The sequence below is a fragment of the Solirubrobacter ginsenosidimutans genome (assembly GCF_027587205.1).
Genome location: NZ_JAPDOD010000040.1, coordinates 1 through 57,671, shown reverse-complemented (window position 1 = coordinate 57,671; position 57,671 = coordinate 1). Strand labels below are relative to the sequence as shown.

The window sequence follows — 57,671 nt, the reverse complement described above, 5'->3', positions numbered from 1 at the left end:
GGACGGCGGCACCGTCACCGCCGGCAACGCCTCCGGGGTCAACGACGGCGCGTCGGCCCTGGTCGTGATGTCGGAGACCATGGCCGCCAAACGTGGTCTCGTCCCGCTCGGCACGGTCGAGAGCTACGCCTCGGTTGGTGTCGAGCCCCGCGTCATGGGCATCGGTCCGATCTCGGCGACGCGCAAGGCGCTCGCGAAGATCGGCCTGCGTGTCGAGGACGTCGATCTGTTCGAGCTCAATGAGGCATTCGCATCGCAGTCGCTCGCCGTCCGTAACGAGTTGGGCATCGCGGAGGAGCGCGTGAATCCGCACGGCGGCGCGATCGCGCTCGGCCACCCGATCGGCGCCAGCGGGGGGCGCATCCTCGTCACGCTGCTGCATGAGATGAAACGCGAGCATCTTCACCGCGGTGTCGCGACGTTGTGTGTGGGCGGCGGCCAGGGACAGGCAGCCGTGATCGTCAACGGGGCGGCTTGACCTACAACGGTCAGCGCCGAACGCAAGCGTCAGGAACCGAGTATGTCCACCTCCGCACCGTCGCTGCTTCTCTCCGGTGAGCAGCTGGATCGCCGACTCGAGGAGCTGCTGCAACAGAAGCGTTTCTCGCCGCCCGCGCACTTCGCCGCCACCGCGCGCGGCCGCGGCGCGGCGCCGGACGTACTCGCCGAGAGCGATCAGGCGGCGTTCTGGGCCGAGCAGGCCCGGACGCTGCATTGGGACACGCCGTTCGCGAGCGTGCTCGACGAGTCCAATCCGCCGTTCTACACGTGGTTCGCCGACGGGACGCTGAACGTTTCCTATAACTGCCTGGACCGGCACGTACTGGCTGGCCACGGCGACCGCGTGGCGTTTCATTGGGCCGGCGAGGAGGGCGAGCAGCGCGCGATCACCTATGCCGAACTGCTGCGCGATGTCCAGCGGTTCGCCAACGCACTCAAAAGGCTCGGGGTAGGCAAGGGCGACATCGTAGGAATCTACTTGCCGATGATCCCCGAGGTCGTGGTCGCGATGCTCGCGTGCGCACGCATCGGCGCGCCGCACAACGTCGTGTTCGGCGGGTTCGCGCCCGAGGCGGTCAAGGACCGCATGAAGGTCTCGGCCGCCAAGGTTTTGGTCACCGCCGACGGTGGGCGCCGCAAGGGCAAGACCATGCCGGTCAAGGCCGCCTACGATGCCGCCGGTGAGCTCGATTCGCTCGAGCACATCGTGGTCGTGCGCCATGTTGGCATCGACGTGCCGATGCGGCCAGGTCGAGATGTTTTCTACGACGAGATCCTCGCCGCCGCCGACGACGTCTGCCCGGCGCATCCGATGGAGGCCGAGCACCCGCTGTTCATCCTCTACTCCTCGGGCTCGACGGCCAAGCCGAAGGGGATCGTCCACACCACCGGTGGGTACCTGACCGGTGTCAGCTCGACGCACAAGCTGGTGTTCGATCTCGATTCCGAGCGTGACGTGTTCTGGTGTACGGCCGATGTCGGCTGGGTCACCGGTCACTCCTACATCGTCTACGGGCCGCTGTGCAATGGCGCGACGAGCGTGATGTTCGAGGGTGCGCCTGACTATCCCCACAGGGGCATCTGGTGGGAGCTGATCGAGCGTTACGGGGTGACGGTCTTCTATACGGCGCCGACGGCGATCCGTGCCTGCATGAAGTGGGGGGCAGAAGAGCCCAATGTCCATGACCTCTCGACCCTGCGCGTGCTCGGATCCGTCGGCGAGCCGATCAATCCCAAGGCATGGTTGTGGTATCACGTCGTCGTCGGCCGCGAGCGCTGTCCGATCGTCGATACGTGGTGGCAGACCGAGACCGGTCAGATCATGATCTCGCCGGTCCCCGGGCACACCGAGACCAAGCCCGGGTCGGCGTGTCAAGCGTTGCCGGGCGTGGTGGCCGACGTCGTGGACGAGAAGACCGGTGAGAGCGTCGTCCAGGGTCAGGGGTTGTTGGTGCTCAAGCGCCCGTGGCCCGCGATGTTGCGCACGCTCTACGGAGAGGACGAGCGCTACGTCAAGACGTACTGGTCGCGCTTCGGCCCTGAGACGTACGTGGTCGGGGACGCCGCGATCCGCGACCAGGACGGTTCCCTGTGGATCGTGGGGCGCATCGACGACGTGATCAACGTGTCCGGGCATCGCCTCTCCACCGCCGAGGTCGAGTCGGTGATCATGACCCACGCCAAGGTCGCCGAGGCTGCGGTCGTGGCGCAGTCGGACGCGAGCACGGGCCAGGCGATCGTCGCCTTCGTGATCCTACGCGGCGAACTCGAGGGCACGCCTGAGTTGGAGGCCGAGATCCGTGAGCACGTCGCGCGCTACATCGGCAAGATCTCGCGGCCGAAATGCATCGTGTGGATCGACGAGCTGCCGAAGACGAACTCCGCGAAGATCATGCGGCGGCTGCTTCGCGACATCATGGAGGGCCGCCCGCTCGGCGACGTCACGACGCTCAGCGACCCGGCGGCGATGGCCGACCTCGCACGCAGGGTGGCCGCTGCACAGGCGATCTAGGAATGATCGCCACGGCTTTCGAACCGAGAACGCAACCACAGGAGGGTGTCATGGAACCAGCCGGCAGCCAACGCATCCCGGGCGTCGAGCATGCTCGTGTCAGCGATGCGATGAACACTGGGATCGTGGCGTGTCCAGGCGACGCGGGACTCAGAGAGATGGGCCGGTTGATGTCCAGCCATCACATCCACTGCCTCGTGACGTCACTCAGCGATCCGACGCGGTGGGCACTCGTCTCTGACGTCGACGTCGCGCAGTCTGCGCTGGGACGACCCGAAGCCACGGCAGCCGACCTTGCCGTGCGGGCGACCGGCATTCCCGATGAGACCACGCTGATCCGTGCACTCGAAGTCATGCGTGACCAGCGCACCTCGCACCTGATCGTGACCGACACGGAGACCGGGCAGCCGACGGGCATGGTCTCGGCGCTCGACATCGCCGGCATCGTTGGCTGGGGTGAGGGTTAGTGTGCCCGACTCCAATCTGACCGTTGCCGTCACCGGTCCGACTGGGACGTTCGGCTTCGGCCTCATGCCTCTGCTGCAGGATGACGCGCGGATCGCCCGCGTCGTCGGGATCGCGCGCCGTCCGTTCGACGCGAAGGAGCATGGTTGGACGAAGCTGACCTATCGGCGGGGCGACGTCCGCGATCGCGCCGCGCTGGAGGAGGCCTTCCAGGGCGCCGACGTCGTCGTGCACCTCGCGTTCATGATCACCGGAGGGGCGTCACGAGCGACGATCCGGCGGATCAATGTCGAGGGCACCCTGAACGCGTTCCGGGCGGCAGCCTCGGCGGGCGCCCGGCGATTCGTGTACGCCTCGTCGATTGCCGCGTACGGGTTCCACGGCGACAACCCCGTCGGGATGACCGAGGACTGGCCCGCTCGGCCGGCCGCCCACCTGTTCTACGCCCGGGAGAAAGCCGAGATCGAGCGGCTCCTCGGGAAGGAAGCCGCCCGCCATCCCGGGACCGGCCTCTATCTCCTGCGGCCGCCGGTCGTGCTCGGACCGGATGCGGTGGGCGCCAAGGAAATCGTCCCCGGAGTGCTCGCGCCGATCCTCCGCCGACTGGACGGCTTGAGAGGACGCGTGCCGCTTCCGGTCCTGACGCCGCCCGTGCCGGTTCAGTTCATCCATCAGGAGGACGTCGGACAGGCGTTCCTGCTGTGCATCGTCGGCGCGGGTGCCCCCGGCGTCTACAACATCACGGGCGACGGGGTACTGAGCGGTGCGCAACTGCTGCGGGAGCTCGGGTTCATGCCGATCCCCGCCCCGGGTGCGCTTCTCCGTGCGACCGCGCGCGGCGTTGCGGCCGTGCCCTTCGCCCCCGCCTTCGCGGGCTGGGCGGAGGCGATGTCACACCCATCGATCATGGACGCGAGCAAAGCCAAGGACAAACTCGGCTGGAGGCCGAGATACAGCAGCCTCGAGGCGCTGCGGGATACGTTGAACGGTCGCTAGGGGGAGATCGCCGAGGGTGGGGAGTGGCTCTACGCGCCGGTCTCTGGCGCCCACCATCCGCGCGATCGCTGCCTCTGCTCTGGTGCCGGTGTACCGGGTTACCGACAACCGCGCGCATGACATCGGCGGATTCAAGGGGTCTTGGCAACGCTCGAGGGTGGGGTTGCGATGGGCAAGGTCAAGCGGCGTCGCGCTGATCTGGTGGGCTCGGCGCCGGAGCGCCCATCGGTGGCGCGGCGTGAGGATCTGCAGCGGTTCTGGGCGGCGATCGCCCCGGGGGTGCCCGCGCGAGCAAGCTCCAGCCGGCCCGGACGAACAACGTTCTCAGGAACTCCACCTAGTGCACCGGTGCCGCTCGGGCGAGTGCCTCCAGCTCGGACAGGGCGGTGACGATGCCGTCTCGGAGTACGTCGAGATCAGGCACGCTGGCGCGATCGGCGAACACTCCGAACGTCATCGCACCGGCGTAGGAGACCACGGCGATACCCAACGCATGATCGGCTGCCAGCGGCACGATCGGCAGGATCTCGAGCAGCTCCGACCCGAAGGCGGACAGGGAGGACGGTGGGCCGGGGACGTTGGTGATCGTCACGTTGAACAGGCGTTTCGCGAACAGCGACCGGGCGAGCCCCGCGTGGAGGACCGGCGGGGCGAGTTCCGTCAGATCGGTCAACGCGCTGGCCGCGTGCGCCTGCCCGCCTGCCTTGAGCCTCTTGGTCGCGGCGCTCACCAGCTCGTAGCGGCGCAAAGGGTCGGACTCGGCCACCGGCAGGTCGACGAACAGCGAGGAGACCTGATTGCCGAGTTCGCCGCCGTCTCCCTCACGGCGGACGCTGACCGGGACCATCGCGCGCAGCCCGCGCGGCGGCTCCTCGCCGCGCTCCAGCAGCAGCGCGCGCAGGGCACCGGTCGCGGCGCACAGCACTACATCGTTGACGGTGCCGCCGAGTGCTGAACGGATGTCCTGCAACTCGTGGAAATCAACGTTGACGGTCGCGAACAGTCGCGTGGAACCAATCGGTACGTTAAGGCTCGACGCCGGCGCCGCGAACAGCTCCGCACGGATTAGCAGCTCGACCACGCCCCGCGAGCGTTCGAACGCGTCGCGGGGATGCAGCACCGCGTGGCTCCCCAGGTGGGCGGCGGCAACGCCGGCCCCGGCCAACAGCGTGACCGCGCCGAAGGGATTCGGGAGCCATCCGTGCGACCCGTCCGCGGGGGGAGACGTCGACGACTGGGGCGGTGCAGGCGCCGCGCCGAGCAGTAATCCGAGGAAATCGAGCGAGCCGACGCCGTCGACCAGGCAGTGATGGGTCTTGCACAGCAGCGCCCAGCCGTCCGCCAGACCGTCGAGTAGGACCATCTCCCACAGTGGGCGGCTGCGGTCCAGACGGTGCGAGTAGAAATCAGAGACCCAGTCCAGGAAGTCGCGCTCGTCACCCGGCGCCGGCAGGGTCGCGTGACGCACGTGCGCTGCGATCTCGAAGCGCTCGTCGCGCTTCCACGACGGCCAGGAAAGGCCCCCGGTGCGAGGCAGGTCGAGCTTCTGCCGGTAGCGCGGCAACCGGTCCAGGCACTGCTCGACGTGCTCGCGGATCTCGTCGATCGTCGGCGTCCCCCCGCCGGGACGAGACGCGAACACCAGCGCTCCGCCGATGTGCATCAGCACGCCGTCATCGGCCTCCTCGAGTTCCAAGAATGTGGCGTCGAGTGCGGTGAGCTGGTCGTCTGCGGACATCGTGATCCTCAGCTCGCTTTCAACGCGGCCGCGCCGGGTTCGACTTGGATTCCCAGTCCGCCGATCGTTGAAGCCAAGCCTTGGTAGTTGCCGATGAGCAGGCACAACTCGAGCGTCTCGCGGTGACCCAGAGCGGACTGAACGGCGCTCCACGTCGCGTCCGAGAGACGACGTTGGTCGAGCAACTCGTCGCTGGCGGCCAGCAGTGTCTGCTGACGGACCGTGAAGCGGTCGGCCGACGTCGCCTCGGCGACGCCCGCGATCTGGTCGGGCGTCAATCCCATGCGCAGCCCGAGTGGCACGTGCTGGTGCCACTCGTACGCGGAGCGACAGTGCCACGCGACGCGCAGGATCACCAGCTCGGTGTCGGATCGCGGCAGCTGCCCGAACGGCATCAGCTGTGCCGAGTACCAGAGCCAGGCGCGGAACAGGCGCGGGTATTGACCGAGCGTCGTGAAGATGTTCGGCGGCCCCGTGCCGGTTACGCGGCCCGCCACCTTGGACAGGATTCGCGCCAGCGGGCGGAGCTCGCCGGGGCGGGCGGCGGGGATTCGGGGCGTGCCGTTCTCCGGGGCCGGAAGCAGCGCCTGAAGCCTCGCCACCGTTGCGACGTTAGCGCGCTGGCGGCTCATGTCCCGGTCACGTCCGATAGAGCGCGACGGCCACCGTGATCCCCGCCCCGGCGGAGACGAACAGGGTCGTGCCCGACGCTGCGAGGCGTCCGGATTCGAGTGCCAGCGCGGGCGCGGCAGTGTGCGCGCCACCGAGCCCGTCCACGGTGGCTGGGACCCGGTCGGCCGGCACGCCGAGTCGCGCCGCCAACGCCTCGGCGAAACCGGGGACCGACGCCGTGGCAACGAGGAGGTCGATCTCGCCGAAGTCGAGCGTCTGCTCGTCCGCCAGTTCCCGGACCGTCGCCTCGGCGCACTCGAGCGCCTGGGCGGTGTAGGTCTCAGCCATCTCGACCGTCAGGACGTTGCGACCGTGACCGGCTGTCCCGCCGCGCGGGTCATCCTGCCAATCCACGTTGCTATGGAATAGCTCCGCGTACTCGGGGAAGGTGGCGAAGCGAAAGGCCGTGAACCCCGGGCGGGAGTCGTCCGCGCTCAGCAAGATGGCGCCGCCGACACCGGGGAACGTAAATCCGTCCGAGACGCCGGGTTCCGGATCCATGTCGCTCGCGACCACCATGCCGACCTCGGCGGTTCCAGACGCCAGCATGCCGTCGACCAGGCTGATGCCGGTCAGAAGGCCACAGCCCCCGTTGTAGACGTCGAAGGAGAATGTCCCATGCCCCGCCCCGGCGGGGCGGCTGCGGTTGGCGCCGATGTCCTCCTGGATCAGCGATGCGAACGCCGGCTCGCTGATGATCTTGTCGTGGAACAGGCCCGCGTTGATCAACAGGTCGAGGTCATCGGCACTCCGGCCCGCTCGCTCCAGGCACGACTGGGCGGCGACGTCGGCAAGCTCCAGCGCCCCGGGGTGCAGCGTCCGCCGGTGCGCGGCCGCGGTCGCGGTCGCGCTCGCCTCAATAATCGTGCCCATAGCGTCCCACCAGCTGGTCGACTTTGAAGATCACGATGCCCACTTCGAGGCCCGAGGCGATGGAGAGGAGCAGAACTCGATCTTCCTTCTGGAAGCGGCCCTCACGCAGGTACTTCCAGAGAGCGAGGAAATGGGTCGTCGACGACGTGTTCCCGAACTCGTCGACGGTCACGACGACATGCTTCGGCGCGGCGCCCAGGCGCTCGGAGAACTCCTTCACGCCCTTCTTGATCGCTCGCGCGGACGTCTGATGGGGAATGAAATAGTCGATCGCGTCGAACTCGAGGCCGGCCTCGTCGAGCGCCTCGCGCAGCATCGGCACCGTGTCCTCGATCCCGACCTCTTGAAGCGTCCTGGCGTCGCTGTACATGGACACTCCGCGACCGATCTTGGCCGGGAACGCCAGACAGAGACGGCTGTGCTCGGCCAGCGTCGTGAAGCCGGCCACCTCGATCCCGGGAGCGCCCTCGGGGGCCCGCTCGAGGATCGCCGCGGCGCCGGCGTCACCGAGCGTGAGCGAGGCGAGCTGGTCGTCCATCACCGTGCGCACCTCGCGCGCGGCGTTGACCCCGAGCTGCGAGATGTACTCGCCGCTGACGACCATCCCGCGCCGGACCCGGCCCGATCGGATCATGTCGTTGAGAATGAAGACGCCGGTCATCATCCCCGCGCAGGCGTTGGAGATGTCAAAGCTCAACGCCTGCCGGGCGCCGAGCGCCTCTTTGATCGACACGCTCAGCGGCGGCTCGAGCTGCACCCGCAGACCGCCGACGAAGTGGGTGATGCTCGCCACGATGATGACGTCGAGGTCCTCCGCGGCACAGTCCGCGTAGCTGAGGGCGTCGCGCGCCGCGCCCAGCGCAAGCGTGTAGGAGTCCTCGCCCTCGCCGGCGATGTGGCGCTCGCGGACGCCGGTCAGCCGCTCGAGATCGATGTCAGTCGGGTGCGCGGTCGTCGCCATCAGCTCGTCACTGCGTTGGCGTCGCTGCGGAAGCGATGCGCCGATGCCGGCGAACCGGCTCGTGTAGGACCCAGCTCGGGGGGAGCCGTCGACGCCGCCCTCGAGGGCCATCCAGTGCGGTCCGCCATTAGTACTCATAGAAACCCCGTCCCGACTTTCTGCCGAGCCGCCCGGCGGCGATCATGCGCTTCATAAGGGGCGGGGGTGCGTACTCGTCGCGCTTGAACTCCTCATACAGGGAGTTGCACACCGCATGCAGCACGTCGAGGCCGATGAAGTCGCACAATGCGAGCGGACCCATGGGGTGACCGGCCCCGAGTTTCATCCCCTCGTCGATGTCTTCGCGGCTGGCGAAATCCTCCTCATACATCCGTACCGCTGCCATCAAATACGGGATGAGCAGGAAGTTGACGACGAACCCGGATCGGTCCTTGGTCTCGATAGCCTGCTTGCCGAGTTGTGTGACAAAGGTGTGCGCCGTTTCGATGGTCACGTCGCTGGTGTCGAGGGCGCGCACGATCTCCACCAGATTCATCACGGGCACGGGGGAGAAGAAATGCAATCCCACCACGCGGTCGGAGTTGTGCACCGCACCGGCCAGTTGCGCGATCGGGATCGACGAGGTGTTCGACGCGATGACGGCATCGTCAGCGACGATGCCGCCGAGCGCCTTCATGATCGTCGTCTTGAGCTCGGCGTTCTCGGGGACCGCCTCGATCACGAGTTCGGCGCCGGCCAGGTCCTGCAGGTCGCTCGTCAGCGTCGTTCGCGCCACCGCCGCGTCGCGGTCCGCCCCGTCGCGCTTGCCGCGCTTGACGGCGCGCTCCAATGAGCTCTCGAACCGCCGGCGGGTGCCGTCGAGAAACTCCGGAAGTTCGCGCAGCACGACATCGATCCCGGCGAGTGCCGCGGATTCGGCGATGCCTGCGCCCATGAACCCGCCACCGACGATGCCCACCGTCGTGATCGGCTTGGAGCTGGCTGGCGCTTCGGCTGAGGCGGGCTCGAGTACGGTCGAGCTCATGAGCGTGACCCTTCGGTCATCGCCGCGACCGCGACCGGGATCCCCAGGTCGATCTCGGCCGACGGGACCATCGGGCCGTCGCCCGCGGAGGGGTCGACGATGCCCGCCTCCAGCCAGGTGTGGCGGCCTTTGAGGACATCCAGCGCCAGGCGATGGTTGGATTCGTCGGCGTTGGTCCAGAGGTCGTTGAACAGCCGTTCCGCGCGCAACTGGGCCTGGGTGCAGAACGCGACGGCCAGATCCTGGGTTTCGGCGGCCCGCTCGGGGTGCTCCCGGATCTGGGTCTGGGTGTAGACCACGGTTGCGGACATCGCGAACAGCTCGGCACCGATGTCGACGATCCGGCCCAGGAAGGCGCCATGGTTCTCGGTGCCGGCCTGCCAGCGTGCCATGCCGTAGAAGGTCGAGCGGGCGAGCTTGCGGCTCGAGCGCTCGACGAACCGCATCTGCCCCGCTAGTTCGCCGTAGTCGGAGTAGGCCTTGGGGGCCTGGCCGCGGCCGACGGCCAGCTTGGGGTACCAGCCGGCGTAGAAGGCGCCGGCCTTGGCGAATGCCTTCGCCTTGCGATCGAGCGGGACGTCAGGTTCCATCAGTTCCCCGGCGACGTGCAGGTGCTGGTCCATCGCCTCGCGGGCGATGATCAGGTGCATGATCTCCGTCGATCCCTCGAAGATGCGGTTGACGCGCATGTCGCGCAGAACCTGCTCGACCGGGACACCGCGCAGGCCGCGGGCCTGCAGGGACGCGGCGGTCTCGTAGCCGCGACCGCCGCACACCTGCATCAGTTCGTCGACGACGCGCCAGCCCATCTCGGACCCGTACAGCTTTGCGATCGCGGCCTCGATGCGGACGTCGTTGCGCTTCTCGTCCGCCAGTCGGCTGGCGACGTCGAGCATGGCTTCGAGGCCGTAGGCGGTCCCGGCGATGAACGCGATGCGCTGCGCGACCTCGTCGTGCTCACCGATCGGCTTGCCCCACTGGACGCGCTGGCTGGCGAACTCGCGGGCGATCTTCGTAGCCCACTTGCAGACGCCGGCGCAGATCGCCGGCAACGCGAGACGGCCGGTGTTGAGCGTGGCCAGGGCGATCTTGAGCCCGAGGCCCTCACGGCCGATCACGTTCTCGGCCGGAACGTAAGCGTCGGTGTAGCGCGTCTGGGAATTCTCGATGCCCCGCAGCCCCATGAACTCGCAGCGCGCCTCGACGACCACGCCCTCGGTCACGCTCGGAACGATGAAGGCGGTGATGCCGCCCTTGCGGCCTTCACTGCGCGGCACCTTCGCCAGCACGACGAGCACATCGGCCACGGTGCCGTTGGTGGTCCACAGCTTGCGGCCGTTGAGCAGATATCCCGAACCGTCCTCCGTCGGGGTCGCGGTGGTCGACACCCTGGCGGGGTCAGAGCCCACGCCCGGCTCGGTCAGCGCGAACGCGGACAGGTGCGTGGTAGAGACCTTCGGGAGCCACTCGCGCTTCTGCTCCTCGGAGCCGAACAGCAGCAGCGGCTGCGCCAGTCCGATCGACTGGTGCGCCGACAGCAGCGTCGAGAGGCTGGAGTGCCAGGTTCCGGCGAGCATCATCGCGCGGTTGTAGTAGACCTGCGACAGCCCGAGGCCGCCGTAGTCCACGGGCACCTTCATGCCGAGGGCGCCGATCCGCTTCAACCCGTCGACCACCTCGTCGGAGATCTTGTTGTCGCGTTCGATCGCCTGCGGATCGACGTGATCCTGCAGGTACGTGCCGAGCGTCGCAAGGAACAGCTCGCCCTTGTCGATCGCGTCGGCCGGCATCTCTGGTTGCGGGGAGATCAGCTCTGGCTGGAAGTTCCCCAAATACAGGCCCTTGCCGAAGCTGGGCAGCTTCCAGTCCTTCTCCCGAGCTGCCTCTGAGATCGCTCGAGCTTCCTTGTAGCCAGCGTCAGCAGGCATGGCAAACCCCTCATCATCGGTGGTGTGGCTGAGAGCCTTGACGCTCGACGAAAAAACTGAGAGGTCCGGGGGTCGGAGACGCAGTCAACTTTCGCGGCAAACACCAACCAGAATCGTCCTACGACGACAGACGACTCCACCAACGATAGTATCACGTTGGCGGTGCGGTCTCCGGCGCTAAGTGTCGCCCCTTCACTTTCTATTCACCGGTCGAGTGCGGCTTGACCGACTCGACGACGAACACGTCAAGCGTGCGCGGTCCGTGAACGCCTTCGACGCGGACGAGCTCGATGTCAACGGTGGCCGACGGGCCCGAGATGAACGTGATCGGCCGCCCCATCGCGGCGACCTGCTCCAGCGCCGCGATGCCGTCCGGCACGGACGCGACGATGTCCTCCGATCTGACCACGCACAGGTGGTAGTCGGGCACGAGCGTGAGGGCGCGCCGGCCCGAGGCGCCCACCCCGTCGAGCACGATCGTCCCGGTCTCCGCGATGGCGAGCGCGCAGCCGGAGAGCACGCCGTCCAGCTCATCCAGCCGGCGATGCGAGAGCGGGGGCTCGTCGCGCACCAACTCGACGCCGTCGACGACCCATGCCGGCGCCGCGGCCGGGATCGCGACGCGGCGCACCCCCCGGTGCGCGCAGGCGGCCGCCAGTGCGTCCGGCAACTGATCGTCGCGCAAGCGCTTCACGGTCGCTCGGTAGTCCGCGACGCGCCCGCAGAACAACTCGAGCGTCGTGGCATCGTCGCCGGCACCCATTGCGCCCGCTTGGTTATAGGTGCGCGGGACCTCGGGAGCCTCGACCGCCGGCCCCAGCGCCGTGCGCACCCGGGACAGCATGATCTCGCGGCTGCCGGTCATGGCGCCGGCGCGTCCCCGCGCATGGGCTGTGGGGGACGCGAGCGCCACCAGTCCCGGAAGGTCTGATCGGGTACCTGCGGAAGCCCGCGCATCGCCGACCAGCCCGGAAGCGAAGCCGCGACGATCGGCCCGCGGCCCAGCCGCGCGAGCTTCTGCGCCAGCTCATAGCGCTTCTGAGAGCCGAACACGCGACCGATGGCCTCCATGGCCAGCGCCTCAGGCGACAGCTTGCTCTTGTGCTCGCGGACGACCCGCGCGCGCAGGTGAAGGAGGATCGACGGGATGTCGATCTTGACCGGGCAAACCTCGTAGCACGCGCCGCACAACGTCGACGCCCACGGCAACGTCTTTGCGTTCTCAAGCCCGTGCAGCTGCGGGGTCAGGATGGCCCCGATCGGCCCGGGATAGACCGACTCGTAGGCATGGCCGCCGACGCGCGAATAGACCGGACAGGAGTTCAGGCAGGCCGAGCAGCGGATGCAATGCAGCGCCTGGCGGCCCACCTCGTCGGCCAGCACGTCGCTCCGGCCGTTGTCGAGCAGGACCAGGTGGAACTCCTGCGGTCCGTCGGGCGGGTCGGCATGGACTCCGGTCCAGAGCGAGGTGTACGGGTTCATCCGCTCGCCGGTGGCCGACCGCGGCAGCAACTGCACGAACACCTCGAGATCGCGCCAATCGGCCAGCACCTTCTCGATCCCCATCACCGTGATCAACACCTGCGGGAGCGTGAGGCACATCCGTCCGTTGCCCTCGGACTCCACCACACCGATCGTGCCGGTCTCGGCCACGGCGAAGTTCGCTCCGGAGATGGCCACCGGCACGGTGAGGAACATCTCGCGCAGATGGCGGCGCGAGGCGTCCGCGATCGCCGTGATGTCCCAGCCGAGGTCCTCACCACGCGCAATGGTGTCCTCGAACAGCAGCTTGATCTCCGCGCGGTTACGATGGATCGCCGGCACGAGGATGTGCGAGGAGGTGTCATGAGCGAGCTGGTTGATCAACTCCGCCAGGTCGGTTTCGATCGCCTCGATGCCCTGCGCGGCCAGCCCGTCGTTGAGACCGATCTCGTCGGTGGCGAGCGACTTGACCTTGATCACCTGGCGCGCGCCGTGCCCGGTGGCGATCCTGCCCACGATCGCGTGGCACTCGGCGGCGTCGTTCGCCCAATGTACCCGTCCGCCCGCGCGCGTGACCGATGCCTCCAACCGCTCCAGCTGCTCGGGCAGCGTGGCCATACAGCGCGTCTTGATCGCGGCGCCGGCGGCCCGCAGCTCCTGCCAATCGGGCACCTCGGCGACCCTCGCGGCGCGCCTTGCCCGGATCGTGCTCGTCGCCTTGCCCACGTTGCGGCGCATCTGCGTGTCGGCCAGCTCCCGACGCGCGGCAGCGGGAAATCCGGAGCCGCTCATAGGACATCCTCCACACAATGCGACGCCTGAAACCTGCGCCTGGACGCGCGGTGACCGCTGGCCAGGCTCATGTCGCCGCCAGGATCTCGGCCAGGTGCATGACCCGCACCCCGGCGCGCTGATGTTTGAGCGCCCCGCCGATGTGCAGCAGACACGAGTTGTCCGCCGCCGTGCACACCTCCGCACCGCTGTTGAGCAGATCGCGCAGCTTGTCGGACAGCATCGCCATCGAGGTATCCGCGTTCTTGACGGCGAAGGTCCCGCCGAAGCCGCAGCAGACATCCGCGTCATCCAACTCGACGAGGTCGATCCCCCGGACGTGCTCCAGCAGCCGCCGCGGGCGGTCTCCGATCGCCATCAGCCGCACCGAGTGACAGGTGGGGTGCAAGGTGACCTTGTGCGGGAATGTGGCACCGACATCCTCCAGTCCCAGCCGGTCGACCAGGAACTCGGTCAGCTCGAGCAGCCGACCGTCGAGCCCCGCACCGTTCTCGCGCAAGAACGCGACGCATGACGACGAGGGGGAGACCACCAGGTCGGCGTCGGCGAACACCCGCTCGAACCGCCGCGCCAACGTCAGCCCCCGGTCGCGATAGCCCGTGTTCGTGTGCATCTGCCCGCAGCAGGTCTGTGCCTCGGGAAAGTCGATGTCACAACCGAGTCGCTCGAGCAGCGACACCATCGCGCGCCCCGTCTGCGGAAACAGCGTGTCGTTGAAGCAGGTGATGAAGAGCGCGACTCGCATCGGAGCTCACCACGCGCTGTAGGCGCGGACGTTGGCCGCGCGGAGATTGGCGACGTAGCCGGCACGCTCGTGTTGCTCCGCGTCGGTGCCGGACGGCGTCGACAGCAGACCGCGAAACTCGTCGACGGCTCCGAATTCCTTTCGCTGCATCCACGCCGACAAACCGTCGAGCAGTACGGTGGCGTGGTCGGGACCGTGGCGAAGGAGTGCAGAAGCAGTCATCACCACGTCCGCGCCCGCGAGTAGGTACTTGGCGACGTCGGCGGAATCCTCGACCCCGGTCGTGGCCGCCAGCGAGCAACGCACCCTCCCGTGCAGGAGCGCGATCCACGTGCGCGCCAACAATGCGTCGACCGGGCGCGAGAGCCCAACGCCGGGCACGACCGCGAGCTTCTCCGTGTCGATGTCGGGCTGCATGAACCGGTTGAACAGCACGAGCGCGTCAGCCCCGGCCTCGGCCAGCCGGAGCGCGAGCTCGCCGGTCGAGCTGAAGTACGGGCCGAGCTTGACCGCCACCGGCACGGTGACCGCGTCCTTGACGCGTCCGAGCACGTCGACGTAGCGCTGCTCGACCTCGCGGCCGGGAATGGTCGGATCGCCTGGCAAGTAGTAGACGTTCAGTTCGATCGCGGCGGCGCCGGCGTCCTGCATCGCCCGCGCGTAGCCGGTCCAGCCTTCCGGCGTGACGCCGTTGAGACTGGCGATGATTGGTATCTCCACGGCGGCTGCCGCCCGTTCGATCAGGCTCAGATAGGGAGCAGGGCCGTCGCTCTCGTCGGCGGCGGAGGGAAAGTAGGAGAGCGATTCGGCAAAGCTCTCGGTGCCCGCGTCGGCCACGCGGGCGTCGAGCTCGGCCTGCTCGCGCAGCTGCTCCTCGAACAGCGAGTAGAGCACAACCGCGCCGACGCCGGCGTCGGCCAGCCGCCGGATGCCGTCGACGGTGTGTGACAGCGGCGACGCCGATGCCACGAGCGGGTTGCGCAGCTCGAGGCCCATGTACGTGGTCGAGAGGTCCATCAGTGCTCACTCCTCCGGGCGTCGATCGGGAAATCCGCTGCGTTGCGGGTGGCCATCTCCTCATAGACGTCCCAGCGCTGGCGGACGATGTGTTGCGCGAGGTCGCCCAGGCGTTCGGCTTCGGCCGGGGCGGTCTTGGACAGCGCGCGGAAGCGCAACTCGCCCTTCCGGTACTCGCTCAGCTGCATCCGCGGCCGGGGCGAGTCCAAGAAGAACGGATTGCCGCCCCCTGCGCGCACCACCGGGTCGTACCGGATCAGCGGCCAGTGGCCGCTCGCGACGGCCTTGTACTGTTGGTCGAGGCCGTTGCGCGTGTCGATTCCCTGCCCGATGCAGTGGCTGTACGCGATCACCAGGGAGGGCCCTTCGTAGGCCTCGGCCTCGCGGAAGGCAGACAGGGTCTGCTGGGGATCGGCGCCCATGGCCACGCGGGCGACGTACACGTTGGCGTAGGAGATCGCTTGGAGCGCGAGATCCTTGGTCTGCATCGTCTTGCCGGCGGAGGCGAACTTCGCCACCGCGCCGAGCGGCGTCGCCTTCGACATCTGCCCGCCCGTGTTGGAGTACATCTCGGTGTCCAGGACGAGCACGTTGACGTTGTGACCACTGGACAGCACGTGATCCAGGCCGCCGGATCCGATGTCGTACGCCCAGCCGTCTCCGCCGACGATCCACACGCTCCGGCGCAGCAGGTGATCGGAGACGCTGCGCAGTTCGGCGACGGCCGCATCGTCGAGCCCGTCGAGCCGCCGCGCCAGCTCGCCCAACCGCTCGCGCTGCGCGCGCAGCTCGGACTCCGACAGCTGCGGCGCGTTGAGGATCTGGTCGACCAGTTCGCCGCCGACCTCCTCGCGGAGATCGTCGAGGCGCCGCCGCGCCATCTCGGTGTGGGTGTCGGCGGCGAGGCGCAGGCCGAGCCCGAACTCGGCGTTGTCCTCGAACAGCGAGTTCGACCAGGCCGGGCCGTGCCCATCCGAATCGACCGTCCAGGGCGTCGTGGGCAGGTTCCCGCCGTAGATCGAGGAGCAGCCGGTCGCGTTGGCGATCGTCAGCCGGTCGCCGAACAGCTGCGAGACCAGTTTCAGGTAGGGGGTCTCCCCGCATCCGGCGCACGCGCCGGAGAACTCGAACAGCGGCTCCAGGAACTGCGTGCCGCGAACGGTGCCGAAATCGACTCGCGACCGGTTGTTGGGCGGAAGCTGCTCGAAGAACGCGATGTTCTCGAGCTCTGCCGGCATCATCGGCTCGATCGCCTCGAGGTTGATCGCTCGGTGGGTCGCGTCGCCGGGCGCCGCGACCGGGCAGGCCTCGACGCACAGGCCGCAACCGGTGCAGTCCTCGACGTAGATCTGCAGCGTGTATTTGGTGTCCGGAAGCCCCGGGGCGTTGAGTGGCACCGAGCGGAAGCCGTCCGGCGCGCCCTCCAGGTGCGACTCGCCGTATTGACGAGTGCGGATCACGCTGTGGGGACACACGAAGCTGCAGTTGCCGCATTGGATGCACAGCTCGGAATCCCAGGCCGCCACGATCTCGGAGACGTTGCGTTTCTCGTACTGCGTCGTGCCGGTCGGGTAGGTGCCGTCCACCGGCAGCGCGCTGACCGGCAGCTCATCGCCTTGGCCGGCCATCATCGCCGCGGTCACGGTGCGCACGAACTCCGGCGCGTGCGCGGGCACCACCGGGGCCAGTTCGCGCTCAGCGGTGACCCGATCGGGCAGCTCGACGCGGTGCAGATGTTCGAGCGACCGGTCGACCGCCGTCTGATTGCGTTCGACCACGTCGGCGCCGCGCTTGCCGTAGGTCTTGGCGATCGACGCCTTGATCCGCTCGATCGCCACGTCGGGGTCGAGCACGCCCGAGATCGCGAAGAAGCAGGTCTGAAGCACGGTGTTGGTGCGTCCGGCGAGACCGGCGTCGCGCGCGATCTTGCCCGCGTCGATCACGTACAGCTTGATCCGCTTGGCGAGGATCTGCTCTTGAACGGGGCGTGCCAGCGCGTCCCACACCTGGTCCGGCGGGTGCTTGCAGTTGAGCAGCAGCGTCGCCCCTGGCGCCGCTCGATCGAGGACCTCGGCGCGCTCGAGCAAACGGAACTGGTGGCAGCCGACGAAGCTGGCCTGTGAGATCAGATAGGGGGCGCTGATCGGCTCCGGCCCGAAGCGCAGGTGCGACACGGTCTGCGAGCCGGACTTCTTGGAGTCATAGACGAAGTAGGCCTGGGCGTGCATGCCCACTTCGTCGCCGATGATCTTGATCGTGTTCTTGTTGGCGCCGACCGTGCCGTCGGAGCCGAGGCCGAAGAACACCGCGCGCACGGCGTCCGCAGACTCGATGTCGAGCGAGGCATCGTAAGCGAGGCTCATGCCTGAGACGTCGTCGTTGATGCCGATCGTGAACCGCCGCTTCGGCCGCTCGCGCGTCAGTTCCTCGAACACGGCGGCGACCATTCCCGGCGTGAACTCCTTCGACGAGAGCCCATAGCGGCCGCCGATCACCCTGGGCATCACCGCACGCTCACCGTCTGCGTGTGACTCGGAGAGGGCCGCGAGCACGTCGAGGAAGAGCGGCTCACCGAACGAACCCGGCTCCTTGGTGCGGTCGAGCACGGCGATGCTGCGCACGCTCGCGGGCAGCGCCTGTGCCAACTCGGAGGCCGGGAACGGCCGATAGAGCCTGAGCTGCACCAGCCCGACGCGCTCACCCTGGGCCTGCAGGAAGGCCACGGTCTCGCGTGCGGTCTCCCCGCCGGAACCCATGATCACCAGGACTCGGTCGGCCTCGGGATGGCCGGTGTAGTCGACGAGTCCATAGTGGCGGCCCGTGCGCTGCGCGAGCGCGTCCATCGCGTCCTGCACCGCTTTGGGAACGCGGGCATAGAACGGATTGACGGTCTCGCGGGCCTGGAAGTAGACATCCGGGTTCTGCGCCGTGCCGCGCATGACCGGCCGCTCCGGGGTCAGCCCCCGGCCGCGATGCTCGCGGACCAACTCCTCCGAGAGCATCGCCCGCACGTCGTCGTCGGAGAGCATCTCGATCGTGTTGAGCTCGTGCGAAGTGCGAAAGCCGTCGAAGAAGTGCGCGAACGGAACACGGGTCGCGAGCGTCGCCGCTTGGGCCACCAGCGCCAGATCGTGAGCCTCCTGCACCGACGCCGACGCCAGCAACGCAAAGCCGGTCTGGCGCGCAGCCATCACGTCGGAGTGATCGCCGAAGATCGAGAGGCCCTGCGCCGCCAGCGAGCGAGCGGCTACGTGGAGCACCATCGAGGTGAGCTCACCGGCGATCTTGTACATGTTCGGGATCATCAGCAGCAGGCCCTGGGACGACGTGAACGTCGTCGCCAGCGCACCGCCCTGGAGCGCCCCGTGCAGTGCGCCGGCCGCGCCTGCCTCGCTCTGCATCTCCATCACCGAGGGCACGGTGCCCCACACGTTGGGCTTGGAATGGCTCGACCACTCGTCGGCCTGCTCGGCCATCGGCGAGGAGGGCGTGATCGGATAGATGCAGCAGACCTCGTTTGACCGGTAGGCGACTGACACTGCCGCTCCGTTGCCGTCGACTGTCGCGCGCATCACTTCGGCTCCGGGGTCATCTCGATCGAGTGCACCGGGCACTGCTCGTAGCAGGCCCCGCACCCCGTGCAGTTGCCATAGTTGAACTCGTAGCCGTGGCCCTTGCCGAGCTTGATCACGGCATCCTCGGGGCAGGCTCCGAGGCAGCCGTCGCACTCGATGCAGTTTCCGCATGACAGGCATCGGTGCGACTCGAACTTGGCGTCCTTGGCCGAGAGACCGCCGACCACCTCGCCGAAGGCGGCGACGCGGTCGGCTGGCTCGACCTCGGGCTGCCGCCGGCGGGCGGCGTCGCCGAAGTACCACAGGTTCAGCATCTCGTAAGTGGCGACCGGGTGCTTCGGCGGCCGCTCCCCGTCCAGGTCGCGGAGCCACGCGTCGATCTCTCGTGCCGCCCGCTTGCCATGGCCCACGCCGATCGTCACCGTGCGCTCGCTGGGCACCATGTCCCCGCCCGCGAAGACGCCCGCAGCGCCCGTCATCATCGCGTTCGATACCTGCACGGTCCCGTCGCGGTCGAACTCCACGCCGGGCACGGTTCGCATGAAGCCGGTGTCGGTCTCCTGGCCGAGCGCCAGGATCACCGTGTCAGCCGCGAGCGTCTCAAAGCGTCCGGTCGGCTGGGGGAAGCCGGAGTCGTCGAGCTCCATCACCTCGACGCTGAGTTCCGGGCCCTCGAACGTCTTGATCGTCCGCAGCCAGTTGAGCCGGATCCCTTCCCGCTCGGCGTCTAGCGCCTCCTCCTCGAGCGCCGGCATCTGCTCACGGGTGCGGCGGTAGACGACCAGCGTCTCCTCCGCGCCGAGGCGGCGTGCGGTCCGCGCGGCGTCCATCGCCGTGTTGCCGCCGCCGTAGACGGCGACGCGACGCCCGATCACCGGGTGTTCGCCCGATGCCACATCGCGCAGGAACGACACCGCATCCACGATTGGCCCCGCGTCCACAGCGGGAATCTCCACCCGCTTCGACAGATGCGCGCCGACCGCGACGAACACGGCGTCGAAGGCGCCCTCGCGCCGCTCCGCGTCGAGATCGGAGACCACGTGGTTGGCGGTGAAGCGCACCCCCATCGCAGCGATCCGCTCGAGCTCGCCGCTGAGCACGTCGCGCGGCAACCGGTAGGCGGGGATGCCGTAGCGCATCATCCCGCCGGGCTCGGGCCCAGCATCGCGAATCTCGACCGCGTGGCCGAGCCGGGCAAGGTGGTACGCCGCCGACAGCCCGCTCGGGCCCGCGCCGATCACGAGCACGCGCTTGCCGCTGGGCGCGGGCGGCGGCTCGAAGCGCCATTGCCGCTCGAGCGCCAGGTCGCCCAGGTACCGCTCCACCGAATGGATCGAGACCGCGCTGTCGAGGTTGGCCCGGTTGCAGACGCTCTCGCACGGGTGGTAGCAGACTCGCCCGTGGATGGCGGCGAAGGGATTGTCGGCCGTCAGCGCGCGCCACGCCAGTTCGGGCTCGTCCGCCTGCATGTGGGCGAGCCAGCCCTGGATATCCTCTCCGGCCGGGCAGCCCGCATTGCAGGGCGGGAGCAGATCGACGTACTCCGGACGGCGCTCGCGCACCGCACCGGCGCGCGCGTGCCCATGCAGGAGATCCGGCAGCTGCGCGACGTCGGGTCGCAGCGACGTCATCGCTCGCGCTCCGGCGTCAGTCGGCAGCGGGAGACGGGGACTCGGCCGGAAGATGCTTTCGCCATGACGACCTCGCGGATTCGAAGAGCGTTGCGATTGCTGCAACCGCGCTCGCGTCCCGCCGAACGGCGCCGCCGTGAGCGCACCTTGCTCTCTGCCGCGTTGCCGCGCAGCCCCGCCCGCAGGGCGAGTCCACGAGACCCCGATGTCTCTGAGAGTACGCCGATGCGTCGCCGACCACAAGGCTCGGCAGCCGCGATCCTGGCGACCACTACGGCACCATCCACGACAGCACGTTCGTGGACTGCAGCCACACGAGCACGGCCATGATCAGAACAAGGAGAATGCTCCAGCCGATGACCTTGCGGAAGATGTCGCCTTCCTTGCCGGTGAGGCCCACCGCCGCCGCTCCGATGGCCAGGTTCTGAGGCGAGATCATCTTGCCCATCACGCCCCCGGAGCTATTGGCGGCGGCCAGCAGCGTTGCGGAGAGATGGGACTGGTGGGCGGCGGACACCTGCAGGCCCCCGAACAGCGAGTTCGCCGAGGTGTCCGAGCCGGTGACCGCCGTGCCGAACCAGCCGACGATCGGCGACAGGAACGCGAACGCCGCGCCGGCTCCCGCCATCCACATGCCCAGCGTGATCGTCTGCCCCGAGAGGTTCATCACGTAGGCGAGCGCGAGCACCGAGCAGACGGTCACGATCGCCCAGCGAAGCTTCACGACCGTTGAGACGAAGACCTCCACCGCCTGACGGGGAGCGACGCCGAGAACCGCGGCGGTCAGTAGCCCGCAGACGAACAACTGGTTGCCTGGGGCCGTCAGCCAGTTGAGCTTGAAGATCTCGCTCGACAGCGGCTCGCCACCCGCGTTGAACACGTGCAGGCCAGGCCAGGCGAAGAGCGTGGTGGCCTTGTCGAACTGCCGGGCGACGGCGTGCAGACTGCTCACGCCGAGTACGCCGATGATGATCATGTAGGGCGCGAACGCGCGAAGCGTCGCGCGCGTACTCAGCGGCCGGCCTTCGTCGGCGGCCAACCGTCGCTCGAGCGCGGCGTCGGTGTGGGCGGCGCCGGCGATCACCGGACGTACGGGTGTAGCCGGGCGCACGGTGCTGCCCTCGTGGACCTTGGGCGCCCACACGTGCAATAGGGCGACCAGCGCGGCGGCCGCGGCGAGCGCGGCGAAGATGTTCGTGAGCTCAGGGGAGATGAAGTTCGAGGTCCCGAGCTGCACGACCCCGAACACGCCGCCGGCCACCAGTGCCGCGGGCCAGGTCTCGCGCACGCCGCGGCGGCCGTCGACCATGTAGATGAGGATGAAGGGCACGAGGATCGCCAGCGGCAGCATCTGGCGTCCGATCATCTGGCTGAGCTCCTCCTTGGGCAACCCTGTCACCGAGGCCAGCGTCGTGATCGGGATCGCGATGCCGCCGAACGCGACGGGCGCGGTGTCGGCCACCAGCGCCAACACCACCGCCTTAATCGGCGTGAAGCCCACGCCCACCAACATCACCGAGCAGATCGCGATCGGCGTGCCGAAGCCGGCGAGCGCCTCGAGCAGGGCGCCGAAGCAGAAGGCGATGATGACCACCTGCACACGCTGGTCGTTGGAGACCGAGCTGAACGCGCGGCGCAAGACGGCGAAGTCTCCGGTCTTCTCCGTCATGTGGAAGATCCACAGCGCGTTGATGACGATCCACATGATCGGGAAAAAGCCGAACGCCACACCCTCGGCGCCGGCGTCGAGCGTCTGCCCGATCGGCATGCTGTAGACCACGATCGCCACCATCACCGCCACGCCCAGGGCGATCAGCGAGGCCCAGTGGGCCTTCATACGCAAGCCGCCCAGCAGCACGAACAACGTCAGCAGTGGCAGAACGGCGAAGATCGCCGTCAGTCCCAGCGAATGGGACACCGGATCCAGGACTTGCTTGTACATCGCTTTCCTCTCGGTCCCGCTGTTACGAGACGACCTTCATGCGAAACGATTCGCCGGCAGTCAAGGGGTGCGCGCCGGGAGCTGCGGCGCCTGCTCGAGCCCAGCGTGGACCTGCGTCACGACGATCGCTGGAGCGACCTCGCCATGGCCGTTCGATGACTCATTCGGACCGGCGTCGCTCTCGGCCAGCAACTCGGCGATGTGGATCACGCGTGTTCGCAGCTTGCGGCGCTTGATGCCCTGCTCGAGCTGCCGATAGCAGCCTGCGTTGACCACGACGATCACGTCGAGGTCCGCGGCGGCGATCTCGTCGAGATGCGGGTCCAGCACGCGTGCGCTGTCTTTGGGGCGAAGGACCGAGTACGAACCCGCCGCGCCGCAGCAGATGGCGGCGCTCGGCAGCTCGATGTACTCGCCGAGCGTCGCGAGCAGCTCGCGCGGCTCGCGGAAGACGCCCATCCCGTTGCGGAGGTGACAGGAGTCCTGAAGTCCGATCCGCAGCCGGCGGGTGGCCGGCTTTGAGGCTGCCGCGCCGTTGCCGGTAGCCGAGTCAGCGCCGTTTTTGCTCGGCTCCAAACGGGTGGGCACCGGCGAACGCTCGACCATCCACTGCGAGAACTCCTTGACGCGTTCGCGGCCGAGGACACCCGCCAGGTGGGCGGCGCACCCGCCGGACGTCGAGACGATCGTCCCCGGAAGCGCCTCGCCCAGCTCGAGGGCCAGCTCCCGGCCGCGCGCCAGCTCGCCGTTGTGCGCGTGCAGCGCACCACAGCATCCCTGGGCGGCCGGCGCCGCGAGCTCGGGAGCAAGTGCTCGCGCGTCGCGGCTGACCCGCGGATACAGGACCCGCTCAAAGCAGCCGAGCATCAGGTTCACCGGACCGGGCGCTTCGCCGCCACGGCCGGCGTTCCGGCGGACGGTCCCCATCGCGCGTACGCGCCGCGGCGAGTCCACGGCCCAGAGCAGCGGTCGCAATCGCCACGGCCGGCGCCGTCCGTTCCAGAGATGGTCGCGCCACTCCTCGAGCAACTCGCCGTACTGGACGCCTGCGGGGCAGACCGACTCGCACGCGCGGCAGCCCAGACAAAAGGAGGACTCCTCGAGGACCGTGGGATCGTCGGCGGGCAGCAGCCCCGTCTCGAGCGCCCGCATCAGATTGATGCGCCCACGCGGCGATGACGTCTCGACGCCGGTCGACTCATACGTCGGGCAGGCGGGAAGGCAGAACCCGCATGAGATGCAGCGGTCCAGCAGCTCCGGCGTGAAGATCCCGGGCGCCTCGGGGGGCGGCTTCTTGCGCCTGATATCCGCGATGTTCATGAGCCGAGCTTTCCGGGGTTGAGGATGCCGTTCGGGTCGAACGCGGCCTTGATCCGCCGCAGTAGGGCCATGTGGTCGGCGCCGAGCTGGCGCTCGAGGTAGCGCAGCTTCACGATGCCGATCCCGTGCTCGCCGGTGATCGTGCCGTCGAGCTCGAGCGCCCGGGCGAAGATCTCATCGAACGCGGCGCGGGCTCGGCGCACCGCGTCCTCGTCCGCATGATCGAGGACAGCGGTCGGATGCAGGTTGCCGTCGCCGGCGTGGCCGAACGTGCCGATCTTGAGCTCGTAACGGCGGGCGACCTCCTGTATGTACTCGACCATCTCGGCGATGCGAGAACGCGGCACCGTCGCATCCTCGAGGAGGGTGAGGGGCTCCAGGCGCGACAGCGACGGGAGCGCGGCCCGGCGGGCCTCGAGCACTTCGCTCGCCTCCTCCGGAGATTCGGCGATCCGCAGCGAGATCGCGCCCTCCGTCCTGCATGCTTGCCCCATCCGTTCCAGATCGCGCGCGATCACCGCGGCGTTCCCGTCCTGTCCGAAGATCAGCAGCGCGCCGGCTGACGTGTCGAGCCCGATCTTCGCGTAGTCCTCGACCGCGCCGATGCACACCTGGTCCAGGAACTCGAGCGTGACGGGGAGCACGCCGGAGGCCAGCACCCGCGACACTGCGCGGGCGGCGTCAGCGAGCTCTGGGAAGTAGGCCATCCCATAGCCGGAGGCCTCCGGCGCGGGCACCAGCCGGAGCGTCAGCTCCGTCATCACCGCAAGGGTGCCTTCGCTGCCGCAGAGCAGGCGCCGCAGGTCGTAGCCGGCGACGTCCTTGACGAGCCGCCCGCCGCTGCGGATGATCTCGCCCGTCGGCAGTACCGCTTCGACGCCGAGCACGTAGTCGCGCGTGACCCCGTACTTCAGGGCCCGCAAGCCGCCCGCGCACTCCGCCACGTTCCCGCCGATGGTCGCGGTCGTCTGGCTCCCGGGGTCGGGCGGATACAGAAGCCCCTTCGCAGCCGCGGCCTGCGACAACTCGATCGTGCGCACGCCCGGCTCGCAGACCGCGACCAGGTCCGAGTCGCTGATCTCCTTGACCTTGTTCATGCGTGTCAGCACGAGCACGATCCCGCCCCGGTGCGGCACCGTCCCGGCGCTGAGATTCGTACCCGAACCGCGCGGCACGACCGGAATTCCGGACGCGTTCGCGAGCCGCAGCACGCTGGCGACCTCCTCGGCGGTCGCCGCGAAGACGACCGCGTCAGGACGGCCACGCTCGAGCGGCGTCGCGTCCGTCGAGAAGGTCACCAAGGCGCCTTCGTCGGTCCGGACGTGATCTCGCCCGACGACGGCGATCAAGCGTTCGCGCAGCCCGGTTGGGATCGCCGTCGCGGTTGCCATCACATGTCGATTCCGCCGTTGACGCCCCAGATCTGCCCGGTGATGTAGCTCGAGGCGTCCTGGGCGAGGAAGCACACGACGCGAGCGATCTCATCGGGGTGCCCCATGCGGTGCATCGGGATCTGCTCCACGATCTTGCTGACCAGGAACGGCGGGATCGTGGCCACCATGTCGGTCTCGATCAGACCGGGCGTGATGCAGTTGACGGTCACGCCCGTCCCGGCGTCGAGCTTGCCGGACATCCTGGTGGCGAGTGCCGCCTCGCGGGCGAGCGTCTTGGTGAGCCCGAACAGGCCCGATTTCGACGCCGCGTAGTTCGCCTGGCCGACGTTGCCGATCTCGCCGGTCACCGAGGAGATGTTGAGGATCCGACCGGATCCCCGCTCGATCATGTGCTCGATCGCGGGCTTGGTCATGTAGAAGGCCCCGGACAGGTTCACGCGCAGCACCTTGTGCCAATCGTCCATCGACAATTTCCAGATCGGCTTGTCGACCGTGATGCCCGCGTTGTTGACCAGGATGTCGAGGCGCCCGTGCTCCTCGATCACCTCTGCGACCACGCGCTGGCAGTCCTCCCAGTCGCCGACGTTGCCCTGATGCAGCGACAGCGTGCCCCCGTCGGCCTCGACCGACTGGCGCAGCTCGTCGGCCCGGCCTTGGTTGGACGAGAAGCCCGCCGCGACGACCGCGCCCGATGCCGCGAGGCCCTGGCAGATCGCCGCGCCGATCCCCCGGGTTCCCCCCGTCACCAGGGCGACCCGTCCCGTCAGGCTCTCCTGGCGCTGGGCGCCCTGAGGCCTCGTATCTGTGGTGGCCATGGTGTGAATCCCTTCCATTGGCTAGTTGAGCCGCTCGACGATCATGGCCTGGCCCATCCCGCCCGCGACGCACATCGTCTCGAGCCCCAGGCTGCCGTCCACGGCGTCGAGGTTGTTGAGCAGCGTCGTCATGATCCGCGCTCCGGTCATCCCGAACGGATGGCCGAGCGCGATCGCGCCGCCGTGAGAGTTCAGCTTCTCCGGGTCGATCCCGAATTCGTCGCGGCAGGGCACGACCTGAGCCGCGAATGCCTCGTTCATCTCGAAGGCGTCAATGTCCTCGATGCGCATGCCTGCCGCCTTGAGGACCGCCCTGATCGCGGGGATGGGGCCGAGGCCCATGATCTCCGGACGGATCGCCACCACAGAGGACGCGACGATGCGCGCCCGCGGCTTCAGACCCCGATCACGGGCCTTCTGATCGGACATCACCAGCAAGGCCGCCGCGCCGTCGTTGAGCGGGCAGGCGTTGCCGGCGGTCACCGAGCCGTCCTTCTTGAAGACGGGCTTGAGCTTGCCGAGCGCCTCCACGGTCGTTCCCGCGCGCGGCCCGTCGTCGCGGGTGACGGTGTGCGCTGCGATGACGTCGCCGCCGGCGTCATGGAGCTCGGGGATGTCCACGCCGACGATCTCACGGTCGAAGTGCCCGCTGTCGCGGGCCGCGCACGCGCGCTGTTGCGACAGCGCCGCCCACTCGTCCTGGGCTTCGCGGCTGACCTTGCACCGCGTGGCCACGTTCTCGGCCGTGAGCCCCATCGAGATGTAGACGTTGTAGCCCGTGCCGTTGGTGCCGTCGATGCGAGGATTCATCGCGGGAAGCGTCATCGCTGCGCCGCGCGAGACGCACTCCACGCCGGCCGCGATGTACTGGTCGCCTTCGCCCGCCTTGATCGCGTGGAACGCCATCCGGAGGGTCTGCAGCGAAGATGCGCAGAACCGGCTCACCGTGACCGCGGGAACGTGATGGTCGATGCCGGCCAGCAGCTGAGCGTTGCGGCCGATGTTGTACCCCTGCTCGCCGTCGGGGAAGCCGCAGCCCATCATGATGTCGTTGGTCTCGCTGAAATTGACATCCGGGTTGCGCTCGACGAGCGCGCGCAGTGGCACCGCCGCGAGGTCGTCCGCTCGGACATCCCTCAGGGTTCCCTTGACGGCACGCCCGATCGGCGTCCGGATGGCATCGACAATGACTGCTTCAGACATGGCTCGTCCTAGCTATGGAGGAAGGGGCCCGGCCGAGCTGTCGACCGAGCAGGACCTTGTGGACCGACGCGGCCGAAGACGCTGCCGTAGGCGCGCGACCGATGAGAGGTCCCGCTTGACGCCGGCCGAGCATTGGAGCCGGAAACGCGATGCCCGCCGAGGGTTAGGGCGAAGCCCCTGTACCATACACCTCTGCAGGGCCGCCGTGAAGGCGGCGGACTACGGGCGCGGGATCACACGCTCCGCGGTTTCCCCGATGCCGGCCGTGTGCCTGGGGAGGAGCGCGTGTCCGTCGACGACGGCGGTCGCCAGATCGATGAGCTTGCGGTTGGTGACGCGTGAGCGCTCGCGCATCATCTCGAACGCCGTCGCCTCGTCGATCATGTGGCGTTCCATCAGGATTCCCTTGGCGCGCTCGATCGACGCGCGGCGCCCGAATGCCCCCTGGAGATCGTGGTACTCGGCAAAGCGGCACAGGACGATGTCGATCGAGCTCTGCCAGTCCTCGACATCGTTGTCGCTGATGTGGGCGAAGACGCCGCGCTTGGACGCCTGTTTGATGAACTCGGGGTCGCGCGCGTGCAGAAGCACGATGACCGGACACGCGGCCTCGCGCACGATCTTGTCGATCAGGTCCAGTGCATGCCCCGAGCTCTCGCCGAGCCCGACGAGCGCGACATCGGGCCGTTCTCTGGCCGTGACGGCACCCACGTCGGTGACGTCGATCGCACGCGCGATGACCTCGTGGCCCAATGCGACGACAAGTGGTGCGACGAGCGCCAGGCGATCCTTCCGCTCGTTGGCGATCAGCACGCGCAAATGCTCGGTCCCGCGATGTGCCATGGTCCGCTCGACTCGACCCAGTCTAGATCTTCTGGATTCGGATTTGAAGCGTGACGGAAGAGGCCCCGAGTGATTCGGCACATCGTGATCGTGAAATGGAGACAGGACACGACGGAGGGGGACATCGTCGAGGCGTTCAAGGCCGCGCGTGTCCTGCTCGAGGACATCGACGCCGTCGAGCGGGTAACGCTCGGACGCAACCGGGCTGAGGTCGATCATGGCTTCACCCATGTGTTGATCGTGGATTTGGCCGACGGGGAAGCACTGCGGAGCTATCTCGACCATCCGAGCCGAGTGCGGTACCTCCGCGAGCACCTGCTCCCGCTCGAGGAACAGCGCATCGAGATCGACGTCGGGGTGGACATGACGCTGCGACGCGACGCGACGGTGAGGGACTGGGAACACGGAGCGTCGGCCGGGATGTCGTTTCCGATAGACAAATGATCATGTTTGAAACCGCCGCGTAGCCGACGAAGCCGGCGAGCACGAGGGTGGCGAGGTTGGTGGTGAGCATCAGGGTGCGACCTTTGGCTGAGGGGCGGTGGCGCCGGGCGCGCCCGCGACACACGCGCCGGCGATGATCTCGTCGTCGAAGTCGGGGAGAGCCGGCCCCATGCGCGGGCCGGCCTGGGACGAGCGCGGAGCGAGCAAACCTGTTCGGCAACGTCCGGTCGCACGTCGTAGCCGGTGGTGCGCGCTTTCAGGCGGCGCGTGGTCGCCAGGGCTTGCAGGCCGGCGGCGCCGAGCACGAGCACGCGCGCCGGCGGGACCGTGCCCACGGCGCTCGTCAGCATCGGCGGGAAGCGAAGCGACAACGACGCCGCGATCAGCGCGGCGTCGTAGCCGGCGACCGTCGACTGCGAACTAAGCGCATCCATGGCCTGGGCACGCGAGATTCGCGGGATCGCCTCCATCGCGAAGGCTGTGACGGCGAGGGCGGCGAGGGCGGCGATCGGACCGCCGGTATCGAACGAGGTCAGTAGGCCGATCAGCGTTGCGCCATCGCGGAGCTGGAGGACTTCCTCGTCGGTCGGCGGGTTCACCTTCTGTGGCGTGTTCCGTGACGACGCCGACCGTCGGTGGGGACGACTGCATGTCTTGATCGTCGCCATCCCTCGGCGATCGGCCATCCGCAGTTACTACGTCGCTACACGGCGATTGCTAGTCCCCAGCATCCTCAGGGTTGCGGGAAATCCCGGATGAATGTGGCCTCGGCCTCGCCTAGTTTGAAGGCATAGTGAACGAAGGAAGCCCGTGAGCACCATCTTGATCGGCGTTGACGCCTCTGAGCGCTCGACGGACGCCCTCGCCTTCGGACGCCGACTCGCAGAGATCTGTAATAGCCCCGTTCTGCTTGCGCGAGCCATCACGAACGCCGGCCGGCTCTGCCGGCCCCTGAGCTCGGAACGCGACTCGCTCAACGGGATCGATTCCAGTCGCGTGACCGTGCGAACGGTCGTCAGTCCGTCACCTGCGCGTGCGCTGCACGAGCTCGCGGAGACGGAGCGGGCGGAGATCATCATCGTGGGTTCCTCCCACACGAGCTCGGTGGGCCGGGTCACACCCGGTAGCACCGGAGAGTGCCTGTTACAGGGCGCTCCGTGCGCCGTCGCGGTGGTCCCGCACGGCTACCGGACACGCGCAGACGAGCCTGTGCAGCGGATCGGCGTCGCCTACGACGGTTCCGAACAGGCAATGGCGGCGGTCGCCGGTGCCGTAGGACTGGCCCGCGCCTTCGGTGCCGAGCTCGAGGTCATCGGGGTCGTCACCGCGAAATCGTACGGCAGCTCAGCGGCCGGGGTGGGATATTTCGCGCGGCCCGAAGACGTTGAGCGCAACGTCCGCGAAAGCCTTGACACGCTGGTCGCCGGGCTTCCGGTAGACGTGACGGCCGAGAGCGTGCTGCTCGCGGGGGACCCGGCCCAGCTGCTTGCCGAGCGCAGTGGCGAGCTCGACCTCATGATCGCGGGATCGCGCGGCTATGGTCCACTGCGTTCGGTACTGGTGGGCCGCGTGACCGATCGGCTGATGCGCATGGCGTTCTGCCCGATGATCATCGTGCCGCGTGGCACCGACGTGCCGCTTCGGGCGCTTTTTGGCGCCACCGCCTCCAACATGGCCAACTGAGATAACCGACTACATCATCGTTGGGGCCGGGTCGGCCGGCTGCGTGCTGGCCAATCGCCTCTCGGCGGACGCGTCCGTCGGCGTCCTGCTGCTCGAGGCCGGTAAGGCGGACCGCTCGGCGAACATCAAGATCCCCGCGGCGTTCCCCAAGCAGTTCCACACCAGGCTCGACTGGGACTACTGGACCGAGCCCGAGCCGCACGTCGACGGCCGGTCGCTGTACATCCCGCGCGGCAAGGGCATCGGCGGATCGAGTTCGATGAACGCGATGCTCTACGTCCGCGGGCGGCCGTTGGACTACGACGGCTGGGAGGAGCAGGGCGCACCCGGCTGGGGGTACAAGGACGTCCTGCCGTACTTCATCAAGGCCGAGGACAACAGCCGCGGAGCTTCCGAGTACCACGGCGCCGGCGGCCCGCTGCGCGTCGGCGAGCAGCGCTCGCCGCGCCCGCTCGACCGCCGGCTGATCGCCGCATCGGTGGCGGCCGGCATCCCCCGCATCGACGACTACAACGGCCCGGAGCAGGACGGCGTCTCGATGTTCCAGGTCAATCAGGACAGGGGCAAGCGGTTCAGCTGCGCGGACGCCTACCTGCGGCCGGTCTCTGATCGGCCGAACCTGGAGGTCCGCAAGGACGCGACGGTGCTCGGCGTCGAGTTCGAGGGCGGGCGCGCCGTCGGCGTGCGCGTCCAGGGACGCCGCGGGCGCGTCGAGATCCTGCGCGCGCAGCGCGAGGTCATCCTCTCCGCGGGAGCGATCGGCTCACCACAACTGCTTCAGCTCTCGGGAATCGGCGCGCCCGACGACCTGCGCGCGGTCGGCGTCGAGGTTCGCCACGAGCTGCCGGGCGTCGGACGCAACCTTCAGGACCACCCATTCGTCACCTCGATCTTCGAGGTCTCAGACGTCGACACCCTCCGCTACGCGGAGAAGCCCAAGGCGCTCGCGGAGTGGCTGTTGCGCAGGACGGGCCCGCTGAGCTCCACGGTCGCCGAGGTCGTCGCCTTCCACCGCACGCGGCCAGGCCTTCCGGCTGCCGACATCCAGTTCCACATGGGCGCGGCGTACTTCGAGGACCACGGCGCCGAGACCTACGACGGCCACTGCATCGTGATCGGGCCCGTGCTCATCTCACCCAAGGCCCGCGGACGCGTCTGGTTGCGCTCCGCGAACCCGACCGACAAGCCGCGGATCCTCACGAACTCGCTCTCGGACCCCGACGACGTCGCGTCGCTCGTTGCCGGTGTCGAGCTCACGCGCGAGATCGCCGCGCAGAACCCGCTCGCGGAGATCGTCCTCCGGGAGATCAAACCGGGACCGGCCGTCAGCGGCCGTGCGGACATCGAGGCGGATGTGCGCCGGCGCCTGATGCTCATCTACCACCCGGTCGGAACCTGCCGCATGAGCGACACGGCCGCTGACGCGGTGGTCGACAGCCAGCTGCGCGTCCACGGGCTTGAGGGCCTGCGGGTCGTCGACGCGTCGATCATGCCGACGATCATCGGCGGCAACATCCACGCGCCCACGGTGATGGTCGCCGAGCGCGCCGCGGACCTGATCCGCGGCGCGGTCGGCGCCAGCAGCTACCAGGCCCCCACTGACGGGCCCTCCGCGAAGGCCTCGGCGACGGGCGCGTAGGTGATCTCTCCGTCCTTGACGTTCAGCCCCCGCGCAAAGCCGGGGTCCTCGGCGAGCGCGGCGTCGACGCCGACGCTCGCGAGCCGGCGGATGTAGGGCAGCGTCGCGTTGGTCAGCGCCCGCGTCGCCGTGACGGGAACCGCCCCGGGCATGTTCGCCACGCAGTAGTGGAGCACTCCGTCGACCTCGAACACGGGATCGGCGTGCGTCGTCGGGTGCGAGGTCTCAAAGCAGCCACCTTGGTCGATCGCGACATCCACGATCACCGAGCGGGGCCTCATCACTCCGAGCATCTCCCGGGTGACCAGGTGCGGGGCGACGGCCCCGGGGACCAGCACCGCGCCGATGACCACGTCCGCTTCGCGGAGTTCCTGCTCGAGGATGATCGCGTCGGACATCAGGATCCGGGCTCGCGAGCCGAAGTACTGGTCCAGATCGTGCAGACGTTCGAGGGAGCGCTCGAGGATGGTGACCTCCCCCTCGTTGCCGAGGGCGATCCGCGTCGCCCCGGTCCCGACCACGCCGCCGCCGATCACGAGGATGCGGGCGGGGGCCACGCCGGTGACTCCCCCCATCAGCACGCCGGGCCCGCCCAGCGGGGATTGCAGGAAGTAGGCGCCCGCGTGCGCGGCGAGCCGCCCGGCGATCTCGCTCATCGGCGCCAGCAGCGGGAGGTGACCGTCCGCCGTCTCGACCGTCTCGTAGGCGATCGCCGTCGCCCCCGAGTTGACGATCGCCTCGGTCTGCGCCCGGTCAGGCGCGAGATGCAAGTAGGTGAACAGCGTCAAGTCCGCATGGATCAGCGGGTATTCCTGCTCGATCGGCTCCTTGACCTTCAGGAGCAGCTCGCTCTGCTGCCAGACGTCCTCGGCAGCCGGGACGACCTGCGCCCCGACCACTTTGTAGGCATCGTCGGAAAAGCCCGACCCGACGCCGGCTCCGGCCTCGACCAGGACGTCGGACCCGAGTGCGACCAGCTCCTGCGCGCCGGCCGGAGTCAGCGCCACCCTCCGCTCGGCCTGCTTGATTTCCTTCACGACACCGATACGCATCGGGTCCTCCAATCAATTGATGTGTTGGAAAGGGTCACGCGGGACTCGCGGTGGGACCCACCGTGGGCCCAGAGGCGGCAGGCGGCTTCGGCTTGCGAGGGCTGGTGTCGCTGGCCCCGGGTGTTAGCCGCGCGTGGTTGGCGCGCGAGGCGAAATATCCGATCAGCAACGCGAGCACCCAGACCGGGGTCACGTACAACGCGATCCGCGTGTCGGAGTTGAACGCCATCAGCACGAGGACCAAGGCGAGGAAGGCCAACACGAACCAGTTCCCGGCGGGCGTGAGTGGCATCTTGAACGCACCCTCGGGCAGCCGGCCGGCGTTCACCGTTCGGCGGTAGTTCAAGTGCGAAATCATGACCATTCCCCACACGAACAGGCCACACACGGTGGCGATGCTCGTGATGTACGCGAACGCGCGCGCGGGAATGAAGTAGTTCAGTAGGACCCCGGCCAGCATCGCCACGAACGAGACGACCATCCCCGCGGCCGGAACCTTCTGGCGACTCACCTTACGCAGCGCCGCTGGCGCCTGCCCGAAACCGGCGAGGGTGTACAGCATCCGGCCCGTGCTGAAGATCCCGCTGTTACACGACGACAGCGCCGCAGTCAGCACGACGAAGTTGACGATTCCGGCAGCGGCCGGAATGCCGACCTGGGAGAACACGACCACGAACGGGCTGTCGTCGGGATTGAGCTGGTTCCAGGCGACGAGCGACATGATGACCAGCAGCGCGCCGACGTAGAAGATCAGGATCCGCCAGATGACCTTGTTGATCGCCGACGGGATCGTCTTCTCGGGATTCTCGGCTTCGCCCGCCGTGACGCCGATCAGCTCGACCCCCAAGAACGCGAACATCACGATCTGAAGCGCCAGGAACGGGCCCTTGAACCCCTTGGGGAAGAACCCATCCGACGACCAGAGGTTCGAGAAGCCCGCGCTGTCGCCGAGTGCGCTGATGCCGAAGACGATGATCGCCAGACCGAGCAGGATCATGCCGATGATCGTGACCACCTTGATGATCGCGAACCAGAACTCGAACTCACCGAACAGGCCGACGGCGGTCAGGTTGACGCCGAGCAGTACCACCAACGCGATCAGCGCAGGGATCCACTGCGGCATGTCAGGCACCCAGTACTGCACGTAGATTCCGGCCGCGGTGATTTCCGCCATCGCGATCACCACCCACATCAACCAGTACGTCCAGGCGGTCGCGAACCCCGCCCACGGACCGACGAACTCGTCCGCGTACGTGGCGAACGAGCCCGCGACCGGTCGGTAGAGCAACAACTCACCAAGCGCTCGCATGATCAAGAAGATGGCGACACCGGCGACGACGTATGACACCAACAAAGACGGTCCGGCCTGCTGGATCGCTTTCGCCGAGCCCAGGAACAGCCCCACGCCGATCGCGCCACCGATCGCGATCATCTGGATGTGACGCTCCTTCAGCCCACGCTGAAAGTCTTCTTGCGCCGCGCTTCCCGTCTCGGGAGATATCGCTGGACGACTCATGGACCCGGCTCCTGACGCGTTGGTTCGCGATGACTGGCGAGTCACGCACACGCCGGCCGAGCGTTAGAGCCGGAAAGATGCCTGCCGAGGGTAGAGGCGAGGCTGCATGGATACTAACCGCACCGTCAACCCCGACGGTGGATGATGCTCTCCATGGCCGAGCGTGGTGGTGTCGAGCTCGTTGCGGAATGGCAGAAGGCCATGCGCTCGCTGGCATCGTCGGCCGCCGCGGTCGCCGGCCGTGCTGAGCTGCCGGAGCAGCTGGTCGCGCCGCTCCATCGCCAGACGGAGGTGCTCCAGGCGATCCTTGAACGTGAGCGGCGGCTTCAGCAGGAGTTGATCACGCGGGCGTTCGCGCCGTATGACGCCGTCTTCGACCTGCTCGAGCAGAGCGCCGGCGCGTTGCATCGGCAGGCCGAGGCGCTGACGGAGTCGGCACGGGCGCTCGAGCAGGCCGCGGAGATGATGGAGACCCAAGCGGAGCTGTTCGAGCGCACGATCTCGGTCATGCGACAGCCGGGCGAGATCGTCAAGCGGGCAGCGGGCGCTGGGCCTCCGGCTGAAGACCCTTAGCGCCGCTGCGTCGTCTCAGAGCAGGCGTTCGATCAGCGCCAGGTAGTCGACGATCGAGTGTGTGCCGAGGTAGCGGTCGCGCACGCGCTCATGTGCCCGATCGCCCATCTCGACGGCACGCTCGGGAGCTTGAAGGAGCCGCCGCACCGCGAGGCCGTACTCGCGCAGGTCGTACGGGTCGTCGAGCAGGATGCCACTCCTGTAGTGCTCGATCTGGTCCTGGATCCCGCCGATGCGGCTGGCCACGACTACGCGACGCTTCCACATCGCCTCGGCGACGGTGAGCCCGAAGCCTTCGGCGAGGCTCTTTTGGACGACCACGTCGGCGCCGCGCTGCAGGGCATTGACGATCGCCGCGTTCTCTTGCGAGTCGACCATCGGCAACAGCGCCAGGTGCACCCGCTCGCGCCGCTCGGCGGGGAGAGCCCGCCAGCGCTCGACCGCCGCGTCGAACACGGCCGCGCCCTCGGGATCGTCTGCCACGGCCTTGACGTCGGGGCCGGCGTAGACGAGGTGCGCGTCCGTATGCGGAGCGACGTGCTCGGCGAAGCCGTCGATGACGCCGAGCGGATCCTTGAGTGCATCCCAGCGCGAGACCTGCAGGACGTAGCGCTCGCCGCGTCCGAGTGGGCGTTCTTCGATCAGCTCCGCTCGTCGAGTGACACCGCCGATGCTGCCGTCGATCCGCTGGAAGACCGGTGGCCCACCGCCCGCCGGACGCAACCCCGCAGCCTCGAGGATGCCGTCGACGGCATCCGGCTCGAGCTCCTGGTTCTTGGGCGAGAAGACATCGATCGACGGGGCGACGATGGCCCGGCGCGCGGGGTCGAGGCCTTCCCACACGAACGACTCACGCGAGAAGACGTAGGCGTCGGCCTGCAGCACGTACGGCTCCAGGAACGACCAGGCCTCGCGTGCGAGATCGTTCGGCGTGTCCAGGCCGACGTGACAGCGCCAGACGGCCGTCGCGCCGCAGGCCTTGACGTGTCCGATCAGGCCTGCGGTCTGCGGGTCGTGCAGGATCACGATGTCGGCGGGGCGCAGGAGGTCGCGCAGGTCCGCCGCGTTCGGGGCGAGTGCTGCCTCGTAAGAGGCTCGCTCCAGGTCCCCCAGTGGCCCGCCGTCGCCCGGCACACCGTGCAACCGGTTGTGGAGCCGCTTGGTGAGCGCGAAGAACGGCCCATCGCCCGCGATCACGGCCCATCGCGCATCGACACCTGCGCCGCGGGCGTAGGCCAGCAGTGGCACGAGCATCTCCGCCACGCCACCCCCGCGCGCTGTCGAGTTCAGGTGCCAGATCCGGCGTCCGGCGAGTTCTGCGCGCCCGAGCCGTTGCGCTCGGCGAACCGCCTCCATCGCCGCCGCGGGGAGCACTCGGTCAAACCGGTCCAACGCCAGCGAGCCGACCGGCACGAGCTCGAGCGCCGGGGCGCGGACGTCTGTCGTGACGGTCATGACACGGCCACCAGTCGTTTCGCCACTCCGCGCACGAGGTCTTCCAGCGGGTGCTTGGCCTGGCGGGGGAGGACGAGCACGGGGCAGTGGGCGCCGTCGACCAGCCGGCGCGAGACGCCGCCGAGCAAGACGCTGCGCAGCGGGCCGTAGCCGCGCGAACCGCAGACGAGTAGGTCGACGTGTCCGGACACGTTCAGGAGCACGTCGGCGGGGTCGTCGACGTGGAACTCGGACTCGACGTCGACGTCGGGCCCCAGGCCGCACAGCGCGCGATTGAGCGCATCCTCGATCTCGGATCGGCGGCGACCCTCGAGGTCGCTCCCGCGTAGCCGCGGCTCGCCCGGCGCGGTGACGGCGTTGAACCAGCCCGGGGGACGGAGCGCCATGACCACGCGCAGCCGCGCGCCGGCCCGAGCGGAGAGCTGGTGGGCGGCCGCGAGCGCGGCGTGCCCCTCGGGAGTGTCGACGAAGCCCACGGCGACGGTCTGTATCGGCGTCTGCCGGTATCCGTGCGGGGCGAGCGCGACCGGGCATGGGGCGCCGTGGAGGAGCCGCTCCGCCGTGCTGCCGGGCAGAACGCGCCCGGCGACGCCGCGCCCGGTGGAGCCGACCACGATCAGCCCGGCGTCCACGTCCTCGACGACCGTCTGGAGCGCCCGGGACACGGACTCGTCGTTCTCGATCTGAGCTTCGGCGCCGGTCTCCTGAAGGAGCCGCTCCATCGTGGCGGTCACCGGCCGGTTGACGCCGGCGTTGACGTCGTCGGGGTCCGTGAAGCCGTCGAAGACGGACACGGCGACGGCGATCACGCGCGCGCCGGTCAGCTCACCGAGCGCGAGCGCGAGCTCGACTGGCGCCCGATCCTCCTGATACGGGTCGTAGGCGGCAACGATGGGCGCGTGCATGATGGTTCCTTTGGGTCAGTGGTTGCGACGGTCGCGGTGGGGGGGCGGCCGCCAAAAGCGGTCGCCCCCACCGGTGATCAGGCCGCCGTGCCCGCTCCGACCGGGACGTGGGCCAGAACGCGGGCGGTGAGGTCCACGAGTCGGTTCGCGTAGCCCCACTCGTTGTCGTACCAGGCGACGACCTTGACCTGGGTCTCGTCGATCACGCTCGTCAGCGGTGCGTCGTAGATCGCCGAGTAGGGGGACTTGACGATGTCGGCCGAGACGATCGGGTCCTCGTTGTAGGCAAGGATGCCCGTCAGCAGGCCACGGTCGGCCCGGCCGGCGAAGGCGCCGTTGATCTCCTCGACGCTCGTCGGACGCTGGACCTCGACGGTCAGGTCGACGATCGAGCCCGTCGGGAGTGGCACGCGCACGGCGTAGCCGTGCAGCTTGCCGGCGAGCTCGGGGATGACGAGTCCGAGCGCCTTGGCGGCGCCGGTGGACGTCGGGATCAGGTTCAAGGCCGCCGCGCGGGCGCGGCGGAGGTCCTTGTGCGGCGCGTCGAGCAGGTTCTGATCGGAGGTGTAGGAGTGGATCGTGGTCATCAGGCCGTGCCGGATGCCGACGGTGTCGTGCAGGATCATGGCGACCGGGGCGAGGCAGTTGGTCGTGCATGACGCATTGGTGAGGATGTGATGGCGCTCGGGGTCGTACGCGTCGTCGTTGACGCCGAGCACGAGGTCGGCGTCGGCGGGCTCACTGCCCTTCATCGGGGCCGACAGGATGACCGTGCGGGCCCCGGCCTCGAGATGGCGAGCGACCTCCTCGCGGGTGCGAAAGCGCCCGCTGGCCTCGATCACGACGTCGATGCCGAGCTCGTCCCACGGGAGGTCGGCCGGATCGCGCTCGGCGCTGATGACGATCTGATGACCGTCGATCTGGAGGAGGCCGTCGTGGCAACGGACCGCGGACGGGAAACGGCCGTACACGGAATCGTGGGCGAGCAGGTGAGCCAGCGTCGCCGCGTCGGCGACGTCATTGATGGCGGCGATCTCGAACTTGGCGTCGCGTTCGACGGCCGCGCGCAGCACGGCCCGTCCGATGCGGCCGAAGCCATTGATGGCTACGCGGGGCATGCGATCTCTCCTTGGTCTGGAAGCTTTCAATCTATGGGCGCGAGCGCGCCCGGGCATCCGGGACAACGCCGCTCGAAGCGGGTAGTAAGCCGCGGCATGACTGCGCCGTCTCCCGCATGTGCGCCGTGGCTCCGTCATCGAGACTTCGCCAATGACCGCGATCGTTACCCAGTCCCGCTATGTGTACGACTTCGCCGAGGGCTCGCGCGACATGCGTGAGCTGCTCGGGGGCAAAGGGGCCAACATCGCGGAGATGACCCGGGTCCTCGGGCCCGAACTCGTGCCGGCCGGCTTCACGATCTCCACGCAGGCGTGCGTCGCCTTCATGCGCGACGATCGCACCGAGCCCGCCGGACTGGCGGCGCAGGTTGCCGACGGCATCGCGCGCCTCGAGTCCCGCGCGGGACGCCTCCTGGGCGACTCCGCGGACCCGCTGCTCGTGTCCGTGCGCTCCGGCGCGCGTGACTCGATGCCGGGGATGCTCGAGACGATCCTGGACCTCGGCCTCAACGACGAGTCCGTGTTGGGCCTGGCGGCAAGCACCGGCAACGAGCGCCTCGCGTGGGACTCCTACCGGCGCTTCGTGCAGATGTTCGGCAACGTCGTGAGCGGCGTACCGGGGGCGCGCTTCGAGGAGATCCTGCTGGCTGCGCGCCGGCGGGCGGGAGTCCGCGAGGATCGTGAGCTCGGCATCGACGCCCTCAAGGACGTTACGCGCCGCTTTCGCACGCTCTATGAAGCCCACACCGGAGACCCGTTTCCGCAGGACCCACAGCAGCAGTTGCGGCTCGCGATCGCCGCGGTCTTCGACTCCTGGCTGGGCGACCGCGCGGTGCAGTACCGCCGCATCAACCACATCCCGGATGACTGGGGCACCGCCGTCAACGTCCAGCAGATGGTGTTCGGCAACCGCGGCGCGGGCTCGGCCACCGGCGTCGCGTTCTCGCGCGACGAGATCACCGGCGCTCCCGATCCCAGCGGCGACTTCCTGCTCGACGCTCAAGGCGAGGACGTCGTCTCCGGAGTGCGCACGCCGCGCCCGCTGCACGAACTGGCGGACGAGCTGCCCGAGGCGTACGCGCGGTTGGTGAAGATCCTGCGCACGCTCGAGCAGCACTACGGCGACATGCAGGACGTCGAATTCACGGTCGAAGCCGGCCGCCTCTACATGCTGCAGACGCGCAGCGCCAAGCGCCCGGCCCAGGCCGCCGTCCGATTCGCCGTCGACGCGGTCGACGAGGGACTGCTGACCCCCGCACGCGCGCTCGCCACGATCGACGCCGGCGCGCTCGATGCGCTCCTGCATCCGACCTTTGACCCCGATGCCCGCTTCGAGGTGCTGGCACGCGGCGTCGCGGCGTCGCCCGGGGCTGCCAAGGGTGAGGTCGTCTTCACCGCCGAGGAGGCGGTCACGGCCGCCGCGCAGGGCCGCGACGTGATCCTCGCCCGCCCGTTCACCGAGGCCGACGACGTTGCCGGCTTCCACGCCGCCCGCGGCATCCTCACCACCGAGGGCGGCAAGGCCTCCCACGCCGCGCTGGTCGCGCGCGGCATGGGCCGACCGGCCGTGGTGGGCGCCGGCGAGCTCGATATCGACCTGCGGGCGCGAGTGATCCGGATCGGCGACGTTGTCGTCGCCGCCGGCGAGCGGATCGCGATCGACGGCGGCGCCGGCATCGTGACGCGCGACGACGTCCCGCTGGTGGAGCCCGGGCGCAATGCGCGCTTCGAGCGCGTGCTGACGTGGGCGGATGAGTTCCGGCGGCTCGGCGTCCGCGCCAACGCCGACACGCCGGCCGACGCGCTGAAGGCGCTCGAGCACGGCGCCGAGGGCATCGGCCTGTGCCGGACCGAGCACATGTTCATGGCGGCCGACCGCCAGCCGAAGATGCGCGCGATGATCATGGCCCGCACTGAGGCCGAACGCCGCGCCGCCCTGGCCGAGCTCCTGCCGCTGCAGCAGCAGGATTTCGAAGGCCTGTTCGCGGCGATGCCCGGGCGGCCGATCACCATTCGCCTGCTCGACCCGCCGCTGCACGAGTTCCTTCCGGACCGCGTGGAGCTGGCCCAGCGCGTCCAGCGGGCGCGCGACGAGCAGGCGCCGGAGCTGCCGGCGCTCGAGCAGGAGCTCGAACTCGTCCTGCGTCTCGGCGAGGTCAACCCGATGCTCGGGACGCGGGGCTGCCGGCTGGGCATCGTGCACCCCGAGATCTACGAGATGCAGATTGAGGCGATCATGCGCGCCGCCTGCGCGTCGGCACCGCCGCCGCACCTGGAAATCATGATCCCGCTGGTCGACTACGACGCCGAGTTGGTCGAGCTGCTCGACCTCGTCGTCGAAGTCGGCTCGCGCCACGGCCTGACGGCGGGCAAGGACTACCTCGTGGGCACGATGATCGAGCTCCCGCGCGCGTGCTTCGTCGCCGATCGGTTGGCGGTGCATGCGGACTTCTTCTCCTTCGGGACCAACGACCTCACTCAGACCGCGCTCGGCTTCTCGCGCGACGATGTCGAGGCGGGCTTCGTGCCGAGCTACCTCGAACGCCGCCTGCTCGATCGCTCGCCGTTCGAGACGATCGACGAAGCGGGAGTGGGTGCGCTTGTCGAGCTGGCGGTCGCCCGCGGCCGCGCCGGTCGCGCGGACATCGAGCTCGGCATCTGCGGCGAGCACGGCGGCGACCCGGACTCGATCGCGTTCTTCGATCGCGTGGGCCTGGACTACGTCTCATGCTCGCCCTATCGGCTGCCGATCGCGCGTGTCGCGGCCGCGCAGGCCGCGCTCGCTCGGAGCTCGGGCGCTTGACTCAGCGGTGCTTCACCGTGACAGCAGCCGCCATCGTCGCCTTTCGCGCTGCCGGCGTGAAACCGTGAGCGTGAGCGCCGTGCTGCATCGCGAGCGTGACCAGTCCCTCCGGACTGGCCGCATTGAGTGACTCGTGGCAGCGCGTCGGATGAACTTCCGAGCACACAACTTCGAAGGATGCCGACGACCTGCCAGGGCGAACGTGTGCGTTGGTGCGGCGCTCCATGAGCTCAGCTCCAGACGGATGCGTTTCAACGCCGGCCGAGGAGATGGAGCCGGGATCACTGCCGCGGGAGGAATAGGGCGGGGCCTGCCGTCGGACCGTACCACCGCCCACTGTGGACCACAGGGCTCCACTCAGGAGTTGCCGCCGGATCCCGTACAATGCGCCGCGCCGGCGATGAGCGATCAACTACCCAGGCACCTTCGCGTCCTCATCGCCAATGAGCGAAGGGACCGGCTCGACCTCGTCGCCCCGATCGTCGCCAACCTTGGCCATGAGGTCATCGCACGAGAGATCAACGTCGAAGAAGTGGGGCCGCTGACCGCGCGTGAGCGACCCGATGTCGCGCTGGTCGGACTCGGCGCCGACTCGGAGCATGCGCTGGACTTGATCGACCGGATCGTGCAGGAAGCCGCATGTCCCGTGATCGTCCTGCTGCACGGGCCGGATCCCGCGTTCATCAAGCAGGCTTCCAAGCGCGGCGTCTTCGCTCACATCAGCGACACGGACGTCGAGGACTGGCAGAGCTCGATCGACATCGTGCTGCACCGCTTCGCCGAATATCACAGCCTCCAAGGGGCATTCGGGCGCCGGGCGTTGATCGAGCGAGCCAAGGGCATCCTCATGGAACGCCACAACATTGATGAGCCCGCGGCGTTCATGATGCTGCGCGATCAATCCCGGGTCGACAATCGCAAGCTCGTCGATCTTGCGGTTGCGGTCGTCGATGGACATCGGCTGCTTTCCCGGCATCCGGACGCTTCGCGGCGCTAACCCACGCATGGACATCTCTGTCGCGGTCGTCGGGAGCGGCTTCTCCGGCATCGGCCTGGCGATCAACCTGCGCAAGCAGGGCGTCGAGGACTTCGCCGTCCTCGAACGTGGTGCCGGCGTGGGCGGCACCTGGCACTACAACACGTATCCGGGCTGTGCCTGCGACGTCCCGTCGAACCTGTACTCGTTCTCGTTCGCGCCGAATCCGGATTGGTCGCGGACCTATTCACGCCAGCCGGAGATCCGCGCCTACCTCGAGCGGGTCGTGGACGCCTTCGGCGTGCGGCCGAAGATCCGGCTGAACACAGAAGTACTCGAAGCCTCATGGAATGACGAGGCACGCCGCTGGCAGATAGACACAACGGCCGGGAGGTTCACCGCGAAGGTCCTGATCTCCGGCACCGGCCCGCTGGTCGAGCCGCGGATCCCGGACGTCCCGGGCCTCGAGCGCTTCACCGGGCCGGCGATGCATTCCGCGCGCTGGGACCACTCGGTCGACCTGCGCGGGCTGCGGATCGCCTCGATCGGCACCGGCGCCTCCGCGATCCAGTACGTCCCGGAGGTCGCGCCCGATGCGGAGCAGCTCTACGTCTTCCAGCGCACGGCTCCGTGGATCATGCCCCACAGCGCGCGGCCGGTGAAGCCGATCGAGCAGCGCGTGTACCGTCGCTTCCCGGCGGTGCAGCGCGCGGTCCGCGGCGGGATTTATGGTGCGCGCGAGCTGATGGTGCTCGGCTTCGTCAAGCAGCCGCGCGGGATGAAGCTGCTCGAGAAGGTCGCCGGCCGGCACCGCCGGCGAGGCCTCGAAGGCGATGCGGACCTGATCGCGCGCACCACGCCCGACTACACCCTCGGCTGCAAGCGCATCCTGCCGTCCAATGACTGGTATCGGACCCTCACGCGCGAGAACGTCGAGCTGGTCACCGAAGGCGTGGCGGAGATCCGCGAGCGCTCGGTCGTCACCACCGACGGGCGCGAGCTCGAGGTCGACGCGCTGCTCTTCGGCACGGGCTTCCACGTCGTCGACATGCCGGTCGGGCGGCTCGTGCGCGGGCGCGGCGGGCGCGCGCTCGCCGACGTCTGGGACGGCTCCCCGCACGCCCACTTGGGCGCCACGGTGCCGGGCTTCCCGAACCTGTTCATCCTGCTCGGTCCGAACACCGGGCTCGGGCACAGCTCGATGGTCTACATGATCGAGTCCCAGATCGCGTACGTGATGGACGCGCTGAACGCGCTGGGCGACGCCGACATCGTCGAGGTGCGCCCGGAGGTCGAGGCCGCCTACAACGCGGAGGTGCAGCAGCGGATGCAGGGCACCGTCTGGAACACGGGCTGCACGAGCTGGTACCAGGACGCCAAGGGCAACAACCCGATGCTCTGGCCCGACTGGACGTGGCGCTTCCGGCGCCGCACGGCCCGCTTCGACCCGTCGGAGTACCTAATCGAGTCCAGCAACCGCCTTCGAGGGCCTGACCGTCCGGTCTCTGGCGGTCCGCACGTGGCGCCGTGAACGCGCGCGTCCTCATCACCCGCCGGCGCGCCGTCTCAGGCCTGATCGTGCGCCTCATACCTCGGCAGGCAATCGGTTCCGGCTCCAACTCTCTCGGCCGGCGTGGCGTGTGATCGATGACGATCGACGCCGAACGCATCGGCGACCGCGGTCCGGCATGAGCCGGCGCCAGATCCGGGATCGAGAAGACCGGGAAGCCGCGCGTGCGCGCCTCGTCGAGCAGCGCCGGCGGGATCGCCTTGAACGCCACCTCGACACCGAATCCCAGGGCCGCGACACGCGAGCTGGGTGACGAGTTGCCGTTGCGCGCCGGCACGGTGCCGCAAGCGCACCCGTCGTCAACATGACCCAGCCGGGCCCGAGCCAGTTCGCGGGGTGGTCGATCTCGATGCTGCGCGCGCCTCCGACGCGGCGTCGGCGCGCGTCCTCGCCACCCGCGACGAGCTCGAGCCCGCGGTCGCCGTCGAGAGGCTCGGCCAGCGTCAATCGGAGCGGCACCGAGGTCCCGGCCGATGAGACGAGTTCGCGAGTCGCGGCCGTGGCCGCCCGTCTGATCGGACCCTGAGCCCGGCGCGGTGGTGGCCCTCCGGCCGCCGCCGCGTCCGCGGCTACCACCTGATCTTGCGGTTCGCGGAGTGGCTCCGCGCTTCAACGTCCGGGCACGCGCAGCGTAGGCTCGCCCCGTGAGCCTCGGCGACCTCGCGCTGATCGTGGCCGCCGGGCTGGCCGGTCCGCTGCTCGCGGCCGGCCGGCGAGGGTTCGTGCCGGTCGTGGCCGGCGAGATCCTCGCCGGCGTGATCCTCGGCCGCAGCGGCTTCGATGTCATCCACGCCGACGACGCGACGGTGTCGTTTCTGGCGGAGGCGGGCTTCGCGATGCTGATGCTGACCGTGGGGATGCACATCCCGCTGCGCGATCGGCGGCTACGCCGCGCCCTCGGACGCCGCGCGCTGGCGGCGGGCGTTGCCGCGATCGCCGCCTCGTTCGGCGAGCTGTCTGATCGCGACGGCGTGCCTGCGGCGGTGGTCCAGATCGGCCTTCAAGAACACGTCATCACTCCGGCCTTGGGCGCTGCGTTGACACTTGCGGCCCTGACGACGCTCGGCTTCTGCGCTCTCGGAACGGACCTGCTCCGTCGCCGGGCAACGCCATCGGCGAGTGTCCCGCCGACACCGCTCGGGGTGGGCTGATCGGACGGTGAACGGTCGACTCAGCGTGCGCCCTTCGACGCCTCATCCGGCGGTGCACCTCAGCCACCGTTCCAACTGGCTGCGCGCGGCGGTGCTCGGAGCGAATGACGGCATCGTGTCGACGGCATGCCTCGTGCTGGGCGTGGCGGCGTCCGGCGCGTCGGGTGCCGCGATCCGCACCGCCGGGATCGCCGGCCTGGCCGCGGGGGCGTTGTCGATGGCCGGGCGAGTACGTCTCGGTCAGCTCACAACCCGGAGCTGGCGAGCGAGGTGGCGGACGCACTCTCGCGCAAGGGGGCGCTCGCGGCGCATGCGCGCGACGAGCTTGGTCTGGACGAGCGACGACTGGCTCGTCCGTTCCAGGCCGCGTGGACGGCGGCGCTGTCATTCACGGCCGGCGCGGCCTTGCCGCTGGTGGCGGTCGCCGCGTTTCCGCAGCCGTTGCGGATCGGCGGCACGGTGGCGGTGACGTTGATCGCGCTTGGGTGGCTCGGGGATCTCGGGCCGCGGCTCGGTGGGGCTCCGAAGCGCCACGCTTCGATTCGGATCGTCGTGTGGGGCGCCTTCGCCATGGCGTTCACCGCGGGCATCGGCGTGCTCATCGGCACGGTCGCCTGACGCACGGCCCTCAGATGATCGCGGTGTACGCTTGGTTCTCGCTCCGCCTCAACCCACGGCGAGCGAATGCAGTCCCGGCTCCAACCCTTGGCCGGCGTGGGCGCGTCGACGCCGCCACCCGACAGGAGCCGCATGACCGACCTTCTCACCCCACCCGCCCAGCTCGAGCAGCCGCTCTCGGCCGAGGAACTGTCCTCGCTGGACGGCTACTGGCGCGCGGCGAACTACCTCTCGATCGGGCAGATCTACCTGCTCGCCAACCCGCTGTTGCGCGAGCCACTGACGCTGGAGCACGTCAAGCCGCGGCTGCTCGGGCACTGGGGTACGACACCCGGCCTGAACTTCGTCTACGCGCACCTGAACCGGCTGATCCGCGAACGTGACCTGAGCGTGCTGTACGTGACCGGTCCCGGTCACGGCGGACCTGGCCTGGTCGCGAACACGTACCTTGAGGGGACCTACAGCGAGGTATACCCGCACGTCGGCCAGGACGAGGAAGGACTGCGCCGGCTCTTCCGGCAGTTCTCGTTCCCGGGCGGGATCCCGAGCCACGTCGCGCCTGAGACGCCGGGTTCGATCCATGAAGGCGGCGAGCTTGGCTACGCGATGGTCCATGCGCACGGCGCGGCGTTCGATAATCCGGACCTGTTGGTGTGCTGCGTCATCGGCGATGGGGAGGCCGAGACCGGCCCGCTCGCCGCGAGTTGGCATTCGAACAAGTTCCTCAATGCCGCTCGCGACGGCGCGGTGTTGCCGGTGCTGCACCTCAACGGCTACAAGATCGCCAATCCGACGGTCTTGGCGCGGATCGGAGAGCGCGAGCTGCGAGCGTTGCTGGAGGGCTACGGCTATGCGCCGCGGTTCGTCGAGGGCTCAGAGCCCGAGGTCATGCACCAGCTGATGGCGGCCACGCTGGACGAGATCGCCGACGACATCGCCGGCATCCAATCGCGCGCACGCGCGGGGGAGACGACGCGGCCGGCGTGGCCGATGATCGTCCTACGCACGCCGAAGGGCTGGACCGGACCCAAGGTCGTCGACGGGCTCCCGGCCGAGGGCTCGTTCCGCTCGCATCAGGTGCCACTCTCGAATCTCGCTCACGACCCTGAGCACCTGGCGCAGCTTGAGGAGTGGATGCGCTCCTACCGCCCCGAGGAGCTCTTTGACGCCGCGGGCGGTCTGATGCCCGAGCTCGCCGCCCAGGCGCCGCGCGGGAATCGGCGGATGGGGGCCAACCCGCATGCCAATGGCGGCGCCCTCACACGCGAGCTGGAGCTGCCGGACTTCCGCGCTCACGCCGTCGACGTGCTTTCGCCGGCAGAGACGTCGAGCGAGGCGACGCGCGTGCTCGGCGGCTTCCTGCGCGATGTCATGCGGGCCAATCCCGAGACGTTCCGCCTCTTCGGCCCCGACGAGACGGCCTCGAACCGGCTCGGAGCGATCTTTGAGGCGACCGACCGCGCCTGGGAGGCCGAGATCCTGCCCACCGACGACCACCTGGCGCCGGGTGGGCGCGTGATGGAGGTGCTCAGCGAGCACCTCTGCCAAGGCTGGCTGGAGGGCTATCTGCTGACCGGTCGCCACGGGCTGTTCTCGTGCTACGAGGCGTTCATCCACATCATCGACTCGATGTTCAACCAGCACGCCAAATGGTTGAAGGTCACGCGTGACATCCCGTGGCGCCGTCCGATCCCGTCGTTGAACTACCTGCTCACGTCGCACGTGTGGCGCCAGGACCACAACGGCTTCTCCCACCAAGATCCTGGCTTCATCGACCACGTCGTCAACAAGAAGGCCGAGATCGTCCGCGTCTACCTCCCGCCGGACGCCAACTGCCTGCTCTCGGTGGCCGACCACTGCCTGCGCTCGCGCGACTACGTCAACGTGATCGTCGCCGGCAAGCAGCCGGCACTCGACTACCTCACGATCGACGAAGCCATCGCCCACTGCACCCGGGGTCTTGGAATCTGGGAGTGGGCGAGCAACGATGACGGGCTCGAGCCCGACGTCGTCCTGGCCTGCGCGGGGGACATCCCGACGCTCGAGACCGTCGCCGCCGCGGCGCTCCTGCGCCAGCACCTCCCGGAGCTGCGAGTGCGCGTGATCAACGTCGTCGACCTGATGCGTCTGCAGCCCGAAAGCGAGCATCCGCACGGGCTCTCGGACAGCCAGTTCGACGCGTTGTTCACGACCGACCGCCCCGTGATCTTCGCCTACCACGGCTACCCGTGGCTGATCCACCGGCTCACCTACCGCCGCCACAACCACCCCAACCTCCACGTCCGCGGCTACAAGGAGGAGGGCACCACGACGACGCCCTTCGACATCCTGATGCTCAACGACCTCGACCGCTTCCACCTGGTCATCGATGTCATCGACCGAGTCCCGACGCTCGGTACGCGCTGCGCCGGCCTGCGGCAGGCGATGGTCGACGAGCGCCTGCGCCACCGCGCATACACCCGCGAGTGCGGCGACGACCCGGCGGACATCCGCGAGTGGACATGGCCGGCATGAGCGCCCTCGTCCTCTATGCCAGCACCCACGGGCACACGGCCAAGATCGCGACTCGCGTCTCGGAGTGCTCGGAGACGGAGATCTCCGCGACGTCGCCTCGGCGGGCGGACTCGAGCTAGGGGACTACGACGCGGTCGTCGTCGGTGCCTCGATCCACGTCGGTCACCATCAGAAGCAGCTCGTCGAGTGGTGTGCGCGCCAGGCGAGTGTCCTGAACGCGATGCCCTCCGCGTTTTTCTCGGTGTGCCTCACCGCTGCGGACGACACCGAGGAGTCGCGTGAGGCCACCAGCGGCTACCTCGCGGACTTCGAAGCGCGAACGGGCTGGACGCCCCGCCTGCGGGCAACCTTCGCCGGAGCCTTGCAATATCGCGAGTACGACTTCGCGACACGCCTGCTCATGCGACTGCTGATGAAGCACCAAGACCACCCGACCGATGCGAGTCGGGACTACGACTTCACCGACTGGGCGGCGGTCGACGAGTTCGCGCGTGCCTGCGTGGCACTGCCGGCCGGTGCGGTCTGAGCACGACCGGTCACGGCGACGTGCTCGATGGCCTGGGCTACAGCGCGTTCTTTGGCTTCGAGGGACATGGGCCCCGGATGTCCAACGCCGGGCCACGGCGTCAAGAGGAGGAGCAGACGTGTCTCCGACAAGGCCCGCACGGCGTGACGCTCGCCCGGCTCGAACTCCGCGGTCATGCCCGGGACGCCGCCAACGAGTTCTCCGGTCGCGGTCGTTATCGCGCACTCGCCACTGACGACCGAGACCAACGCTCGCTCATGCACCTGGTGGTCTTGGAGGCTCTCACCCGCCGGGACACCAGCGCGATCGCGCGGCCGTCCTTCGTCGAGGAAAGGATCCGTGGCGCATGTGGCTTCAAGTCCAGGTGGTTCAGGTTCCAGCACTTCATGCAGTCTCCTAGGCGAGTACGGCCCGCAACCCTGTCAGCCAGGTCCGCGGCGGCCGTCGGTAGTTGTCCGCCGCCGTCGCCGGCGTTCTACGCGGGCGACCTTGTCACTGCGGCACGCCGACCGACCGTTTGGGTAGCAGCCGGTGCCCGTCGACGATGGCCGTAGCCAGGTCGATCAGCTTGCGGTTGGAGATCCGGGAGTGCTCGCGCAGCAGTTCGAAGGCTTCCGCCTCGCCGATCCCATGGCGCTCCATGAGGATGCCCTTGGCGCGTTCGATCAGCGCGCGCCGCCCGAATGCGCCTTCGAGGGCGTGGTACTCGGCAAAGCGGCGCAGCACGATGTCGATCGAGCTCTGCCAGTCCTCGACGTCCGCGTCGCTGATGTGGGCGAAGACGCCACGCTTGGACGCCTCTTTGATGAACGCCGGATCGCGCGCGTGCAGAAGGACGACGACCGGGCAGGCAGCCTCGTGCACGATCTTGTCGATCAGGTCCAAGGCGTGCTGTGAGCTCTCACCGAGGCCGACGAGCGCGACGTCGGGCCGTTCTCGCGCGGTTACCGCACCTACGTCCGCGACATCGATCTCGCGTGCGATCACTTCATGCCCCAGGGCAGCCACGATCGGCGCGACGAGCGCAAGGCGATCCTTGCGCTCGTTGGCGATCAGGACCCGCAGGTGATCGGTGTCGTGATAGGTCATGGGAGGCCCACCAACACAAGCTTAAGCGCACGAGGAGCGCGCCGATAGGGACGTGAGGGCCAGTCCCCGCCCTCGCCTGACCAGCGCGGCGGCCGCTGCGGCTTTCCCGCAACGAGTCAGCGCCGGATTGCGGACGCGCGGGCTGTCGTTTGCCGGTGAGATGAAGACCAGCTCTACCAGGCAACGCGGTTCAAGGCGAGATCGGATGCGCAAGCCCCTCCAGTACGGCGGCATCGCCGCCAGCATCGTCCTCATCGCCTTCGGCATCGGCGCCATCTTCACCGGGTTCGACGGGCGCAGCCAGGTGCGCACGGATCTGGCCGCCGAGCAGATCGTCGGTACCGATGACTCGACGATCCCCGGGCAGCTGGTCGACACGGGCAGCGAGGCGCAGGCCTTCGCGGCCATCATGCGCCACCACACGCTCGAGGCCACCGCCGGCAAGACCTACTCGCAGATGGGCCAGTACCTCGACGCCAAGGGCAACCCCACCGACGACAAGGCCCTGGCGGCCGTCGACCCGCAGACCAAGAAGCCGGTCGCCAACCAGGCGCGTCAGATCTGGGTCACCGAGATCGCGCTGACGACCGCGCTCAACACCGCCTTCTTCGCCGAACGCGTGGCCACCTTCGCGATCGTCATGGGCTTCGCCCTGCTGCTCAGTGGCATCGGCTTCGCCGTCCTCACCCTGGCGGCGCTTATCCCAGCGGGTGCCCGCAAACGTGAGCGCTCAGCAACCGCCGCCGCTGTCCCCGTCGCGTAGCGGCGCCTCGCTGGTTCCATCAGCCTCCCGCCCCGGCCTGACCCGCCGGGGCATTACACCCGTCGCGAGGACCAGAGCACGGCGGCCAAGACCAGCGACACGATCGATGCCACCAGGCCGATCAGCCATCCCTGAGAGTCCTGCGAGTCCATGATGGCGGCGATGACCACCGCGATGCCGACGATGCCCGCCGTGGCGACGACTCGCATCAGCGGCGCCTCCAGCGGCAGCCGCTTACGGCGATTCGGGATCATCACGCCGGGGCTCTCGGAGCTCGGGTTCCGGCGGTCCTCCCGGGCTTGTCGTCTGGCTTCTCGCTCGCCACGGGGGTCCCTGGAGGCGGCGCGTTGATCTTCGACTGCGGCATCGCGCACGACGCGAACCGGTTCGGGGATCACGCCGGGGACCGGGGAGCCGGTCGGCTCGGTGGAGTGCTCGGTCGGCATGTCAGCGACCTTCCCGAGCGTGGGTCGCCAATCGCGGCGTCCCTACGCTCCGTAGGGGTTTGGCTGTTCCGTCGCTGAGGCGATTCGTAGGAGCGGTGAACGGGCCCTGTGCACTCGATTCTACCCGTGACTGCACCTTGCTAGGCGGTGCGCGGTGGTAGTCTCGAAGGTGCCCCGCTTTCATCTCTCGGCGGGGCGATGGTTCCGGCTCCAACCCTTGGCCGGCGTTGCGCATGACCGGACGACGGTCGGCGTACAACGCAAGCGCCAGGAGCCCGAATGTCCGTCACCGCACCGCAGCGTGTGAGTAGTCCGGAGCCGCCGGAACCCGAAGCCGCGCATCTGCAGGCCGGACTCCAGCAGCGACATCTGACGATGATCGCTCTCGGCGGGGTGATCGGCGCCGGGCTGTTCGTCGGGTCGGGCGCGGTGATCAGCGTCACCGGGCCGGCCGCGATCCTCTCCTACGTCCTCGCCGGCGTCCTGGTGGTGCTGGTGATGCGGATGCTCGGCGAGATGGCCGCAGCCCATCCGACGCTGGGCTCGTTCACTGAACTGATCCGCCGCTCACTGGGTGAAGGGGCGGGCTTCACGAGCGGGTGGCTGTATTGGTACTTCTGGGTGATCGTCGTCGGCTTCGAGGCGGTGGCGGGAGCGAGCATCCTGCAGCGCTGGATCGACGGGCCGTTGTGGCTGATGGCGCTCGTCCTGACGATCCTGATGACCGCGACCAACATGTGGTCGGTCCGCGCCTACGGGGAGTTCGAGTTCTGGTTCGCCTCGATCAAGGTCGTCACGATCATCGTCTTCCTGGTCATCGGCGCGGCCTACGTCCTGGGTCTGTGGCCCGACAAGGGCCCGAGCTTCAGCAACCTGACCGCGCACGACGGCTTCATCCCTAAAGGGGCGGTCGCGATCTTCAGCGGGATCGTGGTGGTGATCTTCTCGATGGTCGGGGCGGAGATCGTGACGATCGCCGCCGCGGAGGCAAAGAACCCGGAGAAGGCGATCGCCAAGGCGACCAACGCCGTGGTCTCACGCATCCTGCTCTTCTTCGTCGGCTCGATCGTCCTGCTGGTCACGATCCTGCCGTGGAACGACGCGAAGCTCGGCGACTCGCCCTACGTCGCCGCGTTCGACGTGATGGGCATTCCGGGCGCCGCCGACATCATGAACGCGGTCGTCCTGACGGCCGTGCTGTCGTGTCTGAACTCCGGGATCTACACCGCGTCGCGCGTGCTGCTCTCGCTCAGCCGCAACGGTGACGCGCCGCACTCGCTGCTCGCGGTCAATGCGCGTGGCGTGCCGGTCAAAGCGATCCTTTCGTGCACGGGCGTGGCCTACGTGGGGATCGCGCTGGCCTACATCTCGCCGGACACGGTGTTCCTGTTCCTCCTGAACTCGTCCGGGGCGATCGTGCTGTTCGTCTATTTCCTGATCTGCGCTGCGCAGCTCCGGATGCGCCGGCAACTCGAACGCGAGAGCCCGGAGCTGATCCGCGTGCGGATGTGGTTGTTTCCCGGGCTCACCTACCTCGCGATGGTCGCCATCGTGGTGGTTGTCGGGTCGATGTGGTTCATCGAGGGCAGCCGCTCGCAGCTGGTGCTGAGCCTCATCTCACTGGCGGTCGTGAGCGGGGCGTACATGCTCCGGCGGCGGCGCGGCGTACCCGCCCTGGCGACCTGATGGACCCCTGCTTGCGCTCGGCCGTCGAGCTGCGTTCCGCGCTGGCGGTTGGAGAGGTCTCGGCGGTCGAGGTGCTCGAGGCGGTGTTGGGCCGCGCCGACCGTCTCGCTGGGCCTATCAACCCGTTCGCCGTGCGATTGGACGAGCGAGCCAGGAGCGCCGCCTCGGCGGCGGATGCGGACCTGACGCTTGGGGGCGGCGGGCCACTGTGCGGCGTGCCGGTCACGATCAAGGACTCGCACTACCTGGCCGGCGTGAGCGCGGCGTCCGGGTCGCGCGCTCTCGAGGCCTTCATCCCGGCTGAGAGCTCGGCCGCGGTCGAGCGGCTCGAAGCGGCCGGAGCGGTCATTTTCGCCAAGACAACGACGCCGGAGTTCTGTTACTTCGGGATTACCGACTCGCCGGTGAACGGACGCACGAGCAACCCGTGGGACCTCGGCCGCACGCCCGGCGGGTCTTCCGGCGGAGCGGGCGCCGCAGTCGCGGCCGGCCTCGGCCCGCTCGCGCTCGGCGGCGACGGGGGCGGCTCGATTCGCATCCCGGCGGCCTTCTGCGGGCTCGTCGGGTTCAAGCCGACGTTCGGACTCGTCCCTCGCGAGCCGTGCGCGGTGGGCTGGAAGACGCTGGTCGCCTATGGCCCGATGGCGCGCTCGGTGGCCGACGCACGGCTCATGCTCCGAGCGCTCGCCGGATGGCATCCTCGCGACCGGCACAGCCTCGACGTCGACGCTCTCGACACCCCCGTCGCCGACCCGCACGGACTGCGAGTCGTGGCATCAGAGGATCTGGGGTTCGCGCCGCTCGACGACGACGTGCGAGCAGCCTTCCGGTCCGTCGTCGCGCTGCTCGAGGACGCCGGCGCACAGATCGTCGACGACACGACCGGTCTGGGGTCGTCCGTCATGACGTGGTCCACGATCGCGACGGCCGAGGCCAGACATTCCGAAGCCTCCTCGTTCGAGCATCACCATGCCCTGCTCGGCGAGGCAGCCGCCGAGTTCATGGCGCACGGCGGCCGTGTGACGCGCGAGCAGTACGTGAGCGCGCAGATGGCGAGGGAACCGATCCATCGCGCCTACGTCGATCTCTTCGACCGATCGGGCGCGTCCGTCTTGCTGACACCTACCCTCGGCCTCGAGGCCTTCGCGCACGGGTCGGCGCACCCGCGGCGGGTCGGCGGGGTCCCGATCGAAGCCCCATGGCTGGACTGGTGCGGGTTTCTCTATGACGCCAATCTGGCCGGCTTGCCGGCCTGCGCGGTGCCCGTCGGGTTCGGCGACGACGGCCTGCCCGTCTCGGTGCAGGTACTCGGTCCACGCGGGAGCGACGGCGCCGTGCTTGCGGCGGCAGAGGCCATCGAGCGACTCGTCGACTTCAGCGCCCGTCCAACCGAACTCGAAACCCTGGAGAAGTGACCATGTCCAAGAGCCCTGTCGTCCACGCCCCCGCCGACCCGACGCTGCGCGGCATCGCCGAGATCCGGCAGTTCTTCCGCACCAACGAGACGCCGATCTACTTCATCTCTCCAACGGCGTTCAATTTGCTGGGGATCGACCGGTGGGTCCGCAATTTCTTCTACGTCACCTTCTTTGACTCATTCGAGGGCGGCCATCCGCGCGTCGTCGTGCCCACCGATCGCACGCACCGCGAGTTCACGTCGATCGAGGACGTCTGCAACCACCTCCTGCGCGACCCCGAGATCCTCGCGTGGATGGCAGCGCGAGGGCCTGGCGGGAAAGCCGCGTTCGTCATGTTCGACGGTGAGACCGAGGCGCTGGCGGCCAAGGCCGGCCTAGAGGTCATCCATCCCCCGGCCGAGCTGCGCTCCCGGCTGGACTCAAAGCTGGTGACGACCCGGCTCGCCGAGGAGGCCGGCCTGCCGAGCGTGCCCAACACGATGGCGTGGGCATCGACCTACCAGGAGCTGCAGACGCTCGCGGGCGCGGCATCGCTGGGTGACGATCTCGTCGTCCAGACGGCGTACGGCGACTCGGGGAAGACGACGTTCTTCATCCGCGGCCAGCGTGACTGGGACCGCCATGCGGAGAAGCTCGTCGGCGGCGAGCTGAAGATCATGAAGCGCATCAACAACTTCGAGGTGTGCCTGGAAGCGTGCTTGACCCGCTGCGGCACCGTCGTCGGGCCGTTCATGACCAGCATGATCGGCTGTCCCGAACTGACGCCGTACCAGGGCGGATGGTGCGGGAACGACATCTATCACGACGCGCTGCCGAAGGTGCATCGCGCGCGAGCCCGCGACCTCACCGAGAAGCTCGGCAACCGGCTCTCGCAAGAGGGCTACCGGGGGTTCTTCGAGGTTGACTTCCTCGTCGACAAGGACTCGGGTGAGCTGTATCTGGGCGAGCTCAACCCGCGCCTCAGCGGCATCAGCTCGATGACGAACGTGACCGCCGGCGCCTATGCGGACATGCCGCTGTTCCTGTTCCACCTGCTCGAGTACATGGACATTCCGTACGAGATCGACGTGGCTGACATCAACCGCCGCTGGGCGCAGAGTGCCGGTGACGACGTCTGGAGTCAGATCATCATCAAGGAGACCCACCCCGAGATCGAGCTCCTGACCGCCGCGCCGAAGACGGGAGTGTGGCGGCTCGACGAGCGGGGGAGGATCTCGTTCGGGCGCTGGGCCAACGACTGGCACAGCCTGATCGACGAGGGTGAGGCGTTCTATCTGAGCATCGCTACCCGCGGGGAGTACCGCTACAAGGGCGCCGACCTCGGCATCCTCGTCGCGCGCGGGCGCATGCAGAACGACGACGGCGAGCTGACCGAGCGGTGCCACGAGTGGATCGACGCGCTCAAGGCGCAGTTCGCCGGCACACCGGTGGCCCCGGACGAGCCTGCCGCGCGGGTGCCCCTGGTCGCCCTCAAGCAGCCGGGGTAGCAATATGACAAGCCTCGGTTGCTACTTTGGCAGAAATGGATTGGCAGAAGTGCGCTGAGGACGCCGCCACGCGGTACATCGCCGATATCGCAGTGCGCGAGCTGGTCCTGGCTGAGATCCGGGGCGCCGAACGATCCGCCGACCCGGGCCCACGCTCGAGTGACGTCGCCTTCCACGCAGTCCGCGAAGACGGGCTGCGACGCCTGTTTGATCAGCGTTGGCCCGCGTATCGGCGCTGGTACCTGCAAGACGGTGCAGCCCGCCCCTCACTGGCGGAGGCGCGAGCGGCCCTTGAGCGTCACATGCCGGAGCTCGTGCCGGCGTGGTCTGCTCTGGTCGCCGCGGTCGGCGCCGACGAGCTCGGCGCGCGGATGCTGACGCTGTACGACCCGCCACCGCTGCTGAGCGGCTGCTCGCAGGCTGCGCTCGAAGGGGGCGCGGCGCTGGTGCGCAACTACGACTACGACCCGCACCTGTTCGATGCCGTCGTGCTGCACACGCAGCTCGCCAATACGCGCGTGGTCGGCATGGCCGACCAGTTGTGGGGCCTGCTCGACGGCGTCAACGATCACGGGCTGGCGATGTCGTTCACGTTCGGCGGGCGCCGGTGTGCAGGTCGCGGGTTCAGCATCCCGATCGTTGTGCGCTACGTGCTGGAGACGTGCGCGACTGTCGCCGACGGCGTCGCGGCGCTGAAACGCATCCCGGTGCAGGCGGCGTACAACGTCACGCTCCTCGACCGCCACGGCGACCACGCGACGGTCTGGCTCGCTCCCGGCGAGGCGACGCGCGTGACCGAGCACCGGGTGGCCACGAACCACCAAGGCGTCGTGGACTGGCCCGAGTACGCGCGCTGGACGCGCACGGTCGAGCGCTTCGACCACCTCGATGGGCTGCTGGACCGCGACGCCGAGGCCGTGCTCGCCGGCATGCTGCAGCCGCCGCTGCGCAGCGCCGATTACGAAGGTGGGTTCGGAACGCTGTACACGGCCGTCTATCGACCCGAAAGCGGCGAGGTGGCGTACCACTGGCCGGGTGCAACCTGGCGACACTCGCTCGAGGTCTTCCACGAAGGTGCGTTCGACGTCGAACTCGAGACCGCGGTGACGCTGGCATGAGCCGCCGCCAGATCTTCGAGGACGTCGCGGCCGGCCGCCTGGAGCCGATCGATGCCGTTCGTCTGCTCGACGTTCCCGGTGGTCGCCCGCGGGGGGTGCGCATACGGTCGGCCTACCACGCGATCGAAGTGGAGGCCGATCCGGCAGTCGCCGACCTCGTCGTGGCGGACGGAACGCACCACGTCAAGCGCCAGGGCGACGTGCTCGTCGTCAGCGACGCGACGTCCGAGGGCTCTCGCTTCGGCACGTGGCACGGCGGCGACCGGCTCGCGGTGCGCGTGAACCCGGAACTCGACGTGGACGTCGAAGTGACCGGGGCGCTGCTCACGGTCCGCGGCATGAATGGAGCGCTGCGCGCGGTCGTGCAGGCCGGCAGCGCCGGGATCGAAGGCGTATCGGGAGCTCTGGACCTCCGGGTGACGGCGGGCTCCGCGGGGATCTCCGGGTCACCGCGCGACGGGGACTGGCGGCTCCGCAGCGAGAGCGCATCGATCGAACTCGTGCTCGACGCGGGCGCCGACGCGACGGTCGCGGTGACCGGCCGACATTCGCGCGTCGACGCCCTCGGCTCAGAGACGCACGCGGTGCTCGGATCGGGGAGCCGGGCCATCGACATCGAGGCCGCGTTCTCCGATGTCGTCGTCAGGACGACATGAGCCACGAGCATCGCCGCCCTCCGGCCGACTGCCCGGCGTGTCGTTCGGAGCTTCTCGTCACCCGGCTCTCGTGCACCGCGTGCGGTACTGAGGTCACCGGCTCGTTCACGACGTGCCCGTTCTGTGCTCAGGACGCCGCCGACCGCGCCCTCCTGGAGCTCTTTCTGCTGTCGCGCGGCAACCTCAAGGAGGTCGAGCGCCGGCTCGGCGTCAGTTACCCGACGGCCCGAGCCCGCATCGACGCGATGATCGACCGGCTCGGACTGCGCTCACAGGAGCGCCGGCGCCTCGAAACGCTCGAGGCGCTCGCGCGCGGGGAGATCGACGTCGACGCGGCAATGGCCGCGATCGGCGAAGCCGACTGAGAGCTAGACGGCGACGCGCGTCGCGTTCGGGGCGTCGCTGAACAGGTCCTGGAGTGGGCGGCCGGCCTCGCGCGGGAGCAAGAGAACGGGGCACTGTGAGGCGTCAACGAGCCGGCGCGAGACGCCGCCGAGCAGCACGCTGCGGAGTGGGCCGTAGCCGCGGGAGCCGCAG

The 57,671-nt window shown here is 68.7% G+C and carries 47 protein-coding genes and 2 pseudogenes (1 of these 49 running past the window's edge); 22 read left to right on the top strand and 27 right to left on the bottom strand.

Going from position 1 to position 57,671, the window contains the following annotated elements:
• The 4 genes in view from OM076_RS32195 to OM076_RS32180 are tightly spaced (at most 50 nt apart) and all read left to right on the top strand, a layout consistent with a single transcriptional unit that may run on beyond the window.
• A protein-coding gene (locus tag OM076_RS32195) for an acetyl-CoA C-acetyltransferase (RefSeq protein WP_272598669.1) crosses the window boundary here: on the top strand, nucleotides 1-478 show its end. The gene continues 713 nt to the left of window position 1, outside the view; only the last 478 of its 1,191 coding nucleotides appear in the window; its start codon lies off the left edge, out of view; the stop codon is at nucleotides 476-478.
• A gap of 42 nt (nucleotides 479-520) precedes the next feature.
• On the top strand, nucleotides 521-2,512 hold the full coding sequence (acs, locus tag OM076_RS32190; protein WP_270044249.1) for an acetate--CoA ligase: 1,992 nt from the start codon (nucleotides 521-523) through the stop codon (nucleotides 2,510-2,512).
• 50 nt (nucleotides 2,513-2,562) lie between these two features.
• On the top strand, nucleotides 2,563-2,979 hold the full coding sequence (locus tag OM076_RS32185) for a CBS domain-containing protein (RefSeq protein WP_270044248.1): 417 nt from the start codon (nucleotides 2,563-2,565) through the stop codon (nucleotides 2,977-2,979).
• Nucleotides 2,969-3,973 (top strand): NAD-dependent epimerase/dehydratase family protein, encoded by a 1,005-nt coding sequence (locus tag OM076_RS32180; RefSeq protein ID WP_308214362.1) that lies wholly within the window; start codon nucleotides 2,969-2,971, stop codon nucleotides 3,971-3,973. Before OM076_RS32185 ends, OM076_RS32180 begins: the two co-directional genes overlap by 11 nt.
• A gap of 337 nt (nucleotides 3,974-4,310) precedes the next feature.
• On the opposite strand, the gene OM076_RS32175 is transcribed toward OM076_RS32180, so the two are convergent.
• From OM076_RS32175 to OM076_RS32090, 18 genes are all read right to left on the bottom strand, one after another.
• On the bottom strand, nucleotides 4,311-5,711 hold the full coding sequence (locus tag OM076_RS32175) for a WS/DGAT/MGAT family O-acyltransferase (RefSeq protein WP_270044274.1): 1,401 nt from the start codon (nucleotides 5,709-5,711) through the stop codon (nucleotides 4,311-4,313).
• Nucleotides 5,712-5,719: 8 nt separating this feature from the next.
• Entirely contained in the window at nucleotides 5,720-6,313 is a 594-nt protein-coding gene (locus OM076_RS32170) for a carboxymuconolactone decarboxylase family protein (RefSeq protein WP_270044246.1), read from the bottom strand.
• Nucleotides 6,314-6,350: 37 nt separating this feature from the next.
• Nucleotides 6,351-7,256: a 3-oxoacyl-ACP synthase III family protein gene (locus tag OM076_RS32165; RefSeq protein ID WP_270044244.1), complete on the bottom strand. Its 906-nt coding sequence runs from the start codon at nucleotides 7,254-7,256 to the stop codon at nucleotides 6,351-6,353.
• A complete protein-coding gene (locus OM076_RS32160) occupies nucleotides 7,240-8,355 on the bottom strand; it encodes a 3-oxoacyl-ACP synthase III family protein (RefSeq protein ID WP_270044243.1) in 1,116 nt (371 codons plus the stop codon). Before OM076_RS32160 ends, OM076_RS32165 begins: the two co-directional genes overlap by 17 nt.
• The gene (locus OM076_RS32155; RefSeq protein ID WP_270044242.1) at nucleotides 8,345-9,241 is read right to left on the bottom strand and encodes a 3-hydroxybutyryl-CoA dehydrogenase; all 897 of its coding nucleotides are present in this window, start codon (nucleotides 9,239-9,241) and stop codon (nucleotides 8,345-8,347) included. The genes OM076_RS32160 and OM076_RS32155 overlap by 11 nt, the downstream gene beginning before the upstream one ends.
• Nucleotides 9,238-11,169: an acyl-CoA dehydrogenase family protein gene (locus OM076_RS32150; RefSeq protein WP_270044241.1), complete on the bottom strand. Its 1,932-nt coding sequence runs from the start codon at nucleotides 11,167-11,169 to the stop codon at nucleotides 9,238-9,240. The genes OM076_RS32155 and OM076_RS32150 overlap by 4 nt, the downstream gene beginning before the upstream one ends.
• A 199-nt stretch (nucleotides 11,170-11,368) precedes the next feature.
• Entirely contained in the window at nucleotides 11,369-12,034 is a 666-nt protein-coding gene (locus OM076_RS32145) for a LutC/YkgG family protein (protein ID WP_270044240.1), read from the bottom strand.
• Nucleotides 12,031-13,443 carry a lactate utilization protein B gene (locus tag OM076_RS32140; RefSeq protein ID WP_270044239.1) on the bottom strand — a complete coding sequence of 471 codons (1,413 nt, stop codon included), beginning with the start codon at nucleotides 13,441-13,443 and terminating at the stop codon, nucleotides 12,031-12,033. The genes OM076_RS32145 and OM076_RS32140 overlap by 4 nt, the downstream gene beginning before the upstream one ends.
• Nucleotides 13,444-13,510: 67 nt before the next feature.
• Nucleotides 13,511-14,188, bottom strand: coding sequence for a (Fe-S)-binding protein (locus tag OM076_RS32135; protein ID WP_270044238.1), 678 nt, complete (start codon nucleotides 14,186-14,188; stop codon nucleotides 13,511-13,513).
• 6 nt (nucleotides 14,189-14,194) lie between these two features.
• A complete protein-coding gene (locus tag OM076_RS32130; protein WP_270044237.1) occupies nucleotides 14,195-15,205 on the bottom strand; it encodes a dihydroorotate dehydrogenase-like protein in 1,011 nt (336 codons plus the stop codon).
• Nucleotides 15,205-18,780 carry a pyruvate:ferredoxin (flavodoxin) oxidoreductase gene (gene nifJ, locus OM076_RS32125; protein WP_372518106.1) on the bottom strand — a complete coding sequence of 1,192 codons (3,576 nt, stop codon included), beginning with the start codon at nucleotides 18,778-18,780 and terminating at the stop codon, nucleotides 15,205-15,207. The genes OM076_RS32130 and nifJ overlap by 1 nt, the downstream gene beginning before the upstream one ends.
• Nucleotides 18,777-20,411, bottom strand: coding sequence for an NAD(P)-binding protein (locus OM076_RS32120; RefSeq protein WP_270044235.1), 1,635 nt, complete (start codon nucleotides 20,409-20,411; stop codon nucleotides 18,777-18,779). Before OM076_RS32120 ends, nifJ begins: the two co-directional genes overlap by 4 nt.
• 271 nt (nucleotides 20,412-20,682) lie before the next feature.
• The gene (locus OM076_RS32115; RefSeq protein WP_270044234.1) at nucleotides 20,683-22,353 is read right to left on the bottom strand and encodes an L-lactate permease; all 1,671 of its coding nucleotides are present in this window, start codon (nucleotides 22,351-22,353) and stop codon (nucleotides 20,683-20,685) included.
• Between the two features lie 60 nt (nucleotides 22,354-22,413).
• Nucleotides 22,414-23,673 (bottom strand): (Fe-S)-binding protein, encoded by a 1,260-nt coding sequence (locus tag OM076_RS32110; RefSeq protein WP_270044233.1) that lies wholly within the window; start codon nucleotides 23,671-23,673, stop codon nucleotides 22,414-22,416.
• On the bottom strand, nucleotides 23,670-25,064 hold the full coding sequence (locus OM076_RS32105) for an FAD-binding oxidoreductase (protein WP_270044232.1): 1,395 nt from the start codon (nucleotides 25,062-25,064) through the stop codon (nucleotides 23,670-23,672). The genes OM076_RS32110 and OM076_RS32105 overlap by 4 nt, the downstream gene beginning before the upstream one ends.
• On the bottom strand, nucleotides 25,064-25,882 hold the full coding sequence (locus OM076_RS32100; RefSeq protein WP_270044231.1) for a 3-oxoacyl-ACP reductase family protein: 819 nt from the start codon (nucleotides 25,880-25,882) through the stop codon (nucleotides 25,064-25,066). Before OM076_RS32100 ends, OM076_RS32105 begins: the two co-directional genes overlap by 1 nt.
• A gap of 21 nt (nucleotides 25,883-25,903) precedes the next feature.
• Complete coding sequence (locus OM076_RS32095; protein ID WP_270044230.1) at nucleotides 25,904-27,085, bottom strand: acetyl-CoA C-acyltransferase; 1,182 nt, start codon at nucleotides 27,083-27,085, stop codon at nucleotides 25,904-25,906.
• A 219-nt stretch (nucleotides 27,086-27,304) separates the two neighbouring features.
• On the bottom strand, nucleotides 27,305-28,009 hold the full coding sequence (locus OM076_RS32090; protein WP_270044229.1) for an ANTAR domain-containing response regulator: 705 nt from the start codon (nucleotides 28,007-28,009) through the stop codon (nucleotides 27,305-27,307).
• Between OM076_RS32090 and OM076_RS46435 the strand changes: the two genes are divergently transcribed.
• A complete protein-coding gene (locus tag OM076_RS46435; RefSeq protein ID WP_270044228.1) occupies nucleotides 27,998-28,372 on the top strand; it encodes a Dabb family protein in 375 nt (124 codons plus the stop codon). The genes OM076_RS32090 and OM076_RS46435 overlap by 12 nt on opposite strands.
• Before the next feature lie 188 nt (nucleotides 28,373-28,560).
• Here OM076_RS46435 and OM076_RS46430 read toward each other — a convergent pair.
• Nucleotides 28,561-28,974, bottom strand: a pseudogene (locus OM076_RS46430) (Rossmann-fold NAD(P)-binding domain-containing protein); the annotation flags it as partial.
• A gap of 208 nt (nucleotides 28,975-29,182) precedes the next feature.
• Between OM076_RS46430 and OM076_RS32075 the strand changes: the two are divergent.
• Both OM076_RS32075 and OM076_RS32070 read left to right on the top strand, forming a co-directional pair.
• Nucleotides 29,183-30,055, top strand: coding sequence for a universal stress protein (locus OM076_RS32075; protein WP_270044227.1), 873 nt, complete (start codon nucleotides 29,183-29,185; stop codon nucleotides 30,053-30,055).
• Nucleotides 30,024-31,694, top strand: a complete 1,671-nt coding sequence (locus OM076_RS32070) for a GMC family oxidoreductase (RefSeq protein ID WP_270044273.1) — start codon at nucleotides 30,024-30,026, stop codon at nucleotides 31,692-31,694. Before OM076_RS32075 ends, OM076_RS32070 begins: the two co-directional genes overlap by 32 nt.
• On the opposite strand, the gene ald is transcribed toward OM076_RS32070, so the two are convergent.
• Both ald and OM076_RS32060 read right to left on the bottom strand, forming a co-directional pair.
• Nucleotides 31,640-32,746, bottom strand: a complete 1,107-nt coding sequence (gene ald, locus OM076_RS32065; protein ID WP_270044226.1) for an alanine dehydrogenase — start codon at nucleotides 32,744-32,746, stop codon at nucleotides 31,640-31,642. The genes OM076_RS32070 and ald overlap by 55 nt on opposite strands.
• Before the next feature lie 34 nt (nucleotides 32,747-32,780).
• Complete coding sequence (locus OM076_RS32060; protein WP_443732132.1) at nucleotides 32,781-34,262, bottom strand: amino acid permease; 1,482 nt, start codon at nucleotides 34,260-34,262, stop codon at nucleotides 32,781-32,783.
• Between the two features lie 153 nt (nucleotides 34,263-34,415).
• Here OM076_RS32060 and OM076_RS32055 point away from each other — a divergent pair, with 153 nt between their 5' ends.
• On the top strand, nucleotides 34,416-34,835 hold the full coding sequence (locus OM076_RS32055; RefSeq protein ID WP_270044224.1) for a hypothetical protein: 420 nt from the start codon (nucleotides 34,416-34,418) through the stop codon (nucleotides 34,833-34,835).
• A 15-nt stretch (nucleotides 34,836-34,850) separates the two neighbouring features.
• On the opposite strand, the gene OM076_RS32050 is transcribed toward OM076_RS32055, so the two are convergent.
• The 3 genes from OM076_RS32050 to gap form a co-directional block, all read right to left on the bottom strand.
• Nucleotides 34,851-36,290, bottom strand: a complete 1,440-nt coding sequence (locus OM076_RS32050) for a glycosyltransferase (RefSeq protein WP_270044223.1) — start codon at nucleotides 36,288-36,290, stop codon at nucleotides 34,851-34,853.
• Entirely contained in the window at nucleotides 36,287-37,195 is a 909-nt protein-coding gene (locus OM076_RS32045; protein ID WP_270044222.1) for a universal stress protein, read from the bottom strand. The genes OM076_RS32050 and OM076_RS32045 overlap by 4 nt, the downstream gene beginning before the upstream one ends.
• 77 nt (nucleotides 37,196-37,272) lie before the next feature.
• Entirely contained in the window at nucleotides 37,273-38,313 is a 1,041-nt protein-coding gene (gene gap / locus OM076_RS32040; RefSeq protein ID WP_270044221.1) for a type I glyceraldehyde-3-phosphate dehydrogenase, read from the bottom strand.
• Nucleotides 38,314-38,464: 151 nt separating this feature from the next.
• On the opposite strand from gap, the gene ppdK reads away from it, so the two are divergent.
• The 7 genes and pseudogenes from ppdK (at nucleotide 38,465) to OM076_RS32005 (ending at nucleotide 48,471) form a co-directional block, all read left to right on the top strand.
• The gene (gene ppdK, locus OM076_RS32035; protein ID WP_270044220.1) at nucleotides 38,465-41,116 is read left to right on the top strand and encodes a pyruvate, phosphate dikinase; all 2,652 of its coding nucleotides are present in this window, start codon (nucleotides 38,465-38,467) and stop codon (nucleotides 41,114-41,116) included.
• Between the two features lie 400 nt (nucleotides 41,117-41,516).
• Nucleotides 41,517-42,113, top strand: coding sequence for an ANTAR domain-containing response regulator (locus OM076_RS32030; RefSeq protein WP_270044219.1), 597 nt, complete (start codon nucleotides 41,517-41,519; stop codon nucleotides 42,111-42,113).
• 7 nt (nucleotides 42,114-42,120) lie between these two features.
• On the top strand, nucleotides 42,121-43,623 hold the full coding sequence (locus OM076_RS32025; protein ID WP_270044218.1) for a flavin-containing monooxygenase: 1,503 nt from the start codon (nucleotides 42,121-42,123) through the stop codon (nucleotides 43,621-43,623).
• Nucleotides 43,624-44,306: 683 nt separating this feature from the next.
• Complete coding sequence (locus OM076_RS32020; protein ID WP_270044217.1) at nucleotides 44,307-44,813, top strand: cation:proton antiporter domain-containing protein; 507 nt, start codon at nucleotides 44,307-44,309, stop codon at nucleotides 44,811-44,813.
• Between the two features lie 25 nt (nucleotides 44,814-44,838).
• Nucleotides 44,839-45,431: pseudogene (locus tag OM076_RS46995) on the top strand (VIT1/CCC1 transporter family protein).
• 132 nt (nucleotides 45,432-45,563) lie between these two features.
• Complete coding sequence (locus OM076_RS32010) at nucleotides 45,564-47,945, top strand: phosphoketolase family protein (RefSeq protein ID WP_270044215.1); 2,382 nt, start codon at nucleotides 45,564-45,566, stop codon at nucleotides 47,943-47,945.
• Nucleotides 47,946-48,009: 64 nt separating this feature from the next.
• Entirely contained in the window at nucleotides 48,010-48,471 is a 462-nt protein-coding gene (locus OM076_RS32005) for a flavodoxin domain-containing protein (protein ID WP_270044214.1), read from the top strand.
• 492 nt (nucleotides 48,472-48,963) lie between these two features.
• On the opposite strand, the gene OM076_RS32000 is transcribed toward OM076_RS32005, so the two are convergent.
• Nucleotides 48,964-49,560 carry an ANTAR domain-containing response regulator gene (locus OM076_RS32000; protein ID WP_270044213.1) on the bottom strand — a complete coding sequence of 199 codons (597 nt, stop codon included), beginning with the start codon at nucleotides 49,558-49,560 and terminating at the stop codon, nucleotides 48,964-48,966.
• A 205-nt stretch (nucleotides 49,561-49,765) separates the two neighbouring features.
• Between OM076_RS32000 and OM076_RS31995 the strand changes: the two genes are divergently transcribed.
• On the top strand, nucleotides 49,766-50,323 hold the full coding sequence (locus OM076_RS31995) for a hypothetical protein (RefSeq protein WP_270044212.1): 558 nt from the start codon (nucleotides 49,766-49,768) through the stop codon (nucleotides 50,321-50,323).
• A 53-nt stretch (nucleotides 50,324-50,376) separates the two neighbouring features.
• On the opposite strand, the gene OM076_RS31990 is transcribed toward OM076_RS31995, so the two are convergent.
• Entirely contained in the window at nucleotides 50,377-50,769 is a 393-nt protein-coding gene (locus OM076_RS31990; RefSeq protein ID WP_270044211.1) for a hypothetical protein, read from the bottom strand.
• 279 nt (nucleotides 50,770-51,048) lie between these two features.
• On the opposite strand from OM076_RS31990, the gene OM076_RS31985 reads away from it, so the two are divergent.
• The 6 genes from OM076_RS31985 (at nucleotide 51,049) to OM076_RS31960 (ending at nucleotide 57,499) form a co-directional block, all read left to right on the top strand.
• On the top strand, nucleotides 51,049-52,455 hold the full coding sequence (locus OM076_RS31985; protein WP_270044210.1) for an amino acid permease: 1,407 nt from the start codon (nucleotides 51,049-51,051) through the stop codon (nucleotides 52,453-52,455).
• The gene (locus OM076_RS31980; RefSeq protein ID WP_270044209.1) at nucleotides 52,455-53,870 is read left to right on the top strand and encodes an amidase; all 1,416 of its coding nucleotides are present in this window, start codon (nucleotides 52,455-52,457) and stop codon (nucleotides 53,868-53,870) included. Before OM076_RS31985 ends, OM076_RS31980 begins: the two co-directional genes overlap by 1 nt.
• A 2-nt stretch (nucleotides 53,871-53,872) precedes the next feature.
• The gene (locus tag OM076_RS31975; RefSeq protein ID WP_270044208.1) at nucleotides 53,873-55,360 is read left to right on the top strand and encodes a biotin carboxylase; all 1,488 of its coding nucleotides are present in this window, start codon (nucleotides 53,873-53,875) and stop codon (nucleotides 55,358-55,360) included.
• A gap of 101 nt (nucleotides 55,361-55,461) precedes the next feature.
• The gene (locus OM076_RS31970) at nucleotides 55,462-56,478 is read left to right on the top strand and encodes a C45 family autoproteolytic acyltransferase/hydrolase (RefSeq protein ID WP_372518110.1); all 1,017 of its coding nucleotides are present in this window, start codon (nucleotides 55,462-55,464) and stop codon (nucleotides 56,476-56,478) included.
• Nucleotides 56,475-57,134 carry a hypothetical protein gene (locus OM076_RS31965; protein ID WP_270044206.1) on the top strand — a complete coding sequence of 220 codons (660 nt, stop codon included), beginning with the start codon at nucleotides 56,475-56,477 and terminating at the stop codon, nucleotides 57,132-57,134. Before OM076_RS31970 ends, OM076_RS31965 begins: the two co-directional genes overlap by 4 nt.
• Nucleotides 57,131-57,499: a DUF2089 domain-containing protein gene (locus OM076_RS31960; protein ID WP_270044205.1), complete on the top strand. Its 369-nt coding sequence runs from the start codon at nucleotides 57,131-57,133 to the stop codon at nucleotides 57,497-57,499. Before OM076_RS31965 ends, OM076_RS31960 begins: the two co-directional genes overlap by 4 nt.
• A gap of 3 nt (nucleotides 57,500-57,502) precedes the next feature.
• Here OM076_RS31960 and OM076_RS46990 read toward each other — a convergent pair.
• Nucleotides 57,503-57,671: universal stress protein (locus OM076_RS46990; RefSeq protein WP_372518109.1), on the bottom strand; the 169-nt coding region annotated here is incomplete at its 5' end.

What these genes read in the sequence shown, in the direction of transcription:
- acs (WP_270044249.1), top strand. Translation starts at nt 521, where the DNA reads ATGTCCACCTCCGCACCGTCGCTGCTTCTCTCCGGTGAGCAGCTGGAT.
- OM076_RS32185 (WP_270044248.1), top strand. Translation starts at nt 2,563, where the DNA reads ATGGAACCAGCCGGCAGCCAACGCATCCCGGGCGTCGAGCATGCTCGT.
- OM076_RS32175 (WP_270044274.1), bottom strand. Translation starts at nt 5,711, where the DNA reads ATGTCCGCAGACGACCAGCTCACCGCACTCGACGCCACATTCTTGGAA.
- OM076_RS32165 (WP_270044244.1), bottom strand. Translation starts at nt 7,256, where the DNA reads ATGGGCACGATTATTGAGGCGAGCGCGACCGCGACCGCGGCCGCGCAC.
- OM076_RS32160 (WP_270044243.1), bottom strand. Translation starts at nt 8,355, where the DNA reads ATGAGTACTAATGGCGGACCGCACTGGATGGCCCTCGAGGGCGGCGTC.
- OM076_RS32155 (WP_270044242.1), bottom strand. Translation starts at nt 9,241, where the DNA reads ATGAGCTCGACCGTACTCGAGCCCGCCTCAGCCGAAGCGCCAGCCAGC.
- OM076_RS32150 (WP_270044241.1), bottom strand. Translation starts at nt 11,169, where the DNA reads ATGCCTGCTGACGCTGGCTACAAGGAAGCTCGAGCGATCTCAGAGGCA.
- OM076_RS32145 (WP_270044240.1), bottom strand. Translation starts at nt 12,034, where the DNA reads ATGACCGGCAGCCGCGAGATCATGCTGTCCCGGGTGCGCACGGCGCTG.
- OM076_RS32140 (WP_270044239.1), bottom strand. Translation starts at nt 13,443, where the DNA reads ATGAGCGGCTCCGGATTTCCCGCTGCCGCGCGTCGGGAGCTGGCCGAC.
- OM076_RS32135 (WP_270044238.1), bottom strand. Translation starts at nt 14,188, where the DNA reads ATGCGAGTCGCGCTCTTCATCACCTGCTTCAACGACACGCTGTTTCCG.
- OM076_RS32130 (WP_270044237.1), bottom strand. Translation starts at nt 15,205, where the DNA reads ATGGACCTCTCGACCACGTACATGGGCCTCGAGCTGCGCAACCCGCTC.
- OM076_RS32120 (WP_270044235.1), bottom strand. Translation starts at nt 20,411, where the DNA reads ATGACGTCGCTGCGACCCGACGTCGCGCAGCTGCCGGATCTCCTGCAT.
- OM076_RS32115 (WP_270044234.1), bottom strand. Translation starts at nt 22,353, where the DNA reads ATGTACAAGCAAGTCCTGGATCCGGTGTCCCATTCGCTGGGACTGACG.
- OM076_RS32110 (WP_270044233.1), bottom strand. Translation starts at nt 23,673, where the DNA reads ATGAACATCGCGGATATCAGGCGCAAGAAGCCGCCCCCCGAGGCGCCC.
- OM076_RS32105 (WP_270044232.1), bottom strand. Translation starts at nt 25,064, where the DNA reads ATGGCAACCGCGACGGCGATCCCAACCGGGCTGCGCGAACGCTTGATC.
- OM076_RS32100 (WP_270044231.1), bottom strand. Translation starts at nt 25,882, where the DNA reads ATGGCCACCACAGATACGAGGCCTCAGGGCGCCCAGCGCCAGGAGAGC.
- OM076_RS32095 (WP_270044230.1), bottom strand. Translation starts at nt 27,085, where the DNA reads ATGTCTGAAGCAGTCATTGTCGATGCCATCCGGACGCCGATCGGGCGT.
- ald (WP_270044226.1), bottom strand. Translation starts at nt 32,746, where the DNA reads ATGCGTATCGGTGTCGTGAAGGAAATCAAGCAGGCCGAGCGGAGGGTG.
- OM076_RS32060 (WP_443732132.1), bottom strand. Translation starts at nt 34,262, where the DNA reads ATGAGTCGTCCAGCGATATCTCCCGAGACGGGAAGCGCGGCGCAAGAA.
- OM076_RS32055 (WP_270044224.1), top strand. Translation starts at nt 34,416, where the DNA reads ATGGCCGAGCGTGGTGGTGTCGAGCTCGTTGCGGAATGGCAGAAGGCC.
- OM076_RS32050 (WP_270044223.1), bottom strand. Translation starts at nt 36,290, where the DNA reads ATGACCGTCACGACAGACGTCCGCGCCCCGGCGCTCGAGCTCGTGCCG.
- OM076_RS32045 (WP_270044222.1), bottom strand. Translation starts at nt 37,195, where the DNA reads ATGCACGCGCCCATCGTTGCCGCCTACGACCCGTATCAGGAGGATCGG.
- gap (WP_270044221.1), bottom strand. Translation starts at nt 38,313, where the DNA reads ATGCCCCGCGTAGCCATCAATGGCTTCGGCCGCATCGGACGGGCCGTG.
- ppdK (WP_270044220.1), top strand. Translation starts at nt 38,465, where the DNA reads ATGACCGCGATCGTTACCCAGTCCCGCTATGTGTACGACTTCGCCGAG.
- OM076_RS32030 (WP_270044219.1), top strand. Translation starts at nt 41,517, where the DNA reads ATGAGCGATCAACTACCCAGGCACCTTCGCGTCCTCATCGCCAATGAG.
- OM076_RS32025 (WP_270044218.1), top strand. Translation starts at nt 42,121, where the DNA reads ATGGACATCTCTGTCGCGGTCGTCGGGAGCGGCTTCTCCGGCATCGGC.
- OM076_RS32010 (WP_270044215.1), top strand. Translation starts at nt 45,564, where the DNA reads ATGACCGACCTTCTCACCCCACCCGCCCAGCTCGAGCAGCCGCTCTCG.
- OM076_RS32000 (WP_270044213.1), bottom strand. Translation starts at nt 49,560, where the DNA reads ATGACCTATCACGACACCGATCACCTGCGGGTCCTGATCGCCAACGAG.
- OM076_RS31995 (WP_270044212.1), top strand. Translation starts at nt 49,766, where the DNA reads ATGCGCAAGCCCCTCCAGTACGGCGGCATCGCCGCCAGCATCGTCCTC.
- OM076_RS31990 (WP_270044211.1), bottom strand. Translation starts at nt 50,769, where the DNA reads ATGCCGACCGAGCACTCCACCGAGCCGACCGGCTCCCCGGTCCCCGGC.
- OM076_RS31985 (WP_270044210.1), top strand. Translation starts at nt 51,049, where the DNA reads ATGTCCGTCACCGCACCGCAGCGTGTGAGTAGTCCGGAGCCGCCGGAA.
- OM076_RS31980 (WP_270044209.1), top strand. Translation starts at nt 52,455, where the DNA reads ATGGACCCCTGCTTGCGCTCGGCCGTCGAGCTGCGTTCCGCGCTGGCG.
- OM076_RS31975 (WP_270044208.1), top strand. Translation starts at nt 53,873, where the DNA reads ATGTCCAAGAGCCCTGTCGTCCACGCCCCCGCCGACCCGACGCTGCGC.
- OM076_RS31965 (WP_270044206.1), top strand. Translation starts at nt 56,475, where the DNA reads ATGAGCCGCCGCCAGATCTTCGAGGACGTCGCGGCCGGCCGCCTGGAG.
- OM076_RS31960 (WP_270044205.1), top strand. Translation starts at nt 57,131, where the DNA reads ATGAGCCACGAGCATCGCCGCCCTCCGGCCGACTGCCCGGCGTGTCGT.